This window comes from Ignavibacteriota bacterium (assembly GCA_019637995.1).
Taxonomy (GTDB): domain Bacteria; phylum Bacteroidota; class Ignavibacteria; order Kapaibacteriales; family UBA2268; genus JANJTB01.
Genome location: JAHBUQ010000001.1, coordinates 230,687 through 288,357 on the forward strand (window position 1 = coordinate 230,687; position 57,671 = coordinate 288,357).

The following is a 57,671-nucleotide window of genomic DNA, read 5'->3' on the forward strand; positions in this document are numbered from 1 at the left end:
TGATGATTTGAAGGAGTCTTCTGTCTCCTGCATTTATGACTCAGGAAATGTACCGAAATATGTAAATCTTAATTTTGATGAGAATCTCTGTGTTTCAGGGAAAAAAGTTGTAAACGAGGATTTAGAGCTTATTCAAAGTCTAAAGGATGATTTCAAAAAATATCAGTTTGGTCAGCAAATATCCGAAATTATTGATGAAGTATTTGAAATTGGTAAATCCTGGTCTGAATGTTTCCAAAATTTATATCAGAAAATTCTTGGTCAATACGGACTACTTTTTATTTCAGCTTCTGAATTGATGAAAAGCGGAATCTTCCAAAATTTAGTTCTTAGTGAACTCATTAATACCGGATATAGTCAAATTGCCGTGGATAAGAGGAATAAAGAATTAGAAGCAGATGGTTACCATATTCAGGCACAGGTTTCTGACATTAATCTTTTCTATCATATTGGTGATAAACGTTTTAGAATTGATATTGAAAATGAAAATTTTAGAATCAATAATGAGCTTATTGATAAGAATTCTTTGATTAAAATTGCAAATGAAAATCCTGAAAATTTCTGCCCAAAGGTTCTGCTTAGACCAATATTTCAGGATGCTGTTCTGCCTACGGTAGTTTATGTGGCAGGACCGGGCGAAATTGCTTATCATAAGCAAACTGATTATCTTTACAATCTATTTAATGTAATCAAACCTTGCCTTGTTATGCGAACTTCAGCTACGATAATTGACAAGAAAGCAGCTCGTTATCTATCAAAAATTGAACTTAAGCCTTCGTACTTTTTAAAAAGTTTTAGTATAATTGAGAAAGAATTGGCTGATAATCTTCTTGGCGCAGAGCATAATGAGGTTTTTAGCGAGTTTCAGGAGAAATTCCTGAATTTATATAGTGATTTAGAGAAATATCTGCTTAGTATTGATAATCAGCTTGATAAGACAGTAAACGGAGCACTTGTAAGAATTAATGAACAAATCAATCAATTGGACAAGAAAGCTCATTCTGCTGCAAAACGCACTAATGAAGAACTTTTACAAAAATATCAGTATTTATCAAACTTGATTTTTCCCGCCGGCAAATTACAGGAAAGAACGATTTCTCCACTTGTGTTTTTAGCACAATCAGATGAACTTATTACACAACTTTTAAATAACAAAGCTGAAAATAAACATCATATTTTTATTGAAATATGATGCTTATTGTTTGAGAAAATATTTTTAATTTATTATCAGCTTTTCCCGAATTATACCATATTTAGTTCGGAATTCTGCAATATAAAATCCTTGAGGAAGTGCAAAGTTAATTTGATTTAAAGAATTACCATCTTTTTGATAAATCAAATTACCTGTCAAATCAAATATTTTTATTCTGGTAATATTAACATCATTATCATAAAATAAGTTTATTGATTCACCTGAAAGTGCAGGATTGGGAGCTATCCGTACTTTTGCCTTTGATATACGATTATCTGAAACTGATACGACAAATTCCTCAATTTCGCAGAGTACTTTTCGGTAATCAATTAATATTTTTTGTACAGGAAAATCAAACTCAAATGAGAATTTCTGATTTCGACTGTTATTATAAACTGACTCGGATTTCAACAAATTGTCATTATCGTCTAAAAATAAAATATCAATCCACATTTCATAAACTTCCTGATAGGATTGCTCAGGATCCTGAACTTGAGAGATGAAGACATCATACTCGTATTTATCAGGATTATTATCAGGAAACTCTGCATTTATTCTGTAAATTGGGTGCCCCTTTCCATAAAGCCACTGGCTGAAGTATAAGTCTAAATCCATTTTAGGATTTTGAATATGCAACTTAAATAGTTCGATAAATTCTTCAGTAGTTACACTTCTGAATTTATTGCCTTCAAAAATATCATGCATTACCTGAAAAAAATAATCCCTGCCAACCAGTTCAGCCAGCATGTGATATACCCAGCTTGCTTTCAGATAGGTTATATGAGTTTGTATGAAAACTTGACTTTCCGGTACTCCATAAACTGCAAACTCGGCTTTGTTGGGGCGATTAAAATAAGCATTTGCAACTCCAAGCAAATGATTGTAATAAAATGTTCCATCCTGATTTGCGGCTTCATACCAAAGAGCTTCAAACCAAGTGGCACCACCCTCATTAATCCAAATATCATTCCATGAAGCACAGGTTAGCAAATTTCCAATCCAGTGGTGAGCGATTTCATGAGTTAATCCGGTTTCTGAGAATCGTCTGAGCCAGTTTCGATGAATAGTTGTCAGCGTCTGATGTTCCATCCCACCGAACATATAGGGAAATACTGCAACGGTTCCATATTTATCAAATGTATATTCACCAAAAAGCGAGGCATAAACAGCCATCATGTTTGGCTGATTACGAAGATAAAATCTACCGTTGTAAGGATGGCCTGTTGGAGGATTTAAATCAATATCCCACATATAATTTGTAAAGACAACTGTATCCAGCGGATTTGTAACCCTCTGATAATACTGTTCAAAGCTACTGTATTTTGATGCTACAACTGTAGTCAAATAAGGCGACAAAGGTTTATCATGACTGTAGTAGTAGGTTTCTAAAATTATATCATCAACTTCTGAATATTTGATTGAATCAAGATTTCCGTTTGAGAGGGCGGTAAAAGAGCTAGGTACTGTAATAGTAACCGATGTGATTGCTTTATCATAAGGAGCGTCATTGCAGGGCATCCAGTATTTTGTATTAGTTGGCTGACTTTGTGTATATATAATTGGTTCACTGCCCAAATTTTGCTCAGATGTATTTCTTCCATAAAAGTAAATACCCCGCTTAAATGCTCTGTGAATATTATAATCAATTTCAATATTAATTATATCACCGGCTTTGAGAATTATTTTAGAATTGAACTGTATGAATTGTTCTTTTATTTCGTAAGAAAAATTATCAGAAGTATAATCAGACAAAATATTGATGTTCTCAATAGTTAAATCCACGGCATCAATAATAAATGAATTTACATCATTACTGTCAATTTTTAATGTAATTTTCTGCTTTCCGGGTGCAAAAAGTGTATCAAGATTCTCATTGTCCATATCCGCTTTAAACAGAAAATATGACAAATCAATTGACAAATCGTAAGTCAGAACATCATAGTTTTTTCGTGGATAGATGCTTTGAAGAGTTGCATTATCGTTGAAATCATATTTTTGACTGCAGCAACCTGATTCACAGTGAGTGTGCTTAGTTTCGGGAGTAAATCCTTCAATCAGCATATATTCAGGAATTGCAGAATAAGAGTAAGTTAAACTTAAAAATAATAAATAAACAGCTAATTTTTTCATAAACAGTGAATTTAATTATATAAAAATGTATAAACTGTTAATTGGAGGTTTTATTATAAAAAAACTGCCCCTCTTCGTTATAAAGAGGAGCAGTTCTATTTTTCTGCTTGTTAAAAAATAATCAAATAAATTATTTGATAACCATAAAGCTTTGAGATAATGAACCTTTAGCAGTTCTGATACCAATAAAGTAAGTACCGCTTGAAAGTCTTAAGCTATTTACATCAACAGAAATCTGATGCTGGCCTTCTGAAAGCAAGCCCTGATGGACAGTTGCAAGAGTTCTTCCGGACATATCCGAAATAGTGATTTCAGTATAAGCTGATTCAGGTGTTTCTACTGATATTGTGAAATTATCTGAAACAGGATTTGGTACCGGAGTACCTAACATGTAGCCAAGTTCAGCAATATTATTTACACTTGTCGAGCCACCGGTAGTGATGACAACTTCAACCGGTTCGCTGATTACAGTACCGCAAATGCCGGTAATTTGGCAAGTATAAATGCCTGCATCATCAACAGTGATGTCGTCTTTGATATAAGTACCTTCGTCAGCACCTTCAATCATAAGGTCATTTAAATACCACTGATAAGTAAGGACTTCGTCATCATTTCCTTCAGCAATTACTTCAATAAGCATTTGTTTGCCTGCTTCAAATTCTATAACGCCTTCACTTTGAAGTAGGATAACAACAGGATTAAGAACTCTCATAAGAGCTGCAGCCGAAGTGATTTCAGAACCACTTTCAACAAGAGTTACTCTTGCTGTGTAAGCACCTGCATCGTCAGCGTCAACGTTATTGATTGTTAGTGTTTTAGTTCTTGTACCGGCATATTTAGCATTATCGCTTATCAATACACCATTTTTAAACCAGTTAATTTGAGCTGTTTCATTTATGTTAGTAAAATAGTCGAAAGTAAATGTTGTGTTGCTCCCGATACAAGCTTCCTTGTTAGCAGGTTGCTGAGTGATTGAAAGCTCAAGCTCAGTTACTTTAAACATAGGAGTTTTTACTGATTCGCCGCACAGACCTTTAACAACTGCATAATACTGACCTTCATCACGTTTAGTGAATTTGTTAATAGTCAAATAATTAGATTTTGAACCTGCCATGCGAGGCATTCCATCATTAAGAGGAACATCTACAGGTAAATTCGGGTCGTATTTGTACCATTGAATTTTGAACTGATATTTTTCTAAATCATCCTGAAGACCATTTCCACCATTACCATGAACAGTAAATTCAAGTGTAGCAGTTTCCCCGAGAATTACGCCGATATTAACATCATCCTCAGGCTTGAATATTGAAAGTGGGCGTGCTACATAAACTACCATTGGTCCTGTTTCAACAGACTCACAGCTTGGGTGTCCGCCTACTCTTACAGTATAGGCACCTGAAAGTCTGTGCTTAAGATTATTGATATAAATAATCGGGCTGTTTACACCGCTGTAATCATCGCCGTCATGAAGCATAATGCCATCTTTGTACCATTGGTAGTTCAAATCAGTACCGGTCGCTTCAACCGTTAAGTAGATATCCTCATCCGGACACCATACATTAGATTGTGAATAGTTGCCAATAATCGGAGTATCAAATACTCTGAAAATACCTGTTGTATATTCAATATACGGAAATTCTTCACTTGTAATTCTCAAACGGTTGTCAGTATTTGAATATCTGTCTCTTATGATATCCCAAATATATTCACCTTGTCTTGCATCATAATCAAAAGCAAGAGGTTCCCAGGCTTGACCATTTTGTGAAATATAAATATTTATAAGACCAACACCACGAGAGTTCCATATTACAGAAACAGGCTCTAACGGATTGCAAATTTCTGAACCTGTATTAGGAGTAATAAGTTCAAACTGAGGTACGGCAAAAGCGATTTCCGATGAATTCTCCGAAGGTGGGAATGCACCATAATTACTACCTATTGTATTATAGCCTGCCCAATTTCCATCATTATCAGTCCATTCATTTACTTTCATACCTTGAGGAGTATATTCAGCGATTCTTCTTACACCGCCCGGCAGGTTGTTAGGAATGAATGTTGCCCACGCACCATCAGTGAATTCAGTATTTTCATAATATGGATGAGCTTGATGAGGAAAGCCGGGTGTTCTAAGTTCAGCACCACTGCCTTGAACAATTGCAGTTGTAACAGGATTTTCATTTTCATCATAAATTACAATGTAATTTTTTGGAGATGAAGGGCTTTGTGGGTCGTAAAGACCGGATGCAAAGCTTACTAAGCCGGTTTCAAAATTATTTGAAGCAGTAGAGTATCGCAAGCTTCTTGATGCTGTACTACTATAGAGTCTTTGGATCATTGAGCCACGTTCGTTACCTAAATCAACAGTCCAGATTATATCACGGTTTACAGCAAAAACTGCATTAGTAGTTGCTATTAAATTAACCCATACTGATTTTGATGTTTCCTGACTTCCTGTAACAAATGATGAGTAATTGCCGACATCTGTTAAGTTCTTAGTACTTGTCATCACATAAGAATCAGTATTATGGTCATAAGCAAGATTATTTCCAGCTGTAGTTGGATTTGTGTTAGGTATAGTATTCACCCCGCCTGTTGTGAATCTGTATTCAGTATTTGGGTGTAAATTGTTGAATGTTACAAATGCATAAGAAGGAATTCTGCCATTACCATCAGGAAGGAATGAACCTTCACCTTTGAAATATGCAGGAACTATGACTTCTGACATAGATGGAGCAGCTAATACATTTACATCTTTAAAAACTGAAGGATTCAAATATTGGCCTGTTGCACTAACGCTGTACATAGTATTTGGTGATGTAAACATGATATCTGAATATGTTGCAATACCATTATTAAAAGTTGTATTTACAGTACCTGAATAAGCACCGTTATTGATAGTCAAAGTTGAAGAAAAACCATGATAATATTCATTAACACTACCATCGTTATTTCTGGCATAAACATTTATAGTCGGATGAACTGCTCCTGCATGCCCTTTATCGTAAATATCAATATCAAGAACAGGTGCCGGAGATACAGTAAATGGCGATGTAGCATCATCAAGATAGTATCCGGCAGGATTTTTGTTTTCAGGTGCTTCAGCAATAATCTGAATGTTGCCACTGTAATCAAGCGTTAAGTTTTCTACAAAATAAACAGCACTATTTGCTGGGATATAGAAAGTTTGTTCATGAAGCAAATTAGCAGAAGCATCTAAAATCTTGAAATCAACTCTTGTTGGATGTGGGATTGTTTGATTAAGATTTATGTTGTCAATAAGCTCTACAAGTGTTCTGAATGGTACATTGCGCATCGGAACATTTGGTTTGACACTCGTAACTCGGAGTTTTGAAGGAATACCTCCATTTCCTCCACCAAAACTTGTCCATGACAAGTCATCTATAACAACCTGACGTCCCAGATTTCTGATTTCAATCGTGAAATCTCCCGGTATATCAATATCATTTACTTCAAATACTTGTACATTAGTGTTATCCCAAGCAATCGAAGTTGCTATGTAATTACCGTTAATGTAAAGTTCAATCTGACGATTTCCCGAACCGGTAAAGGCTTTAAGCATTTTTACCTGGAAATTCTTGATTCCACCTGAGATTGTGGAAGAAGTTATTCTGGGATTATTAGCATCATAAGCTGCAAACATAAATGACTTATTATCAGCATTTATTTTGAAGCCCTGGTCATCTCTGCCACGTACATAATTCCATGTAATACCATTATCGCCGACAAAACTGCCAGGTGAATATGTATTTGTTGGAGCATTATGATTTTCGAAAGTTTCGGTGAAATCCCAATTCTGAGCAAAAGCACCAATAGTAGTCATGACTGCAAATGCTATCATTACTGATAACTTGGTGATAATTCGCATATTTTTAACCTATATAGATATTAAAACAAATAAATTAATTTTCTTTTAAGAACAATTTATAAACACAAAAATATTAAAATTATTTTGAATAGACTACATTTATATTAATATTTATCATATACTAACCTGATTTTATCAATTATTAACTGTTAATTAACAGAGTTTTTTTGTCAATAATGTAAATAGAATTTTTTTAAAAATCTATTTTTGTTATCAAATTTTAATTAATAATTTCGTCTATTAATGAATATTTTTTGCAATTTGAAATACGAGGATAAATGATGCGCAAATGGCGTATAGAAGATTCAGCTGAATTATATAATATTGACGGTTGGGGAGTCAACTATTTTGGCATTAACGAAAAAGGGAATGTATTTGTTACACCAACGAAAAATGGTGTGCAGGTAGATTTACGTGAATTAATTGATGAATTGATAATCCGTGATGTTGATACGCCTGTATTATTAAGATTTCCTGACATCATTCATAATAGAATTGAAACTATTTTCAAGTGTTTTCAAATTGCATCCAAAGAATATAATTACAACGGCAAAAGCTTTATCATTTATCCAATTAAAGTAAATCAAATGCGACCGGTTGTAGAAGAAATTGTCAAATATGGCGAAGAATTCAATATCGGTCTTGAAGCAGGCTCTAAGCCTGAACTACACGCTGTACTTGCTATACAGGACAATCCTAACGCACTTGTTATATGTAATGGATACAAAGACGAAGCATTTATTGAGCTGGCATTACTTGCTCAAAAAATGGGGAAGAATGTTTTTCTTGTTGTAGAAAAGTTGAATGAAATTAAATTGATTCTGAAAATCTCCAAAAGGCTTAATGTAAAGCCTAATATTGGAATTCGTGTAAAGCTGGCAAGTTCAGGGAGTGGCAAATGGGAAAGTTCGGGCGGTGACAGAAGCAAATTCGGACTGACTGCAAGTGAACTCCTTGAAGCAACAGAACTCCTTGAGTCCGCAGGCAGAATGGACGAACTCAGGCTTATTCACTTTCATCTTGGAAGCCAAATCACTAAAATTGGAAAGATTAAGACTGCACTCCGTGAAGCATCACAATTCTATGTTCAGCTTCGTCAAGCCGGTTTTAATATCGAATTTGTTGATATCGGAGGTGGACTTGGTGTGGACTATGACGGCTCGAGGTCATCAAATCAAAGCAGCATAAATTATTCAATTCAGGAATATGTAAATGATGCTGTATCTAATATTGTGGATGCCTGCGATAAAAATGAACTTCCTCACCCTAATATTATTACTGAATCAGGACGCTCTATTACAGCTCATCACTCTGTGCTGATATTTGATGTTCTTGAAACAACATCACTCCCGACATGGGATTCATCCTATAATGTAACAGAAGAAGACGATGAACTTGTACAGGAGCTATATAGTATTTTTCAAAAATTAACCAAAAACCGGATGATTGAAGCATGGCATGACGCTCTTCAAATTCGTGAAGAATCACTTGATAGATTCAGCCTTGGAATGCTGGATTTGAAAACCCGGGCACTCATTGAAAGGCTTTTTTGGTCTATAGCAAGAGAAATACACGAAATATCCCAGAATATCAAACATAATTATGAAGAATTAAGAGTACTTGCAAGAATGCTCTCAGATAAGTATTTTTGTAATTTCTCGCTTTTCCAGTCATTGCCTGACTCTTGGGCAATTGACCAGATTTTCCCGATTATTCCTATTCATAGATTGAATGAGAAACCAACTAAATCCGCTACTTTGCAGGATATAACCTGCGATTCTGATGGTAAAATAGACCATTTTATCGGAATCGGTGATACTTCCTATAATATGCAGGTACATCAGCTAAAGAAGAACGAGCCGTATTACATTGGTGTCTTTTTGGTTGGTGCTTATCAGGAAATTTTGGGTGACTTGCATAATTTATTTGGTGATACAAATGCCGTTCATATTGCTGTTAATGATGATAAATATATCATTAAACAAATTATTGACGGTGAAACTGTAGAAGAAGTTTTAGACTATGTGCAATTCAATTCCAAAAAACTTGTACGCACTATGGAAACTTGGGTTGGAGCAGCTGTCAAAGAAGGTAAAATTACTGCTACCGAAGGTAAAGAATTTCTGGCAAATTACAGGTCGGGATTATATGGTTATACGTATTTGCAATCTGAATAAGTAAAGCATCAATATTATATTGTTTTTCATAAACTTACTTGTTTTTTCTTTTTTTAGAATTATTGAAAAAAAATAATTTTGAAAATATAAAAAAAAATATTAACTTACATAATGTTAATGAGCAAAATGCAAGTAAGTTTATGAGATTATACCTACATATTTTAATTTATTTATCTATTTTCGTGCCGCTTAGTGCACAGACATTTGATATTTTTGATATTGATGCTTCAGAATTCCCTATTATGAAAGCCAAATTTCTTGCATTCGATGAACATGGAAATCAAATCACAAATGTCACAACTGATGATATCAGCATCATTGAGGAGGGGAATGTCCGAAGAATAATCTCCCTGACTTGTAATTCAAATATTACTTTAGAGCCTGTTTCAACAGTTTTGGTTATGGATGCGTCGGGTTCGATGGCAAGAAGAAATCTCTTCCTTGCTCAATCTGCTGCAAGAGCCTGGATAAATGCAATGCCTGACGGTGACTCTGAATGTGCTATTACTGCCTTTGACCTTGAAAATTACTTAATTCAGGACTTTACAAATATAAAAGAAATTCTCTTAGATAAAGTGAATGATTTGTTTGCACAAGGTGGAACAAGTTACAATGCAGCTTTTATAGATGAACTTTATGGAGGATTGATTGTTTCGCGTAATGCTCAATATAAAAAAGTTATTGTTATGATGACTGACGGCAGACCAACAACTGCAACTTTGGAGCATTTGATAATTGATGAAGCAATTCAGCAGGAAGCAATGATTTTTGTTGTCACATTAGGTATGCCATGTCCTCCTGTGCTTAGGCAAATTGCAAATGTAACAGGTGGTCAATGGTTCGAAAATGTAAGTACAGCCCAAAGTGCATCAGAAACTTATAATCAAATTTTGAAAATTGTTTCGGGTGCTGAAGCATGCGAAATAGTTTGGGAAAGTGATGTCACTTGCTTTGGTGGGGAAAGATTGGCTGAAATCAATTTCTACCCTACTTTAATGAACAAGTATTTCAATTATAATATGCCACTTAACTCGGTGACAGGTATCAATATTTCACCGGAATCAGTATTTTTTAAAAATGTAATGCCAGGTACAGCGAGAGATACAACGATTTTTATCACAGCAAATAACGGCGATTTGAATGTCTCGGAAATAAAGTTTGACCATCCCGCATTCGAAGTATTTCCAAGGTCTTTCAAAATTAATAAAGGGCAAACGCAACCGGTAAAAATTACTTATACAGCACAGCCCGGTGGAGAATATACTTGGACAAGAATGGAAATGTATAATAATTTGTGCCCTGCACAAATATTTGCAAGTGGAGGATTTGCAGGAAAGAGACCTGAGAAAAAGACTTTGAAGCTCACACATCCTAACGGTAATGAGCTTTTTGTAGCCGGAAATGATACTGTGGTCACATGGGAGGGAATTCCTGAAACTGATGACGTCAGACTCGAATACAGCTATGATAATGGCAATAACTGGAATCTTGTATCGGAAAGAACAAACGGTGGTACTTTTAATTGGAATCGAATCCCTCGAACACCAAGTAAAGAATGTCTGATGAAGGTATCACAACTCAAGATGGATATTGGAAATAATGCCGAATGGGCAAGAACTCTTGGGGGTGACTTTTATTTCAATTTGGATGAACCTCATTCAGGAATAGCTCTCGATATTTATGGTAATATTTATGTTACTGGACAATTTACCGAAACAATTAATGTAGAAGGTAAAATATTGACTTCAGAAGGTAAAGAAGATATATTTATTGCAAAGTTTTCTCCGGATGGTGAGCTTGAATGGTTGACGAAATTAGGAGGACCGGAATCTGATGTAGCTAATGAAATTGAGGTTGATTTCTTCGGAAATTCTTATGTAGTCGGTAAATTCTCTCAATCACTTTTTTATGATTCCCGTGTACTGCTAAGCAGAGGTGGAACTGATGCTTTCATTGCGAAAATCCTGCCCGACGGCTCTTTTGAATGGGTGAAAAATGTCGGTGGTCCCGGTGATGATGCTGCAAATGACATTGTAATAGATAATTTAGGCAATGTTATTATTACAGGTGCTTATAGTGAAGGAGCTTATTTTGGAAGTTTTGAAATATTTAGTAGCGGTAGTACGGATATATTCCTGACAAAATTCTCACCTGAAGGTAATTGTTTATGGGTAAAAAAATTTGGAGGAGAGTATCAGGATGAAGGGCTTTCTTTGGCTGTTGACCTTGGAAATAAAATTTATTTGACGGGAAGATTCAGCAGGTCAGCAAGATTCGAAAACGTTAATCTTGTTACACCCGGAAAAGATACTGAATTTACTGATTATGACGTATTTATCTGCAAGTTTTTTCAAAATGGAACAATGGAATGGGTAACTCAGGCGGGCGGGGAAAGAGATGATACCGGATTTGGAATTGGTGTTGATTCAAGAGGCGATGTTTTTATTGCCGGAAGTTATATGAAAGAAGCTAATTTCGGCGGGTTTACTTTGCAAGCAAATTCAGCCAGTGAAAATGAAACAAGTGATATTTTTATAGCTAAACTCAATACTAATGGCAGATTTGACTGGGTGCGAACCGCCGGTGGAAATAGTAACGATGCAGCTTATGACTTAGCAGTTGATTCTGATGGTAACGCAATAATTACAGGAGCATTTACAAATAGGGCTACATTTGATAATAATGAAGTAATCAGTAAAGGATTTCTTGATGTATTTGTTGCAAAGTATACTTCACAAGGTTTGGTAGAATGGGTTAAAAGAGCAGGTGGTTCCTATGCTGATTATGGCTTTTCAATTGCACTTGATGCATGGGGGAATTCATATATAGGTGGAAACTATACAAATGCGGGAGATTTTGGTAGTACTATTTTGAGGACAAGACTTGGCTTACTGGATTTCTACATCTGGGGAGCAGGTGGTGGTAATGATGCATTACAGGAGGATGTTTCCGATTTGCTCTGGACAATCGCTGCTCCTGAAGCGAGAGCTATAGATGTTGATATGGGACAGGTTTATCTTGGAAATTCCAAAGACTCAGTCGTAGTCGGCTTCATAAAAAATGTTGGCAATTTTGATTTTAGAATAGATTCTATATTTTTCCAAGGACCTGAAAAAGATGCTTTTACGATTGTAAGCCGAAACAGCAATATATTAATCAAAACTGATAGTGCTGATGAAACAGAGTTTTATTTCAATCCTGTGAAAGCAGGTAAAAATAATTCTGATATTATAATTCATACTCAATCAGATACAATCAGAAGAAAGATTACAGGTGAAGGTTTATTACCTGATTTAATGCTAATACATAGAAATATTGACTTTGGAAAAGTATTGGTAGGAGAAAATAAGGATACTTTAAGAACTGCTATGATTGCAAACAATAGCAAAAATCCGATTGAAATAACTGAGACTCGTCACAACAAACCTAATGATGTAGATTTTAAGACTATCGAAGGAGGAGGAAATCAAGTTTTAATGCCGGGTGATACTCTATTTATGGATTTGAGATTTGAGCCGTCGGAAAAAGGAAGGACAAGCGGCTCGCTCGAATTTCATCATAAAGGTGTTGGTAGTCCCGTAGTTGTAATACTTGGTGGTGAAGGCATTAATCCTAACCCTTCAATATTAGTTTCTGATAATTTTTTCCCGGAACTGTTTTGCCAGAGTGAGCATAAAGCACAGTTAAGAATTTCCAATCGCGGAGGTGCAATTCTAAATGTTGAATCAATACACTTTGAGGGAGTTAACAGTTCTGATTTTGAGATTCTTTCAGAACTACCGTTGTCTGTGAATCCCGACAGAACCTCAGCAGTAGATGTTCAGTATTCATCTGATTTACCGGGAATAAAGACTGCCGAAATTGTTATAAAAAGCAATTCCAATCCTGATTCTATTGCAAGAGTTCCTATTTCAGTCATTATGAATGGTGCAAAAGCTATATCTGAAAGTGGCAATATAGATTTTGGGATTTTAGATTTAAATGAAAATGCTACAAAAATCCTGACTATCAAAAATGCTGGCAATAAAGCGGCAAATTTTTTCATTAATTCAATATCACCCTTTTATTTAACCTCCGAAACTGTATTCCTACTTCCAAATCAGTCTGCTGAAATCGAGGTTAAATTCGATGGAATTAATGAATCTGCGAGTCTATCCGGGAAGATTACAATACTTGATGAAGTTTGTAATTTTGAAACTGCAGTTGATATTAGAGCCATAGTTAATAAGAAAGAAAAGCCAATAATTTCTGTTCTTTCACAAAATTTTGAAGTACTGAATTGTGAATCATCAATTAACAGAAATTTTACTATTTCAAATCAAGGCAGAGAAACACTGAATATTGAATCAATTGATATATTAAATGATATTGACTCGGAATTTGTGATTACTCCGCTCCAAAATAACTCTATTCCTCAGGGTGAGTCTGCCGAATTTGAGCTGTCATTTATACCAAAATCTGCAGGTGATAAGTCTTGTCAATTATTTATTAAGAGCAATTCTGAAATTGATTCCGAACTTTCAATTCCTGTTGAAGCAAGTTATCATCCCGTATCTTTTGAAATATCTGAGAATACTTTAGATGTTGGGCGAATTATTCAAAGTCAGACTGCTGAGTTTAAAGTGAATTTAACTAACAGCGGATTTACAACAAATACTTTTACAATTATTAATAATAATGATATTGAATTCACTGAAAATCGAATTTCACTTAATTCAGGTGAAACTCGAGCAATATCAGGAAATATTAAAACAGACGACCTGTCAGGAATTAATATTTTCACTTTCCAAATTGTGGATTCTATTTGCAAATTAATGTCTGAAGTCAGGATTTCAGCATCAATTTACCCTGCTGCGGCTATCAATTTGAAAGTATTATCTTCTGAGGGCTTTGCCGGTGATGTGATTGAAATTCCCGTGATTGCAACTGAAGCATCGGATTTAACCGGATTTGTAATTAATTCGTTTGATTTTCATTTGAAATTCAATCCTACAATTCTTCTCCCTGTTAACACTAACGATTATGAAATAATTGACGGGATTGGCTCACTTACTCTTAAAGATGTACCTTATAATGGGGAAGGTGAACTTTTAAGAATTCCATTCAAAGTAGGACTTGGTGATGCTGAAATCAGCAATTTAATTATCAGCAATCCAAATGTAAATGGTGATGATGTCGCTGTCATGCCGGAAAGTGGCATATTTACTTCGCTTGGAATATGCTTCGAGGGAGGTGCCAGGCTGATTAATCCAAATGGACAGGGCGGTATAATGAAAATAAATCCAAATCCTGCACATAGCGAGATGATTTCTATATCAGTAAACATTATTGAAAATGGTATTCATAGTGTTTCAATTTATAATTCTAACGGATATTTGAAAGAAGATTTTTTGTTGAAAAGTGAAAAAGGATCAAGACAGTTATTTATAAACTCAAATGATTTGGAATCAGGAGTTTACTTCATTCAATATACTTCACCAACAATTAATGAAGTAAAGAAACTGGTTATTATAAAATAGAAATATTGCAATATTATTTTAATGAAACTGTTAAATCATTTTTCAAATGTATGATTTAATATGAAAGCTAATTCTGCAATAACAATATATACCGATGGCTCATGCCTTGGCAATCCGGGAAGAGGCGGTTATGCTGCCGTACTGATGAGCGGCACCAGAAGAAAAGAAATATCCCAAGGATTCAGACATACGACCAACAACCGTATGGAACTGATGGCAGTAATCGAAGCACTTAAAGCCGTTAACAAAAATAAACGCTATGATATAACTATTTATACCGACTCTCGTCTTATCGTTGATGCAATCAATAAATTCTGGCTTAAATCATGGATTCAAAAAGGTTGGAAGAAAAGTAACAAGCAGCCGGTTTTGAACAGTGATTTATGGAAACAGCTTGCTGAAGAAATCAGCCATCATAACGTGAAATTTCAATGGGTCGAAGCTCATGTTGGAATTAAAGAGAATGAAAGATGTGATGAGTTAGGAAAATTGGCTGCACAAAGTGATGATTTATTAAACGATGATGCATATTTATTAGGAAGTGACACATAAATTATGAATTTCTCAAGACGTGAAATATTGAAAATGTTTGGTACAGCAGCATTGCTTCTAACACCTGCTCACACATTACTTTTTGGGCAGAACAGTGGTAACCCGGCTTATTTTAAAATTATATCAAAAATCCGCAATAACGGATGGCAACAACTTAAATTGAATCAACTAATCACAAATATTGCAATGGAATTCATTGATGTTCCTTATGTTGGTGGTACTCTTGATGCAAATTCCGTTGAAACCTGCTCAGTATTTTTGGATAAATTAGACTGCGTTACATATTTTGAAACAGTTTTGGGAATTGCCAAATGCATTAAATCAAAAAAATATGATTTTGATGATTTAGTTGAGCAGGTTAAACAAACAAGATACAGAAATGGTATCGTTGATGGTTATTCTTCAAGATTACACTATACAGCCGACTGGATTTATGAGAATACGAAAAATAATATAACAAAGGACATTACCAAAAATATTGGTGGTGAAATTATTAAGTTCGATACTTTCTTTATGAGTAAGAATTTTGATAAATATAATGCTTTGAAAGACAATCCAGAGCTTGTAAGAGTTATAAAACAGCAGGAAGAAGCAATTAATAGCCGTGAGTATTATTATATTCCTAAAAATAAACTAAGTAGAAAAATATCCGGTATCGAATCCGGCGATATAATTGCAATAACCACATCAATTCCCGGATTGGATTATGCTCATATAGGATTTGCCTTCAAAAATGATAAGGAAGAAATTCAACTATTGCACGCTTCATCAAAAAAGAAAAAAGTAGTATTGGATATTTACCTATCAGAATATCTTAAAGGAATTAAAAATAACACAGGTATAACTGTTCTGCGATCTGTTTAAGGACAATGAATATAATTTATTGATAATTATTAATGCATTCATTAGACTATTTATTATTATATTTGTATTCTGAATCATTAACAAAAAATGGAAATAATATTTATATTATCAATGTTAAGATGAAATTAGTTAATTTCTTAATGATTTTTGTAGTTTTTTCTACCTGGCATATCAAGTCCGAAACGGATGATAAGCTGGATTCGCTTGTTAGATATTACCAAGTTTCAAATATTGATTCATTAAAAGTAGATGGATTAGTTGATATTATTGATTATTTATCTAAAACAAACCCCTCAAAAGCTGCTGAATTTATAGATACTTTAGATGATTTAACAATAAAACTTAATGACAATAACCATAGAATAAATTTCTATATTCAAAAATCAATATTTTTTGCAAAAACATCTAAGTTGCAGGAGTCAAATGAAATTCTGTTAAGAGCAATAAATATATTTGATGATTTAACCAAGCCGTTTTTCAAAGCAAATGTTTATATGAATCTCGGTATAAATTTTCTGAGACTGGGAGATTATACATCATCAATCAATTATTTGAACAAATCAATTGATATTTGCAAGGAAAATGATTTAACTGCTCTTTTAGGTTCAAATTATATAACTTTGGGTATAATCAATCACGAAGCAGGAAATTTAAGCCGTTCAAAACAATACTATTTTGACGCAGAAAAAATATTTATTGAGCTTAAGCAGGAAGAAAGACTTTCAATGGTTTACAACAATCTTGCAAATGTTTATAAATCATTGGATTCATTAGATTTAGCAATAGAATATCTTGATAAATCAATTAGCATTTACGAAAAGTTGAAAATTGTAACAAGACTAAGTACAGCGTATCACAATAAAGGCGTTTATTTAGCAGGTATGAAAAATTATGGCGAAGCGATAGAAAGCCTCAATAAGTCAATTGAAATAAAAAAAATAGCAAACGACCAAATTGGAATGGGTGTTTCACTCCTTGGAATATCACAAGTTTATGATTTACTTGAAAATTACGACTACTCCATAAAATATTTAAATGAAGCTTTAGAAATATTTAAGGCTAATGATACGAAAAAGCATTTATTAGATGCCTATCAGGTTTTACACAATTTATATGCTGCAAAAGGTGATTATAAGAGTTCTTATGAAAGTTTGTCCATTTACCATAATCTTAAGGATAGCATTTTCAACGAAAATAATCAAAGAATGATTAACGAGCTAAATGCTAATTATGATTTATCATCGAAAGAAATTGAGAATCAAAACCTTAGAATTCAGTCAGATCGTCAGCAATACTACATTATTATAGCTATATTAATAGTAGTGCTGATTGGATCATTAGCTGTGCTTTATTTTATAAAGAACAGAACGATGAAAAAAATCAATAAATTATTAGAAGATAACAAAAACAAGATAGAAAGTCAGAATGCAAAGCTGGAAATTTTGAATAATGAATTAACTACAGCTAATTATCATTTAAAAGAATTAAATGACACAAAAGATAAGTACTTTTCGATAATATCGCATGACCTGAAAGGACCAATATCTTCGCAAAATAATTTGATTGAAATGCTTCTTAACCGTGAGGAAGATTTAACGGTTGAGGAAAAGAAAGAGTATCTTGATTTGGTTTTCGAATCCGCCCAGAATACATATAAATTGTTGGAGAATCTTCTCATTTGGGGTAATTTACAAATGAAAAGAAATACAGCACATTTTACTAATTTGAATTTACTTAATCTTGTTCAAAATGTATTAGATAATCTCACTTTGCAGATTACTATGAAGAATATTAAATTGAAGATTAGTATTCCTGAAACTGTTTTTATGGTTGCCGATGTTAGTATGATTGCTACAATCTTGAGAAACTTAACTAATAATTCAGTTAAGTTTACTAATCAGGGAGGTCTGATTGAAATTAGTTACTCGCATTCCGATGGAAATCATTTGATAGTGATTAAAGATTCAGGTATTGGTATGAATAATGATATAATCGAAAAATTATTTAGAATTGATGCTGAAATATCAAGACCCGGAACAAATAACGAAAAGGGTACAGGCTTGGGACTTATTATATGTAAAGAATTTGTTGAAATTCACAATGGTAAAATTTGGGCTGAAAGTACTCCGGCAGTGGGTACCAAGTTTTTTGTCACGATTCCGGATTGCTTAACTCCTGAATTTGAAGCTTAATTTGTTTGCTGGTAATGAATAAGCAATTCTCAAAATATGAACTACTTACGATAATAATCATACTTCCGGTAATTATGACCGTAATTACACATTTTGGTTATATATCAGGTTATACTGAAGGAGTTTTCAGTAAGGATACTTTCATAAGCCAGTATGACAAGGGAATTTATAAATACAGAATTCTTAGTAGTAGTTTAATACTTGAAACTGATAAGATTTTAACAAATTATACAAATCTGAATTCTATGGATAATATGCTTACCCGCATAGTAAAATTCATGGATGATAGCGGAGAACTCAGCTTTTACTTTTCATACTTTGCTGTCAATACAGTATTTTCTATTCTCTCGGCTCTTTTTTTCTATCTTATTTTATTTAATTTATTTGATAGAAAGATTTCCTCAAAATTATATTTATTACTTATTTCGTATATTTTGATACTGCCGATATTTCATTACGTATTAGTTCCGTATGACTATAGCGCCTATTTTTTCAATAATTTGATAATATATTTATTTCTAATAAATGAAAAAAGTACAAAAACGTATTTGACTATTTTGATAATGTTTTCAATATTGATTGCTACATTGAACCGCGAGACTTCCGCTTTGGTGATATCATTTATGATTGCATATTATTTTTACAGAAGCGAGAAACTATCTTTAATTTTTCAAAAAATATTATTACCATCACTAGCATTTATTGCTACATATTTTGGACTGAGATTTTTCTTGGGTTTTGAAAGTGGTATCTTTCAAAATTTCAGATTAATTGAAAATTTTATCTCCCCATTGAATTTATTTGGTATTTTCACCGGATTATTTTTCATATCACTATTATACCGAATATCTGAAGCAATATCCAGAAAAGCAATAATTACATTTTTAGTTGTGTCATTACCGTATATAGCTATAGTATTTTTTAGTGGTGTAACTTACGAAATACGACTTTGGGCTCCAATGCTTTTGAATATTTCCATCCTGACAATTATTGGATACTCTAAAAGTAATGTGAGTATTGTTGATTGTAAACAAACAGTATAATTTTTTTCAGTTTTGTAAATCAACTAAACTATTTGAGTCGTAAATATGCAAACTTCTTCAAAAAATTTACTCAGGATCCGGTTCATTTTTTTCATAAACAAGATGCTGAAAGATATGAAATTCCACCATAAACCAACGAATATAAAAAAATACTGAAAAAGTTTGTAAAATAAGGGAATTAATTAATACTTTATATCAATATTTTACATATTTTTGAAGTTTGTATTTTTTGTAATAAAACATATTTAATTTTAAATGAAAAAACGTACTCTAATTACTTCAGCATTACCTTATGCAAATGGTTACATACACCTTGGGCATGCCGCAGGAGCATATCTTCCGGCTGATATTTTTGCCCGATTTCAAAGAATTTCAGGAAATGAAGTGCTATACGTTTGTGGCTCTGATGAGCACGGAGTAGCAATTACAATATCAGCTGAGAAAGAAAAAGTTTCGCCTCAGTCAATAGTTGATAAATACCATAATGCTAATAAAGATGCTTTTAATAAATTTTCGATGTCATTTGATATATACTCCCGTACATCACTACCGGAACATCATCAAACAGCGAGAGAATTTTTTGAAGATTTCCTCAAAAAAGGATTTCTAAAGGAAAAAGAGGAAGAGCAGTTCTATGATTCTTCTGCGGGTATGTTCCTGCCGGACAGGTATGTTGAAGGTGAATGTCCAAACTGCGGATATGATCGTGCTCGTGGCGACCAGTGTGACAGCTGTGGGGCATACTACAACCAACTCGAACTAAAAAATCCTGTATCAATTGTTTCCGGCAAAAAACCAGAAGTCAGAAAAACTTCTCACTGGTACTATGAGTTCAATAAATTTCAGGAATTTTTGGAAAACTACATTGAGGGCAAAAAAGGTAAATGGAAAGATAATGTCATAAACCAAACAATGAGCTGGCTGAAAGCCGGACTCAATGAGCGTGCCATAACAAGAGATATGTCGTGGGGTGTAAATCTCGAAGGCATAGAAGGACTGTCAAAAGAGAAAACCGCCGGAAAAGTATTATATGTTTGGTTCGATGCTGTTTTTGGATATATTTCAGCATCAAAAATCTGGTCTGAAACTCATAAGCAGGACTGGAAAAGATGGTGGTGCAGTGAGGATACGAGATATATTGCTTTCATAGGTAAGGATAATATTGTTTTTCACACATTAATATTTCCTGCTTATCTTCATGCTAAGGGTGACTATATATTACCTGATAATGTTCCGGCTAATGAGTTCTTGAATTTGGAGGGAGAAAAATTCTCCAAATCAAGAAATTGGTCAATTGATTTAAAAGATTTCTTTAATGATTTTCCTGAGACTCAATATACCGATTCACTTCGATATACTTTGGCTATGAATCTGCCTGAAACAAAAGATGCGGATTTCACGTGGAAAGATTTTCAAGCAAGAAATAATAACGAATTAGCTGCAATTTTAGGTAATTTTGTTAACAGGGCATTACAATTTATTTTCAAGAATTTTGAAGGAAAAGTACCTGTTCTTAGCTCAGATTTTTCTGATTTGCCAACTGACTGGGGCAAACTTGCTATTGGCAGTGATGATGAATTCAAAGAAAGATTTATCGAAAAATATTCAAAAAATGATTTTGATGTTATTAATGCGTTGATTACAGGGATTAAATCTTCTTCAGAATTATTTGAGCGTTTCAGATTCAGAGATGCAATCACTGAAATTATGAATGTGGCAAGGGCATCGAATAAATATTTCAATGATGAAGAGCCCTGGAAGCGAATTAAATCCGACAAAGATTATGCTGCTAAGACTCTCTATGTCTGCGTTCAGCTTGTTCGCAGTCTTGCTGTGCTTGTTGCTCCAATTATTCCAAATTCCTCAACAAAAATTGCTGAAACATTGAATATCTCGATTTATTCAGGTGCTCCATCAGAAGATTCTATTAATACAACTAATCTCTGGGATTCAGCGAGTCTGCCTTTGGTTGAGCAAGGCTCTGATTTAAATACCCCTGCAATATTATTTACAAGAATTGAAGATGATGTTATATCTGCTCAGATTGCTAAACTTGGTGATAAAATTTCCAATTCAACTATAGCACCCGAGCCACTTATTGATATTACAGATTTTCAGAAAATCAAGCTCAAAACAGCTAAAATCATATCTGCAGAAAAACTCAAAAAATCAAAAAAATTATTGAAATTGATTGTTGATTTGGGTGATTCGCAGCGTCAGATTCTTGCCGGAATTGCTGAGTACTACGAGCCTGAATATTTAATTGGTAAAACAGTTGTGGTAGTAGCAAATCTGAAGCCGGCAAAACTAATGGGCGAAGAGTCGCAAGGCATGATGCTTGCAGCAAGTGCAGATAACAAATTATGCTTCGTTTCACCGGAAATTGAAATTGGTGCCGGTGCTGAAGTTAAGTAAAAAATATCAAAAAAAATAATTAAGGTAAAAATGGAATATTTTTCGCAATCGAATCAGGATAAATTTGTTGATAAGATAATATTCGGAGGAAATAAGACTAATGGGTATTTTCTTGAAATTGGCGCCTATGACGGAATAACTTTCTCGAATACATATACTTTTGAAAAATACCGTAATTGGAAAGGGATTTGTGTTGAACCAATTCCTACAATTTTTAATAAACTCAGGCAAAATAGAAAATGCGATTGTATTCAGGGTTGCATTGCTGAAAAGGAAGGAGTCGTTCAGATTACCCATGTGGATGGTCCTTCTGAAATGCTGACCGGTATTACAAAGAATTATGATGCTGCACATTCAGAGAGAATTGAAAATGAAATTAAAGAACGTGGCGGCAAAAAAGTGATTTATGATGTCAAAGCTTATAATCTAACAGATATTTTAATAAAGAAGATTATCAATCACATTGATTATTGCAGTATTGATGTAGAAGGCAGTGAGTGGGAGGTCTTGAAATCAATTGATTTTGATAAAATTTCATTTTCATGTTTTTCAATCGAGAATAATTATGATGATGTTTTAATTGTCAAATTTATGTGTTCCAAAGGATATGAGTTTTTAGGCAAACTGGAAGCCGATGATATTTATGTTTCCAAAAAAAATCAGAATATTTTCCGTTTAAAAATGATGTGTAAACTGTATAATTTCAAAAATAAATCAAGAAACATATTGTCAAAATTCTTAAAAAAATAAATGGGGTCTCAAGTGAAAAGGATTGTCATATTTTTCATTATATTAGTATTTACGATATCCTGCAGTAACCAAAATCGGCTTGTGATTGTAAGCAGCAATATTGGAAATAATAATTATCTGCAGGAATATACTGATATTAAAATTATATTTGATAAAGATGTATGGACAATGGGCAATATGGATTTGTACGGAAAGAAGTTCATTCAATTTGAGCCTGAACTGTCAGGACATTATATCTGGGATTCTCCGAGAGAGTTGAGATTCGTGCCATATTCAAATTCTTATATGCCCGGAATCGAATATACTGCCACTTTGACAAATGAAATTACTCAGAATTCATCCGACATTCTACTACCTTCAAATAGTGTGCTTACCTTCAATACAGGACAAATTGATATTGATGAGTTGAGCTATTATTGGGATTTTGAGAGTTTTTCCGGTAATACAATTCTTAATTTAGAACTTAAAATGAATATACCTTTTAAAACTCATATTGACTCAGGTCATTTTGAATTTTATGTAAATAGCAAGAGAATTGAGCCTGATATATTACTAATTCATTTAAATAACCTGTTACAAGTCAATTTTTCAGACAAAAATTTAACACAAAAAGGTGATATTGATTTAGAAATAAAAGTCAAACAAGGTCTTGCAATTGGCTCTGCAGCTAATGCTGTAAATAAAAGAGAATTTTCCAGAAAGTTTACTATTACAGGTTCAGATATTTTTGAAGTAACTATGAGTAATGCCGAAACAAATGCTAACGCTTGTTATATTAATTTGAGTTTCAGTCAAGCCTTAGATATTACAAGTGATTACAGAGCATTTATTAAAACTGAACCTGAAATACCCGGTATAGAGGTTTTTGTAAACAGAAATTTTATGACAATCAGTGGAGATATAGCTCCCGGAGAGATGTACAAAATTACTTTAAAATCTGATTTACCGAGCAAGTTGGGAAAAAAACTTGAGAAAGAGAAGTCAGAATTCGTAAAACTTGCAGATTTGATGCCATTTATTGACTTTACTGAAAATGAAGCTATTTATCTCCCAGCAAGTGGTAGCCGAAATGTATCGCTCAATATGCACGGAGTAAAAGATTTGAGTATGCTGATATTTAAAGTTTATGAAAATAATATTATGAGTGTATTCAATGGTGGAAAAATTTATGACGAATTCTATGACCCAGAAACAGATGAGTATGACTGGACTTATAAATATAATATACAAAAATACGGAGATTTGGTCACAAGTAAAAAAATTGACCTTGGCAGCTTAAAGCAAAAGAATAACGCATATATATTAAATATAGATTTTAAAGATTACATCAGCGATAAAGGAATATATATTGTCAGGTTCATTGACAGTACAAACCGAATTTTGCAAACAGAAAGAATAATTTCCATAAGTGACCTTGGATTAATCGCTAAGACAAATGATAACGACCTGCTCGTTGCTGTTAGTTCTTTTGTAAATGCATCACCTGCTTCCGGTGCAAAAGTAACACTCATCAGTCTAAATAATCAAATTATGGAGCAGGCAACAACAAATGCTAATGGAGTAGCATTGTTTAATAATCTGCAAAAGCGTTCAAAAGCAAAAACCCCAAGATTAGTTAGAGTTGAGAGGGGAAATGATATAAATTACCTGTATCTTGATTATCAAACCAAATACGATAATTCTAATTTTGACTTTCTCAGCGGCTCCTCGCCTGAAGATTATAAAGCTTTCATTTATGGTGACAGAGAACTCTACAGACCCGGCGATACAATGCACATTGCCGGCATATTAAGAGATCATAATCGCAAAACTGTTAAATCAGTTCCCGTTAAATTGCAGTTAGTAACGCCAATTGGTAAAGTCTTCAAAGAGTTTGTAGCTGAGACTGACGATAACGGTGGTTTTAGTTTAGATTATCAGATTTCTCCTTCTACAATTACAGGAACATACAGAATAAGGGCTTTCTTTGCTGGTAATAAACAAATTGGTGAATCGAAAGTAAGTATTGAGCAGTTCATACCCGAAAAAATAAAATTTAGCCTTAAGACTGATAAAGAACATTACAATACAAATGAGAAAATATCTATTTCATCACTTGTTGAGAATTTTTATGGAACTGTTGCTCCTGAAAGACCATTCGAAGTAAGTTTCACAGGCAAGCCTTATGATTTCAAGAACAAGAATTTAAAAGATTATAATTTTAAAATTACCAATATTGATGAATTTTACAATGAATTGAATTCTAATGTATTTATCGGTAAATCTGATAAATCAGGCGAAATATATCTTGATTATTTGCTTGAAATGCAGAATCTCGGTAATATTAATTTAAATGTTATGATGACTGTATTTGATGAGGGTAATCGCCCCGTCAAAAACTCAAAAATAGTTAAGATTAGTACTCAGCCATATTTTCTTGGTATTGGCAAAATGGACAGTTGGCTAAACCCTAATGCAAATTATAAAATTCCTTTGATTGCAGTAAATGATGAAGGCAAACCCGAAAAACGTGCTCTGGCTGATGTTGTCATAGTGCGTAAAGTATGGAATACTGTATTAAGATATTCGCAATATAATGACCGTTATGTATATGAAAGTGAAATGAATGAGGAAGTTGTTCTCAGTAGTCAGATTGAAATTAACGGTATGAACGGAGCAGTTAATTTCAAAACTAAAGGTTCTGGCATTTACGAAATGCGGGTTTCGCTTCCCGGAGCCGAAACCTATGTTTCTGAACAGTACACTGCTTATGGTTCAGGATTTGTATCATCTGGTGATTTCAAAATAAGCAAAGACGGATTTGTTGACATCGAAACTGAACTGGATAAATATAATGTTGGAGACAAAGGAAGAGTGCTCTTCAAAACACCATTCAACGGCAGATTGCTTGTTACAATCGAAAGGAACGGAATTCTCGATAATTATACTCTGAATACATCTTCAAGAACCGCAGAGCTATTACTGGATATTAAAGAAAATTATCTTCCTAATATTTATATTTCAGCTGTGCTTATGAAACCAATTGTAGATGATGATGTTCCTATTACAGTTGCTTACGGCTATCATTCATTGATGGTTGAAAAGAAATCTGCTTTACTTCCGATATCAATCACGGCTAATAGCAAAGTTCGTTCAGGTAGCAACCAAAACGTAAAAATTAAAACTTTGCCAAGGAAGAATGTTAATGTAACTATTGCGGTTGTGGATGAAGGAATTCATCAGATTAAACGCTCTAAAACTCCAAATCCTTTTAAGTATTTCTACGAGAAAATGGGGCTTGATGTCCTGACTTTTGATGTTTATAAACTGCTGTTTCCTGAAATAAATGTTGGTAAATTTAGTTTCGGTGGGGGAGACGAAAGTTATGACCTTTCAGAAAGTGATAATCTTGTACTGAACAGATTTGCCGATGAAAGAGTTAAACCTGTAGCTTTTTGGAGCGGAATTCTAAAGACTAATGCAGCCGGTGAAGCTGAATATAATTTCAAAATTCCTGATTTTTCAGGCTCTTTAAGAATTTCGGCAATTGCTTATATTGATGATGCTTTTGGAAGTGCTGATACAAATATGATTGTTGCTGACCCACTGATTATAAATACCGGACTTCCGCGTTTCTTATCAACAAGTGATGAAACTATTGCAATTGTCAGCATCGCAAATACTACTTCAAGTGAAAAGAATATTAATTACGAAATTCAAACAAATAATTTGCTTGAAATTAAGGATAAGAAATCAGGTAGCATTAAGATTAAAGGAAATTCTCAGGGAAGAGTCGAAATTCCAATAAAAGCTATGAAAACTGAAGGGCTTGCCGAATTTAATATTACAGCTAAAGGTGGGGGTGAATCAGCTAAACAGACCATAAAATTACCGGTAAGATATCCGGCTGGATATACAAAATATTATGAAAGCGGCAGACTTGATGATAAAGGTGAAGTAAATTTTGATTTTTCTAACAAATTTGCATCAGGCAGCTCCAAAAGTGAAGTCATTATGAGTAAACTTCCGGTCGTTGAGTTTTTCAACAGTATGGATTATTTGCTTGAATATCCTCACGGTTGTATGGAGCAGACCATTTCAAAAGCATTTCCATTGATTTTCTATCCCGATTTGATTAAAGCTTCAAAAGTGCGGGCTGGAAAATCAGGGCTGAAGGATGCAAACAAATTGGTTATCTCGGCTATTGACAGGGCAATCATGACCCAGCTTTATGATGGTGGCTGGACAATGTGGGAATCAGGCTATGATGGACATTTATGGACATCTGCTTATGTGACTCATTTCCTGTATGAAGCCAAAAAGGCAGGCTATACTGTAAGCGAAAAAGTATTTGATAAAGCAATTTCATACCTGAGAGTGAATTCAGTTAATTCAAAAAAAGTTTACAATTATAACAGCACAGGACTGCAAAGTAGTCGGATTCAATATTATCCAACTGAAGCAATATACGGTTTGTTTGTACTCAGCTTGTCCGGAAGGCAGGACTACAGCACGCTCAATTTCTATAAGAATCAATTGTCATTTTTATCAAATGAAGCAAAAGTATTGCTTGCAGGTGCATTCAAAATGGTCGGAGATGAAAGCAGTTACCGCAACATTTTGAAAGATTTTTCTGTCGGTACCTCAAATTATTCATCATACCGAAATACATCAATGGGTTCGGTATTGCGTGAAATGGGACTTTCACTCTATATCCTGGCAAGTTCTGACGCTAATGACCGTAGAATTCAACCACTTACAAAATCAGTAAGCGAGCTTCTTACAAAATCAGAAAGGATTACAACTCAGGAAGCAGTATTTGCTCTTCTTGGTATTGGAAAAGTGCTTTCAGGAATTGATACAAACGGTGATTCTGAAGGCATATTAAGCGACGGGAAGAAGGATTTATTGACATTCAAAGGCAATACAGATGATTTTGCATCGGAAGTAATCAGAACCGATAAATTTAAAATAAAATCTACTTCAGATAAATTGTATTATTTTGTTAATTCTGCCGGTATGCCAAAAGATGGCAAAATCGAAACAAAAAATAGTAATATAAAACTTAGCAGAACTTATTTCTCAAGGCAGGGTTATGAAATGAAAGGCAATAAATTCATTGCCGGAGATATTGTAATTGTCAAATTGTCAATTTCTGGTCTTGAGAGCAACTTCAAAGCCGATAATATGGTGATATCAGATTTACTCCCGGCAGGATTTGAAGTGGATAATCCAAGATTGCTTGATTTTGATAAATATTCTTGGATTAAATATCAGACAATTCCAACCCATTATGATTATCGGGATGACAGAGTGAATATATATTTCGATTTTGATAAATCAGCTGAGTTTTATTACACAATGCGAGCAGTATCACCGGGTAAGTTTTCGATGGGTTCGGCTTCTGCTGATGCTATGTACTCCGGTGATGTATTTTCTATTACAGGTGGCGGCATTGTCGAAATTAATAATCGTAAGTAAATATTTTAAATTGTGGGTTTAAGTTATGAGATTATTGCTATTTCTATTTGTATTAATTTTGTTGAGTGCTTGTTCGAGTGCTGTTAGATTTTCTACTGTGAATATGCCGCAAAATCAATCAGCTCAGCAGGGGGCTTCCACAAAGCCTGAGCAGCCGGGAACTGTTTTACGTGGAAAAGCATCATACTATGGAGATGAATTTCATGGAAGAAAAACTGCTAACGGAGAAATCTATGACCGAAGTAAAATCTCCGCTGCTCATAAAACACTGCCATTCGGTACTATTGTAAGAGTAAGAAATCTTAACAACAATAAGGAAATTATTGTCCGAATTAATGATAGAGGACCTTTTGTTGCAGGAAGGGTTATTGACCTTTCTTATGCTGCTGCTCGAGAGCTCGATATGCTTCGTGATGGTGTAGTAGATGTAGAAGTAACCGTTTTGGAATAGAGAAATGTATTGTTTCCCATTGCTGAATTATCATAAATTGCTTCCAAAAACAGGTTCCGGGTCTTTTGGAGAATTTCGTAATGACAGAATTCATACCGGTATAGATTTATATGCTGAATTTGGGACTGAAGTCAGAGCCGTTCTCAATGGTGAAGTTGTTGAAACAGGAGTTTTTACATCTCCGGATATGGTTGATTATTGGAATAAAACTTACTTTGCAGCTATTCAACATAATGATGGAAAAATATTCAAATACTGCGAAATGGGGGAGATATTTATATCGAAAGGTGAGTTGATAAAGTCGGGGCATATAATCGGAGAAGTTGGAAAAGTTATTAATGTCCAAATGGTAAGTCAGGAAGCTCCGGATTACATAAAGTCATTAGTAATGACAAATTGTTGCTCAATGCTGCATTTTGAAATGTATTCAGGTTTACCTTATTTTCCTGAAAATTATCTTGGAGGAAATATTTTTTCTAAGAAAATACCGGATAATTTGCTTAATCCTTATGAATTTCTAATTTCAATACTATTCAATAAATTGAAATAATATCAAAAATAAAAAGTCTGAAATTTTAAATTTCAGACTTTTTTCAGGCACTACTTTTTATAATATTATTTATTTAGAATTATTCTGTGAACTGCCTGTTCTCCGGCATTTGTCTGCACAACAATAAGATACATCCCGGCTTCAGGAGCTTTCAGATGGAACGATTCGAGAATTTCACCCTTGTTCATTCTTCTGTTTACAACAACATCCTGAACCTTCTTGCCGAAAACATCATTTACAGAAATCGAAACATTGCGGTTTTCTTTCAACAGGAATGATAAATTTACCAACCCGTCAGTTGGGTTTGGTGAGGCAGTGAGTTCTTCTATCGCACCGGCACAAGTTCGCCAAATATCAAGATAATTTTCACCGTCTTCATTTGGTGAGAAGCCGCAAACAGCACCCTCAGTCTTAGTTAAAGCATCGAACTCGGGTTTCACTTCATTTCGGATTCTTTCAGGCATTAATTCATAAGTTTCTTCATCAAGATTTAACCAAAGAATGAATGAGAAATCCTTCAGAATATTACCCTGCTTATCTCTTGCATTTGGTAATGAAATCTCCACAGGAAGAAGCTTGTTGATGTCAATCGATGGAAGATTAATTTTGAGAGGTTTTACATCTTTATTATTAAAGGTTATTTCAAAATTACGGTCATCTTTAAGTGAGCCATCTTCATTTTTCTCCCTTTTATCAACTAAAACATTAATATCCCTATTCTCAACTTTTGTAGTATCATTTGAGTTTTGGTCAAGAATAATCATAACTTGTTTATTTTCGATAATTGACTTGTTTTTTAATGAACTATCACCGGTTAAATTATTAATTTGTATTTTAAAGTTACTCATCTTGTTTTTCAATCCCGATAAATCTTCTACCATTTTTTGAATATCATCTGAACTTAAATTTTGCAACATTTCAACGACTTTTTTTGAAGAGTCGGAATCAATTTTTAAATTATTAAAATATGTACTATTCTGCTCAAAATGTAGAGAAAGCATTTTAATAAATTTTTCTGAATCGAATTTATTTCCATCTAAAATATCTTTATCAGAGAATGAATTCATCAAATCATCAATAATTGAATTCATATTCTCAGAGCCCATCATCGTGCTCATCATTTGGTCTATACTGATATCCGTACCTTCTTCAGAAATAATCTCGATTCTTCTCATGCCGCGATTATCTGTAATCATTCTTGGAATGACATAATCTTCGGGATTCTCAATAATTGCATCCTTATCGTTATACCCAACACCCCAATCTACATATATCTTGCGAAGTTTTGGATTATTTTTGCTAAGTAGAACACTTATGAAACTACCAGTCGGGTCAACCTCAAATCCCAGAGCCTTAATCTCCTCAGGAGTTAGCTTTAGCGACTTTATACCTTTGATATCAGAATTTATTCCTGAATTATCATTGCCATTGGATATTGTTTGAGTTTCCGGGATATCCTCTGCTTTGGCAATAGTAACTTGGTCATTTACTGCTTCAGAAAGCTTAGTTTCCTTTTCAGCAGGGTTTCTGTTATTACTTAAAATATCAGAATGAGAATTTGAATGAGATTGAATATTAATATTTCTATTCAATTCAGCATTGATTGAATTATCAGTTTGATTATCTCCAAAATTAACTGCACTTAAGAATATAACACTTATTGCGGCTGCTGTAGCACCTATTAAACTAATCATTTTTTTGTCTCCTTTGAATAATTTTTCAAAAAAACCGTAAGCAGGAGGTTTAGAATAATTTGAAAGAAGATTATCAATATCATTCCTACTCAATACCAGCTCTTCAGCCCTTGCCTTTGAGAATAAATCATCAATATTTAAATTTCGATTTTTCATAACACACCTGCACTTATTGATTTTTGGTCTGCCAATACTCCGTTGTTTGAACATACATAGTTGAAGTTATTGGAATAGTCATCTGTTAGAATTTCCTTCAGCATAACTCTACCTCTTGAAAGTCTTGATTTGACTCCCGAAAGACTTCCACCCTGAATATCACGAATTTCTTCAATACTAAGACCTGAGATTTCGAATAAAATCAGAGCAGTTTTTATTTTTTCTGGAAGTTTATCAAGAGCATTGTAAAGAATTTCAACATCTGTTGATAAATCCGGTGGCGAAATATTAGCAATAATTTGTTCTGCTTTTGTCTCATCATATTCACTAAATAAACGCATCCTCCAGCGGCGCCGCTTATGGATTCTGGTAGCAATCGAAAAGAGATATGACAAAAACGCCTGTTTGTTTTTGATTGTGTGAAATTTTTCGTAAGCAATAAGTATAGTCTCGGAAGCAAGGTCGCGTGCATCCTCCCTGCTTTTAGTCATTGCCCGGGCAAATCTTAAAAGTGGGGTATGAACCTCATCATAGAGCTTCATAAATTCTGTTTTCTTTTCCGATTCTGTCATATTGCAAAAGTAATTTATTCTACACATAAAGTAAGTGTCGCAACTATCTAAAAAGTTGCAAAAGAAAACAAAAAAAAATTACAATGATTCGATAATTATTTTTGCTGCTTGTGCTGATGCACCTTTTTCGCCGAGAATCTGCTTAATATTTTTAAAATCAGCTTGGATTGCATTAAAGTAATTCTCATCAGTTAAAATCATTTTTATATGTGATAATATATTGTTCGGTGTTGCATCATTTTGAATGAATTCCTTAACAACAGGCTTATTGGATAAAATATTAATAAGAGATATATATGGTAAATTAATCAAACGTTGAGCAATTTGATAGGTCAAAAATGATGTTTTGTAAAACATAGCAATTGGAAGTCCGCAAAGAGCTGCTTCAAGATTTGATGTACCTGTTTTTATAATTCCTGCTGATGAATTTTGTATTATTTCATAGCTATTTTCAGCTATTTCGACATTGCTGAATTTTGAAAATTCAGAAAATATTTCTAAAGGAATATTACTTGATTTTGCAATTGTAAAATTGAGATTAAATCCCCCTGAATTATTCAAATCTAAAATTTCACTAAACAATCTCAAATGCTTTTTAACTTCCTGCATCCTGCTGCCCGGAAAAAATGCTACTTTTCCGTTCCTTTCGTTAAAAGGCTTGAAATTACCGGATAAAATCTCATTATCAAGCAATGGATGTCCCACAAAATGGGCGTCTATTCCAAACCCATTAAAATACTTAACTTCAAATGGAAAAACTACAAGAAGTTTATCAGTAACTTTTGCAAGTTGTTTAGCACGATTTTTACCCCATGCCCAAAGCTGAGGTGCAATATAATAAATCACAGGTATGGATAAATCTTTTGCTTTTCTTGCAAGTCGGATATTAAATCCCGGATAATCAACAGGAATGAATACGTCAATTTTATAATTTTTGAGAATTGATGTGCATTCTTCAAGAAGGTTTTTGAAATAAGTATATTTTTTTGCTACTTCCCAAAATCCGACGACAGCAACATCTGACATCTTAGCTATGCTTTGAAGACCTTCGGAAATCATTTTTTCACCACCAATACCAATGAATTCTGCTCTTGCATCAAGATGTCTGATTTCACGCATCAAATTAGCTGAATGAATATCGCCAGATGGGTCACCTGAAACTATCAGATACTTACTCAAAGTTTTTACCTGCTAAAATCTGTATTGAATACCGCCACTGAGAATATCAAATCTGCTGACACTATAATCTAAAAATATATCAAAATTGCCGATTGGCTTGATTATTCCTATTGTCCATCTTAAATTTGAAGCATCTATGGTCAGTTCAGTTGTTTGAGGATTAGTATCTCCAGGAAATCCCGGAGTAGGATATTCCTGGTCTTTATCAAGAAGACCAAGTTCACGCTGAATTTCAACCGGAAGCAAATATTTATACTTGGAAGTTATGTTAATAGTTTCGTAGGAAATACCTGTATAAACATCAAATAAATTCTCAAAGCTCTTACTTGCATGAAAGTTAATGCTGAAAAGTGATGCATTAGCCTTCAAATCCGCCTGAGTAACACCAATTTTGTTTTCGAGATATGTTCCTTGATATACCACCTGCACTGCCATATCAAAAGGTCTTTGGTAAACAGGAATAAGCTCTCCTGTTTGGTCATACTCATCGAAGAAATACTGACTTATACTATGCTTAACTCCCACTCCCCAAAAAGCAAAATCACCAATTGTTTCTCCAAGATTTATCGGTGGAATAAGTCTTATGAGTAATTCTGTGCCATAAAGTGAGCCAATTTCAAACTGAGGAATAGCTGCAAATACCATATTCAAATTATTACCGCCATAAAGTGTGAACACTTCAGGAAAATTAGCAATAGCAGCAGAAACGGAGTCTTTTATGCCCTGTGGAATTAATGGGAAATTATATAAAGGATGATTTTTAAAAAGTGTCTCAAGGGATTCGTGTGGTAGTTCGAATTTCGTATCACCGGTGCCGAGAGCTGTTGAAGCCCTCTGGGGAACTTTTATCAAACCGGCATTTGCTCCTTTCGTACCATCATACATCATATTCATGAATAAATAGTGAATCAGTCCGGCTGTATCAAGTCTTTTTATATTCAGTCCTTCCATTTCAATATAGCGTCCGACATCTTCGAACCTATATTCACTGCTTGGCATAACAGGTGAAAAGCTTTTAAGGTCATCATTTACCAATCCGCTCATACCATGAATTCCCACCCTGAAATATGGCTTCTTGACTTTCTGAGGGACATAAGCCTGAGTGAAGAATCTGGAATTTGAGGTCGAATTGATTACCCTAACGACAGGTTCCATAAATGGTACACCATTCGATTCAAATAAGTCTTTTGAAAATTTGCGGGCTAAGTCAATTGTATAATCCTGTGAATTCTGAGCATTCAAATTGCTTGTGAATATACTTAAAATCAAGCAAAGTAAGACTTTTTTCATATATATAATTCCTAATTTCGAAGTCTGATTATTTAAATAGTTTTTTACTTATGATAATATACAATGGAACTGCAAAAACCGCAACTAATCCTAATATCATGATTGACCTGAAAAAATTTACAAACTGGAATCCAAGTCTGAAAGCAAATAATATTATAAATACAAATATAATTGATACAACTATTGCCGTAGCTACTGATAAAACCTGTTTCATAGCACTAATAAATATTGATGATTAATAACTTTTGAATTTAACGATTATCAGAATATCCTATTTCATTCTAATTTCAAAAATGAATCCAGAAAATCAGACAAAAGGTTATTATTCAGATGTGCATGATGAATTTCTCTTATAATTTCTTCTCTTGTTTGCACATATTTACCGGGTTTTAAATAATCTCCGGCTCTGTCAAGCATTCTACTGATAGAATATTCTGTTTGCTCCGGATGACATTGAAATCCGGCAGCAATATCACCATATAAAAAAATCTGATTTTCACAAGTATCTGAAGAAGCAATTCTTATACTGTTATGTGGCAAGGTGAATTCTTCACCATGCCAGTGAAATGTCTGAAATTCCTTTGGAAATGTATCGAAATGCTGATGATTCTTGTATTCGTCAGACATTTTTATATTCAACCAGCCTACTTCTTTTTCTTTTGATTGTTTTACTTCAGATCCTAAAACCTCTGCAAGAAGTTGTGCCCCGAGACAAATTCCAATAACTTTTCTACCGTCATTGAGTGCTCTGTCAATTGACTTTTTTTCTTTAATAAGCCATGGATATTTTGATTCGTCATGAACAGACATAGGTCCACCCAAAACTATAAGCACATCATACAAATCAGGATTGGGAATGGGCTCTTCACTTTTGAAGTTTGTTCGGGTGAGATTGTATCCGCGTGTATCGCACCATTTCTGTATATGTGCGAGACCTTCGTAATTTACATGCTGATAGTAGTGTATATTAAGTTTCATAATGAATTATATCGAAATAAAAATCCCAATTTTGAGAAATATACTCAAGATTGGGATGTGATATAGAAAAAAGCTAATTAATAAGAATTCAGCCCTGAGAATATCAATGCACCGAAGAGTAGAGAGAATAAAATTGATAGTACAACTGCTATTAAAACTACGATAAGTGTAGCTTTAGCCCAATTGGCTTTATTCTGATTCTGTCCGCTGCTAAATCCCCAAACAAAAAGCATAATTACACCAACAAAAGGTATAGCCGTGATAATCAATGTGATTACCCAATCTTTAACGCTCATAGTTTCTACTGCTGTTACATCTTCCATAAGGCACTCCTAAACTTTATGAATAAATATCAAAACCCATTATTCAAAATTAACTAAAATATTGTATATATTCAAATTATATTTGACTTTTTACTTGTTTTATGGGTAATAATTTTTTTAGTAGCTTTTAGTCACCTCTTAATTCTGAATTGAATCTTCGTTGATTGGAATTTTGGCTGTCACTTCTGTTCCTTTACCATCTTCACTTTCAATTAAAATCTCGCCTCCGCACAACTCTAAATATTCTTTGCAAAGTATGAGACCAAGACCGGTTGAACTTTCATCATTAGTGCCATTCCGGGCTGTCTTTTCTCCAATTTTGAACAGATTTTTAAGTAATTTTTCGGGTATTCCTATACCGGAATCTTTTATCTTGACAGATAACAAATTCCTTTCAATATCAAGTTCATATTTCAACCATATTGTGCCATGATTTCTTGTAAACTTGATAGCGTTAGATATTAAATTCCTAAATACCGTATGAATAATATGATAATCAGCATAAACAGATAAATCCGAAGAAATTTCATTTATTATTTTTATGCTTTTAAGCTTGATATTGCTTTGTTGTGAATTCAAAATGCTTTCCATCAAATATCCGAATTGAATATTATTTGGCTTATAATCAATTAACCCTCTTTGTACTCTTGACCAGTTTAACAAATTACCAAGTAAATCATAAATATTATTTGCAGAATCCCTTAATATAGTAACTAATTCTCTTATTTCATCTGTGCTCATTGTATCAATATCATCAACAATAACTTTTGTTAGTCCCAAGAAACCATTAAATGGAGATAATAAATCATGAGCGATGATTGAAAAGAATTTATCTTTTTCACAAATTACCTGAGATAGTTCTTGGCGTATTTCTTCCAATTCTTCGACAAGAATATTTTTTTGGTATAAATTAGATTCTATCAATTCATTTGTGATTCTTGATTTTTCCAACAAATCTTCAATTTCTTCCTGATATTGTTTCCTTTCGGTGATATCGCTATGAGAACCGGCCATTCTGTATGGTTTCCCATTCGGACGTCTTAGCGCTTCTGCTTTTGCAAGAATCCATCTAACAGAGCCGCCTTTATGATTCATTCTAAATTCGATTTCATACTTATCAATTCGATTTTCAAGGAAATCAATAATTTTATCTTTAACTCTTTCAATATCCTGAAAATGTATATAAGCATAAAAAGTATCAATAGCGTTTTGTAATTCAGAATCTTTAAAACCAATAATTTCCTTCCACTTTGGTGATAAATACAATTTATTATTTTCAATATCCCAATCCCAAATGCCGTCATTGGTGCCTTTAATTGCAAGTTCGTATTGCTCTTTCACACGTAATAGCTCCAAATCCGCATTTTTTCTATCTGTAATATCATAATTATAGCCATGCCATATTACGCTTCCATCATCAAGCTTTTCAGGCTTTGCAACCCCATGAATCCATCTTTCACCCCTTTGAGGAAGAATAACTCTAAAATCTGCTTCCCATAAATCTAAACTTGCGAAAGATTTAAGAATTGAATTTTTAACATTTAAAATATCATCAGGATGTATTCTTTCATATACTTTAGAAGCATCCTCTTTCACTTCATCCGGCGAAACTTCATAGATATTCCAAATATTTTCAGATGCAAAAGGAATATAATTCCTTCCATCCGCGTGATATCGGAATTGATAAATAGCCCCGGGGAGTTGAGCTGAGAGTTTTCTTAGAAGCAAGTCACTTTCTAATAATATTTTCTCAGCCATTTTTCTATCGGAAATATCCCGCCAGGTCGCAAAGAGAAATGTCTTATTCTGCCTTTCCAAAGTTGTAAGATATACTTCAACCCAGAATTCAGTACCGTCAAATCTTCTATGAACCCACTCAAAATTTTTACTGCCATTCTTATAAGTGAAATCAATATGCTCTTTTGCAAATTCTTCGGATGGTCGTCCATTTGGCTGATACTCAGGGGAAAATTCATCAGGCTTCATTCCAATTAGCTCATTTTTTTCAGCTAATAACAATTTGCAGGCGGCTTTATTACAATCAATAACTACATTATCATCAAATACAAAATACGCATCTGATGAGCCATCAAACATAGCGCGATAATTTTCTTCGCTTTCTTTAAGCTCAATTTCTAATAATTTCTTTTGAAGAACTATACCGGCTTGTTTAACAAAAGAATTTATATATGAATTATTTTCTAATGCTTTATTTTTTAACAAAAATAAATGAATAGCTGCAATAGTTGAATTATTCTTATTTATGCCAATAGTATAAATATCCTTAATACTGATAATTTTTTCAATTAAATCAATTGCTTTTTTAGGATAATCACCCGATGAAAATTCATATAGACCTCCTTCAAAGTGATGTAAATCACCTTTTTTGAAAATATTTCTAAAATGTTCTTGAAGTTTATATTTTCTCCCTACAGGATGAAATCCGCTTGCTTCGATTACTTTCATCAGTAGCTTATTTTCAAGCCCGCTTACAGATTCAAGTATTGTTGAATTGTCATTAATTGAAATACATAGTGAAATAGTATCACCAATATATTCAGAAATATGATTTGTTATATATTGATAAACATCTTGAATTTCATTAATTTCAAGCATTTGAGATATACTGTCATTTAGTTTAGCACTATCTTCTGCACTTTTTCTTAGTTTCTCCTCCGAAATAATCCTTTCTGTAACATCTCTTGCAGCACCATATAAAGTATCACCATAAGGATGAGAACGCCACTCAATGTAGCGGTAATCACCATTCTTGGTTTTGTAGCGATTGACAAACTTCAAAAGTTTATTTTGTGTATTTTCAAGCTCTGCCATTACTTTATATGTTTTCTCTATATCGTCAGGATGAATAAAATCAAGAAATTTTGATTTGTTGAGTTCATCAGTAGTGTAACCTAAGGTTTCTTCCCATGCTTTATTTGTTTTTAAAAAATTGCCATTTGTATCAGCAATACATAGTAAATCTAAATTAATAGTAAAGAACCTTTCGAGTTCGTCCTTTTGTTTTTGCAGTTCTATTTCAGCAAGTTTCTCTTTAGTAATATCACGATGAGTACCAATCATAACTTTGGGTTTTCTGTCATCAGTCCATTCAGTAATTATGCCTCTGTCTTCAATCCATTTATATGTACCGTCCTTACACCTTAGCCTGTGTACATTTTCATAAAATTTAGTTTTGTTATCAAGATATGATTTTATATCTGCATGAGTTTTATCTCTATCGTCAGGATGCACAAGCCTTTCCCATGATTCAAGATTTCCATCAATTTCATCATGACGATAACCAAGCATTGTTTTCCATTTGATAGAAAATTCTGTTTCATTTGTTTCCAAATCCCAGACCCAAACTCCCTGGTCTGAACTTTCCAGTGCAAACTTCCATTTTATTTCATTTCGTTTTAACTCCTCAAGTAATTTATGTTCTGATGTAATATCTTCAATAATTGAAACTATGTACTTTTTACCCCCTGATTCGAAAACCTCAGCATCGAAAAGTCCATAAAAATCGCTACCATCTTTTTTCTTATAATAGATACGTTTTTTGTCTATTTTCTTATGTTGCATTTTATCATCAAATATTTCACGATTTTGTAATTCATAAGAATTTGTAAATATATCAGAAACTTTCTTTCCTAAAACCTCTTCCTTTGTATAGCCAAATTTATCAACAAATGAATTATTCACATTGATATAAATATTAGTCAGAGCATCTGATATAGCCATCGGAGAAGGATTGTTTTCAAATGCAACACGAAATCTTTCGTTTGCAACTGCAATTTCAGTCAAATCTTTACATATACTGAGAAGGTACTGTTTTTCATTAAAATTGATTTTATTTACTTTTGTACTCACGGGATAAAGTGTACCATCTTTGGCTTTCAATGGAATTGGGCAATCTTCCCGAATGCCTGACATTAAATCGTTGAAATTTTTCAATACTTCCAATTGTAAATCTTCTGGGTGTATATTTAGAATATTCATAGATTCTAATTGGTTCGCTGTGAAACCAAGCGTTTCAATAGCTTTTTGATTAGCCTTAACAATTTGTCCTTCGTTACTTATAACAAAGGCAAAATCATCTATTAAATTGAAGAAACTATCAAATAGTTCATTTTTTACATTTATCATAAATTGTATATTTAATACATAATTAATAAAGTACTAAAATATAAAAAAAAACTTAATAAATCAAATAATTTTAATAATATTATTGATTTTATATACTTATTTTACTTATATTCAGATTTCATTTTTGTATGAATTTATAGTCAAACTTGATTGGCTTTACTCTACTTATTTAACATACAGTTGATAATGCCCGATTGAATGTAATCTTCACTTCGTAAACAACAATATACTACATACTTTTTAATTATTCTAAAATCTCTTTATCTCTGTAAGTAATGAATAAAAATTTCTAAATATAATTGCTTGAGTACGACAAAAAATAAATACTTTTCACAATAATCTTGGAATAAAAAATTAATATTGTGCGGATATTGATAGAATTTATTTAAATTTGCATTCTAAAATAATGCGAATGTTTAATTAATTTTTTGGAATTATGACTAACACAATAACTTTATTAAAGGAATCGAAATCAGCAAGGTGGACTGCTCTTATGTTGATTTCATTCACAATGCTTGCAGCTTACTTTTTTGTAGATATGCTTGCACCTCTTCAGCAGCTTCTCGAAGTCAATTATAAGTGGAATCCACAAGTTTACGGAACTTTTTCGGGTTCAGAATATTATTTGAATATGTTTGGTTTTCTCTTGGTATCCGGTATTATTCTCGATAAATTAGGAATCAGGTTTTCCGGATTATTATCAACCTTGTTGATGCTTTTGGGTGGTGTAATCAAACTTTATGCACTTACAGATTATTTCAATTCTGGTGGTTTTGGTTTTACTTTTTTCGATTCTTTTATGGCTTGGATGCCTGCTTCAGCTAAGCTTGCTTCTGTTGGATACGCTATTTTTGGTATTGGAGTCGAGATGTGCGGTATAACCGTATCAAAGACAATTGTAAAATGGTTCAAAGGCAAAGAGCTCGCACTTGCTATGGGTATGGAAATGGCTACTGCCAGAATGGGTGCATCAGCGGCATTTTTCTTCTCGTCAATGATAGCAGGAAATGAACCAAGTAGAGTTGTAATAGTTGGTTGCGCTCTTTTGGTTATCGGTCTTCTTACATTTTTGACTTATGTCATTGGCTATGATATGAGACTTGATAAGCAGACCAAAGCTGAAAATACAGGACAGCCTGCTGAAGAAGAATTTAAATTCAGCGATTTTGGTAAAATAGTTACAAATAAGGCTTTCTGGTATATTTCCCTTCTTTGCGTTTTATTTTATTCGGCAGTATTTCCATTCTTAAAATATGCTGTAAATATGATGCAGAACAAACTTGATGTTTCTGCAGAAATTGGTGGATGGGTTTCAGGACTTTTACCTGTAGGAACTATTTTATTAACACCAATTATCGGCAGTTTTATTGATAAAAAAGGTAAAGCTGCATCAACAATGATGTTAGGAGCTTTGTTACTGATTACTTCTCACTTGATTTTTGCAATAGCACCTCCAAGTTTGACTCTTTATATTATCGCTATTATGATTTTAGGAGTTGCATTTTCACTTGTACCAGCTTCATTATGGCCCTCTGTGCCGAAAGTTGTAGAGGAAAGATATCTTGGCTCTGCTTATGCGGTAGTATTCCTGATACAGAACTGGGGCTTAGGATTAATACCTGCTTTTATTGGTATCGTTCTAAATGCCGTTAATCCGGGAGTAGCTGATAGCCTTGCAAGCGGAGACATTAGTGCAAGATATGACTATACTATTCCAATGTTGGTGTTTGCATCTTTGGGAGTTTTTGCACTATTATTCGGTTACTTGCTAAAGATTGAGGACAAGAAAAAGGGTTATGGGCTTGAATTGCCAAATATTCAAAAGTAATATTTAATTTTCTGTATTAAAACATTGACACAAAATTATAAAAAAATGTCGCACTTGGCTTTTGCTCAGGTGCGACATTTAATTAGTCAGATGAAAGTGTAATAAGAAATATCTACTTTATCAAAATTATGTTAATTGATTTCATTACATTTGCTGAAATCAACATTACTCTGTAGCTTCCACTCGGCATTTGAATTCCTTGGTCATTTCTGCCATCCCAAGTATAAGTCATGTTGTTTGCATCTACAAATCCTTTGTGTGACTTAACTAATGAACCTGAATTATCAATAATTTGTAACTCGTAATCCTCATAATTTACAAGTGTAAATTCAAAAGTCAAATCATTACTTGCCGGATTAGGGAAAACTCTGAATTCTTTGATAACATCGTCTGCATCTACCGAAGATGGGTCGTTTCCTATTCCAACTATTTCTACTTCAAGAGTTTTGTCAGTTCCGAAAAAGTTTAATGTCATAAAACAGTCAAAATTACCTTTTTCTTTCGGTGCAAATTCCACTTCAATATCTTTAGAACTTTTTGCATTAATTGTTGCAGGTAGTTCAGGCGATAAAATTCTGAAAGCATTTTCTTCATTATTTTCACATCTGAAGTCAGTATCAATCCAGCTTATTTTATAATCACTCTGATTGAATATTCTAAATGCAACTGAGTCAGCTTTTCCTACATCTACTATTCCTAAGTCCACTTTTGACCTGTTGGAAACCACATCCCAGAATGCACCTGCTCCTTTAATATCAATATCAGGAACATCACCTATAGCATTTGAATATACTTTTAATTTGGCTTCTTTAAGTCCTGATGTGAATGGTGTAAATTTAATACTGATATCAACGGCTTCACCTGTAGCAACTTCAGTACTGTCTTCAAAAACCATTTCAAAGTAATTAACTGTATCGCTTGTAATAATTCTGATGCTGTCAATCAGCAGAATTTCATTCCCAATATTATTAATAAAACCTGTGAAAAGTGAATCAGTGTGATTTTCTTCAAATACATCACCAAAATCAATCAACATAGATGCGAAATTAATTCTTGGACCGGGCTCCGGTTGGTTTACCGTTAGTTTCGCTTTTATTGTGGTCGAAGTCCCGCAATCATTTGTAATTACACAATCGTAATCACCGCCGTCATCAATAAGAGCTGATTCAATCACCAATGTAGTTTCAGTTTCACCTGCAATTACCTGATTATTCTTTCTCCAGCGATATGTTTTGGCATGTTCAGCACTTACACTTAACTCCACTCTGTCACCTTCCATTGCAACACGACTTTGCGGTTGCATAGTAATTGCCGGCAAAGGATTTACTGTCAACTGTACTTCACGGCTCTTGACTGGATCACCACAGTTATTTCTGACCATGCAATAATATGTTCCTGAGTTTGCGCTATTCACATTTTCAATTTTAAATTCAGAATTTGATGTTAAACTGATTTTCTTTTCATTAAAATACCAGTCATAAATATTATCCAGTCCTGATGCTTCGATAGAAAAAGTAACATCTGTTCTTTCGCAGGCAGTAACATTTGAAGGTTGTTTTGTAATTTGAGGAGGATTATTCAAAACAAGTTTAACAGTATTGCTCTTTTCTGTTCCACAGAAACCACTGATATTGCAATAATAATTTGCAACATCTGACTCTCTGACATTATTGATTGTCAATGTGCCGGAAGTTGCATCCTGAATTGGTATTACACCTTTATACCATTGATATTTCAAAGCATGTGCATCAGCATCAATCTGAAAGATTGCTACACCGCCCGGGCAGACATTCTGGTCACGAGGCTGAGTTTTGATAACAGTAGGTGTTCTTACTTGAATATCGGCTTCATCACTTATGATAGGGGAGAAGCACTCCGAGGATACAATTACTCCGTAGAATCCGGTGGAACCTGAATTAACATTGTTCAATACAAGTACTGAATCAGTAGCACCAACTATAGCGGCACCATTTTTTCTCCATTGATATTTAAGTCCGGTACCTGTTGTATTGACATATAATATGTGATTATCACCGGGACACATTTCTTTTGAGTCAGGATGTTTGCTGATTGTAAACTGTCCAAATATACCAAAATCAGATGTCATTTCAGACTTCCTGTTTGGATTTGTTACATCAAGGAGGCGTATTCTAAATTTATCGCCCTGTTGAAAGTCTGCAGGAATGCTCCATGTATAACTGCCACCTACAGCTTTAAAGCTCTGATTTATAACATAATTCCAACTTGTGCCACCATCATTTGACAGTTCAATTCGAATATCCTCAATTCCGGCTGATTCCCAACGTATTATCAAATTGCTTCCGGCGCAATAGCCTTCGCCACCTTTTGGTTCATTTAGTTCAACTCCTCTGACAATTAATTCCTGAGGCTCCATCCAGTTCCATTGGTCACCGTTAGTTCCGCCGTCTCCATTGACAGCATTGCCAACTGCTCTAAGAAAATATTTACCCGGCTTCATGGGTGCCTCCCATGTGAATTCAAAGTCTGCATTACCGTTATTCAGTGTTTTGGGAGTAGTATGGGTTAGCTCATTGATAAGCACTTGCAGTCCTGAACCAATCGGAGCGCCAACATCGCCAATATTAGTAGAGCCTGTAATTGAAGTCTTAACTGCAATATTTATACCGGCTGCAGTTATCTGAGAATTTGAATTAGTAACTCTGATATTGAACGAATTGACAGTTCCGGGGTCAACAATTAAGCTCCCGGATGTTAGCGATAAGCTTGTTGCTGTGTTGGCTGAAGTCCCGTGACATCCTGAGCCGCCGCAACCACCGTCAAATGTAGAAGTGCGCATCACTCTTCCGGTGCTTGTAGCATATACTTCAATTGTGAAATAAATTATAAGTCCAATCACCAAAATAAAAGGAACTATTTTGTATGAATTTTTCATATTACAAATATTGATTTAAGTTTAACAACATATTTTCAAAATAATTACAAACTAACATTATACAAATACATATAACAAATTAGCAATCGAATAAGTTACAAAATTAATACTTTTTATTGAAAAAAAGTAGATTTAGTTAAGATTTTAAATTATAAAAGTCTAATTTGAAAATAAATCTAAACAAAAACCCATTCACCCTATTTAAGATGAATGGGTTTGCCTCCTACCCAAGTGGAATTTAAATTAATAAATTCCTTCACCCTCCAACTCAATTATCTCATCAGTATAATGCTCTCCTGAATCAGCATAAATTACTTTGATACGAATTTTTGCCTTAAATACTTTTACTTCATTAGGATTAAAAGTTATAAATATATTCTTAGAAACAGAATGAGGCTCAATTTCAGCAGGAACTGAAAAGACCGGCTCATTGATCATAACACCATCGGAGTCAATAAGTTCAAATTCGGTTATTGTTGCTTTAGAATCAGATGAATTTATTAATTGAAAAACTTTCAGATCATAGTTGCCGATTGAAGTAACGTCGAATCTGACATCTTCAGCCCATACCGAAGCAACTTTTGCCCATACTTTTGTCTGTGGATTACGGTAAGTGCCCCAATCCAGTAAATTGTCATAATTACCCGGTAAATCGGATTCGAACTTAATTCCAAAGCTGTGGGAATCACCAATGGAATTCTTAGGTGTCAGAAATACATTTTGAGCATTTGAAAATGAATAATTCTCACTAAACTTTGTTCCTTTTACTTCATTAATATTTACAATCTGATTAGAAATATTTCTTATTAAAACATTCCTAATGATAGATTTTCCCGGGTGAAGCAATCCGAAATCAATTTCAACAGGTTCAACTTCAAATAAAGCCGGCAAGTTGTTCGGGTCATGAATAACAGTAATTGATTTAGTGGCGTCAAGAGCTGATGGGTCTTGACACGAAACAAATAATACCAGTATCAGAATTGTCAATATTAATGGAAAAATTTTCATCTTAGAGTCCAATACCGAATCCAACTGTATAGCCAATTTTTTCAGTGGTAAACCACTTTGATGTACCACCTGATTGTGGCTCTTTAAACATAAGCATGCCACCTTCAATACCAAAATTAAGATAGAAACTGTCTGTAATAAAGTAATTCATTCCGGCGGTGCTTCTTAGAAGCGGACCAATTGATGTACCGGCAGCCAATATGCTTATCTCAGGCTGTAGTCCGTCTAAACCAAAATCACCGAAATTATAGTGGTAAGTCAGTGCATACCATGAGCCATTCCATGACTGGTCATAACGGTATAGAATTCCGTCAATTTCTTTATTGAAACTCATCAGGAAATTTTCCATTCCGTAAGCAATACCAACAGAATGATTTCCGGCAATGTTATATTTGAAACCTATGCTCAAATTATTAAGTAAAGGATTGTTTTCGCCGGCAAGATTGAAATCTGGAAAAGACCTGCCACCAAAATTTCTGATGTAGAAACTTGTGTTTTGCATTATATCATCCATGATATTATTCTGAGCAATAAGTCTTCTATTATCCGGAGATTTACCGTCTAAAATAACAGGCATATTGCTGAGTGAAAGCATACTGCTTTGAATAAAGACTGATTGTGTCTGATAAGTAGGATCATCGTAAAATGCAGAATTTGAATTTGCATCACTAAGTATTGAATTTTCTGCATTTGCAAATGTCCCAAGTTTAGTAGGATTTCCTGCAAATGAATTTTTATGAACAGAAGAATATTTTTTATCAAGAATGCTTCCTGTTGTAGAAATATTATCAATTACTGAATTTGCCTCAGAATCTTGGCTGAATGATTCAATCACAGGTATATCACCAGTAGAAATACCGTTAGAAAATCCACTTTTTGACACAAATTGTTCGCTGCTTAAATCACCTTCAGACTGTTTGTTCAGTAGAAAAACAGCAACTAATGCCATAAAACCAACAGCCAGAGCAGTAAGAGCTGTACGGCTGTATAGGAAAGCGCCAATGGTTCCAGCAGTTTTTAATCCTGAATCAACCCATGAATAAAATGCACCATGGCTCAAACCGGCGGTTTTCATAATACTTGCCTTCAGATAAGCAGGAGGTGTCACTAGAGAATTTCTCAAACTATTTCTAATCTGAACAAAATGTCTCATTTTTTCCTGAAGTTCGCCACTTTGAGCTATTTCATAGAAAAGTGTACCTGTTTCCTCCTGAGAAAGCTCTCCATCAAGGAAAGCTACCAGCTTTTCGGAAGAATTCATGTAGTCTGTTGAATCGTACATTTTAATTAACCTTTAATATATTATTATTTTTTTTCATTTTTATCCTCCTCAAAATCATTTAAATAAGGCGTGAGGATACTTCGTAATTTTTCCTTAGCTCTGTAGAGATGAACCCTGACAGATGACATAGGTATTTTCATTGCTTCGGAGATTTCATTGTAGCTCATATCAAGATATTCTCTTAAAATCACCACTTCCCGAAGGTGTTCCGGCAGAGTGTCTATTGCAAATTCAATAATTTTACCCAACTCTTTGTTTTCAAGTGTATTTTCTGAGTAGCCTGACTCATAGTCATCAACCAGAGATACTGTTTCTTTCTTACGATTATATTCATTATAGCACAAATTTCTTGCTACAGTCATCAAAAAACCCGGTACATTTTTTACTTCAAGCTTATTCTGGCTACTTGTATGAAGTTTGGCAAATACTTCCTGAAAAATATCTTCAGCAAGTTCTTTGTTGCCAAGATATTTCAAACAAAATGTATAAATTCGCTGCGAATAACGTGAGTAAAGCTCATCAAATGCCTTACGTGCTATACGCTTGTCTTTGCAGAGCATGGAGTACAATTCACTATCGCTGACTATATTTATATCATTGTTTATCAAAACATTTCAAAAAAACTTTTTTTAAATTTGCACATCTTACTATTATATAGACAAATTAAAACGCATTTTGTCACACTTTTTTCAAAAAAAATTAAAATTTTGTGCTTTTTTTTTTGTCTTTAGCTATTATTTCGTTTAATTATTATAAATTTCATACAATTTTAGTGAATTCAATGACCGAAGATTATAAAATATTGGTGATAACTCAATCCAATGTAACTGATAAGGAGCTTATTAAAGTCATATCCGGAATTGGTGGAGACTTTTCTTGTGTAACAGTTGATAAATTAACTCAAAAGTTATACAACTTCAAACCTGATGTAATTTTGTTGGATAAATCAATATCAATAGATGATGCAAAATTGGTTTCTTCCGAACTTAATTCATTAAACTTCAAGGATGCTTCAATAATTGCTCTAATTGATAATAAAAATATTGCTAATATTGATTTATACATTGAATCCGGTGCTCACGACTTTATTTTTTCACCTATTAATAATTCTGAATTCAGGCTTAGAATCCGAAATCATATCAATTTGATTAAGTATAAACGTGAATGGGAAAATCAGCTCAGACATCTTGAATTGCTAAATAAGGAAAAGAACGAAATTCTTGCTATTGCTGCACACGACTTGAAAAATCCAATTTTCAGCATACAATTACTTGGTAAAACTATAAGAGATGATACTTCATTAACAAAAGAAGAACTTTACGAATTTTCTAATGATATTGTTGCTTCATGCGATAGAATTATTGATATTATAAAGCAGCTTCTTGACTTGAATTCTATTGAATCAGGAAAAATAAATATTGATATCAAAAAGCAAAGCATTCATGAGTCTGTAATTCACTTTATTGAGTTATACAAACATAAAGCTGACAATAAGGATATTAAGATAATTCTGGAAAAACATTCTGATGGTATTTGCGTAACTGATTTGGTATCATTTAACAATATTTTTGATAATTTCTTATCAAATGCAATCAAATATTCACCGTTTGGGAAAGAGGTATATGTCAGGTTGGAAGATTCAGTAAACAATTTAATCGTAAGTGTAAAAGACCAAGGTCCCGGAATTCCTGAAGCAGAACAAAATAAGTTGTTTAAGCGTTTTGCAAAAATCTCAAACAAGCCCACAGGGGGAGAAAACTCAACAGGGCTTGGACTTTCGATTGTTAAGAAATTTTCAGAACTTATCAATGCTGATATCAAATTCAGTAATAATATAGAAGAGGCGGGAGCTACTTTTTCTGTAATTCTTCCAAAATCTTAAACCCGAAATTCTCAAATAAGTTTTTCCACTTATTAGATTTCATGATTTTTTTTGCGCCGGCTTCAATCTTGGCTTTACTGGGATAGATGCTGTCAACAAAATCAAATGCAAGACCGATACCCCAGCCTAATGGAGGAAAAATTGACCATGTTATTCCACCTGTAAGGAAATAATCCAAACCAACTAAAAATCCGTTAATGATTATATAAGCTGTCAAATGCTCCCGAAATGAACTTCTTTTTTTATCCAGATACATTTGTTTGGCTTGTTCAAATAATGTATAATCTTTTTCTTCCTGTAAAGCATTACGAACTTGCTGAGGACTAATGTTAAGTTCAGCAGCAATACGGTAAAGCTCACTTTCAGTAATACCACTGTTATAATCAGCATTCTTACTGATAGCACGCTTAATAATGCGTTCTATTTCATCGCTTTGGAATATTTTGTCACTCATAATTGGCTCTCTTCATATATACTTTTTTACGTTTTGCAGATTCAATTGTTTCAAATAAAGTAAATATTTTGGAAATATAAAATTAATATTCGTATTATCAATGATAAAAAATATTTTTAAAATAGCTACTATCATCATTTAATTTAGCTTAAAATAAACAATGAATCGTCTTGCAATAAAATCATATCATTTTAAAAAATTCATGGATTAAACTTATGAAAAAATATTTTCTTTTTTTTCTAATTGGAGTAATTTCTACTCCTCTTTATTCAAGGCCCTTCAGGGTTGAACAAGTACCAAACGGTGGAAAATTTCAGTGTCTGACTTGTCACACTTCAGGCTCAGGTGGCTCACTGAATTCATTTGGTCAGGAAGTATTTTCGAATCATTTATCTGTACGAAATGCTGCCGGAAACGTCATCTGGTCTGAATCGCTGGCATCAATTGATTCAGACGGCGATGGATTTACGAATGGAGAAGAATTGCTTGACCCCCAAGGAGTTTGGAAAATCGGACAAAGTGACCCGGGCAATCCAGCAGATGTTGGTAATCCTGGTAATCCAAATAGCGTACCTGTTGGTGTACTTGAATGGCTAACCGGCAATTCTAATAGTTTACTTAAAATAAATTCTGTTAGTCCGAATCCTGTAATTGATGTTATTAATTTATCAATAGAAGTAAAAGAAACTTCTATCGTTGAAGTTAAATTATTCGATATTTCGGGAAGATTAGTTGCTTTTATAGACAAAAAAGAAATGCAATCCGGGACATACTCAATATCTTATCCATTGAACAGATTCTCCGCTTCATTGTCATCAGGAAATTACGTTTTAAGTGTTACCGGTGATAATGCATCTGATATTCAAAGCATAGTTATTACTAAGTAATTACTGTTTATTACTATTTTAAAGAGCTGTATCTAATTTATACATTTAATTTAAACGTAGAAATTATGATACAGCTCAATAATATAAATAATCATCAGAATTCCCAGCTTATTCCAATACTTGGAAGAATACCGATAGACTGCTGTAAAACAGGTGAGCCAGTTCTTGGATCCCATCTGATGCCGCTAACATTCTTTCTGCCATATATATTTTGAATATCAATATAGAATATTAATGTTGATTTAGCAAAATTCCAACGTCTGTCAATACGCAAATCGGCTGCATTGAAGCCGGGAAGCCTTTCACCTTCATTATATTGATCGAAGTCAATTCTGCCGTCCTGAGTGAATGGTGAAGTCGGGACACCTGTAGCTGCACGAAATTTCGCTGATACTTCCCAATAGTTATTGATTCTCCAACCTACTGCAATATTAAATATGAATCTGCTGTCAAATGCTGAAGGTCGCTCTTTTCCATCAAGCGAAGTAAATCTTGACTCAGCATAAGTAACACTAAAAAGTCCATAAATCGGAATATCGCTGAGTTTTTTCTGGATAAATAGTTCTGCTCCCCTTGACCATCCGGTAGCAGAACTTGAAATCGGTTCAAGACCGAAAGGTATATCAGAACTTATGTCATCAAATCCTGAAGGCGCCAAAACAGCCTGAGGTCTGAATACTCTACCCGGATAATTGGCATACTGCTTGTAAAATACTTCCAGCTGAACTTTTATATCTTCAAGCGGTGTATGCTGATAACCCACTACAACCTGATCCGCTCTGATTGGATTAAGTTTATTACTTTCATCGCCAATCAACCAAATATAGCTCGGAGCCTGATAATATCTGCCTATACTTCCTATGAAAGCAGAATTTTCATTCAATTGATAAATATATGAAAGCCTTGGTGAAAAGAATAATTTATCATCAGTGAAATTGTAATAATCCATCCTGCCGCCAAGTGTAAATCTATGTAATCCAATTGTATGACTCATACTGACATAAGTAGCATTACGAAATGCAGTTATTGATGTATCAACGCTTAATGGTTGTGGCACACCATTTTGATTGGTTCGCACAAATCCTGGAATTGTTATTGTATAATCCAACATACCCGCATATTTTATCTGATTTCCAAAAGTCAGTTCTGTCTGAGGTCCAAGCTGTAAATCAACATCACTTCTTAATATAAATTCACCTTCTTTAGAGTCATTTCTGAATATTTCAACTAAATTTGAGTCATTCTGAAATGTTGTAAATCTTGTGTATGAAGTCCCTGCTGTAACAGTCATAAATCCTGTACCAAAGAGATGCTTCCACGTCAAACCGGAGAAATTCTGGTACTGATCAGGTATTGCCACCTGACTATTGCTGAACCTGCCGTCTTCTTCGTCATTGTTAAGCTTAACATCATTAATTGCTGATACAGTTAAGAAAGTCAAAGTATTTTTTTCATCAAGTCTGTAATTTACTTTTCCCTGATAATCCCAGTACTGCGGAATAAATGAGAATCCTGCTAACTGGAATATAAAATCCAGATAACTTCTTCGGGCGCTGAATAACCACGAACCTTTATCACCAATTGGTCCTTCAAGATTCAAGCCGAAATTAACGGCACTTAGGGTAGCTTTACCTCCGAATTGCGATTCATTGCCATTTCGAAGCTGAATATTTGTAACTGATGATGTCTTATCACCGAATTTAGCCCCGAACCCGCCAGCGGAGAAATCAACATTGCGAACAAAATCAAGATTAATTATTGATAGCGGACCGCCTGTTGAGCCTTGTGAGCCGAAGTGATTAATGTTATTTACTTCAAGACCATCTACAATAAATAAATTTTCAAATGGAGCACCACCACGTACAATTAAATCATTTCTGCCTGCTGCTGTAACATTTACGCCGGGAAGTAATGCAACAGCTCTTATGACATCTTCCTGAACACCCGGTGCACGCCTTATATCTTCGAAATTTAGATTTTGAGTACTTGTTACAGTCTCTGTTCGTTTGATAAAATAACTCGCTTTAACTTCAGCACCTTCCAACCGAATTACTTTTTCGACCAGCTTAATTTCCAGGAATGCAGGTTTACCAGCACCAACTGGAACATCAGTTCTGACGAACTGTTCATATCCGATGAGATTAAATTGAACTTTTTGGATACCAAATGGCACATCCTTAATTTCGAACGAGCCGTCTTTCTTGGAAATCGCACCTTTATCTGTACCCAAAACTCTTACCGTAACTCCCGGAAGCGGATTTTGTGTCATAGAGCTTACTATTCTTCCGGTTATCCTGCCACCTCTTGCTTCCTGACCAACCAAAAATACTGCTGAAAATACTATCAGCAAAATAATCAATCCCAAAAATCTCTTCATAAAAAATTTTGACCTGTTTGTATAATTAATAAAATTATTTCAAAATTGTATCGTTAATTGATACGAAAACGTTGCAATAAATTAGATATTTTAATGAATATTATAAAAATATCACGCTATCGTAATAAATATGGAAATTAACGAAATAATAAATTTACTCAGGAAATGGTCAGATTTCAAATTGTCTAATAAAGAATCTGATTTATATGATTTTGGGCGTTGGCTGACTGATAATTCTGATACTCAGCCAAATCATATTGTTGTACCAATACTAAAAACCGGAAAAGTTCTGACTGATGAATATTCAGGTGAAGTGCAATTTCTGGCATCATATTTTATAACCCGGATGAATAAATTCATCAAAATTTATACAAAAGAAATTTTCAACGAATACGGTCTTACTGGTGGAGATGATTTTTCATTTCTTGCTTTAATTGATAAAATGGACAGACCTAATAAAAAAGAATTATGCCTGGCAAATTTAACCGAAATTACAACAGGAATGGATATAATCAAGAAATTGGTGAAATTGGGATATACAGAAGAAATTGCTGACGATTATGACAAACGTGCCAAACGGCTGATAATAACCGAAAAAGGCAGGTTCACTGCTAATGCTGTTTATAGCCGACTAAACCGTCTAAGAGAAGATGTTTTGGGCGACCTTACAGGAGATGAGCGAACTGTTATCATCCGCTTCCTCGAGAGACTGAATACATATCATACGAACTATATTATGAGCCGATAATTTATTTTATCTTCGGTTTTAGTTCATCTTTCAAATATTTTCCGGTAAGACTTTTTTTGGATTTTACAATTTTCTCCGGTGTACCTTCTGCTATGATTAGTCCTCCATATTTGCCGCCTTCGGGACCTAAGTCAATAATATAATCAGCACATTTTATTACATCAAGATTATGCTCAATTACAACTACAGTATTTCCTTTATGAACTAACTTATCCAATAACTTCATCAGCAGATTCACATCTTCAAAATGAAGTCCCGTTGTCGGTTCATCAAGAAGATAAAGCGTTTTTCCTGTGCTGATTTTAGATAGCTCAGTGGCAAGTTTTACTCTCTGTGCTTCTCCACCGGATAGGGTCGGAGCTTGTTGACCAAGTTTAATATATCCGAGACCTACATCAAAAAGTGTGCTGATTTTTTTATTCAATTTTGGAATATCTTTGAAGAATTCATTTGCTTCTTCTACAGTCATATCAAGTACATCCGCAATTGATTTATTTTTGAAAAGCACAGCAAGAGTTTCATTATTATAACGTTTTCCATCGCAGACATCACAAGTAACATAAACATCAGGCAGAAAATTCATCTCAATTTTTTTGATTCCTGCTCCCTGACATTCTTCACATCTTCCACCCTGAACATTGAATGAAAATCTTCCAGTCTTATATCCACGAACTTTTGACTCAGGAAGTAACGCAAAGAAATCACGAATTAATGTAAATATTCCTGTATATGTTGCAGGATTTGAGCGTGGTGTTCTTCCAATTGGTGCCTGGTCAATTTCAATTACTTTATCAATATTTTCAAGCCCTGAAACTTCTCTATAATCCAATGGTTTTAAAATTGAAACCTTCTGAAAATGATTTGTCAAGATCGGATATAAAGTATCATTTATCAATGAACTTTTCCCGGAACCACTCATTCCTGTGATACATGTAAAAGTACCAAGAGGTAGTTTAAGATTTACATTTTTGAGATTATTTCCGCTTGCTCCTTTGATTTCAATAAATTTTCCGTTTCCTTCTCGTCGTGATGTAGGTATAGGGATTGATTTATCACCATTCAAATATTTTGCTGTAATTGATTTTTCATACCCAATCAGCATATTCGGGGATTTCAAAAGGTCTTGAGGGCTTGCTGTCAGAATAATCTCACCGCCATGAATACCGGCTCCGGGTCCAATATCAATAACAAAATCTGACTCTTCAATCATTGCTTTATCATGCTCAACAACAATAACGGTATTGCCAATGTCCCTAAGCTTTTTTAAAGAATTAATTAATTTGTTGTTATCATGCTGATGTAGTCCTATACTTGGCTCATCAAGGACATACATAATTCCGACAAGTTGAGAACCAATTTGAGAAGCTAATCTTATCCTTTGTGATTCTCCGCCGGACAGAGTTCGTACGGATCTGTCAAGGGATAAATATGAAAGTCCGACTTCATTTAAAAAACTGAGACGGGTAATAATCTCTTTGAAAATTAAATTAGCAATAATCAGCTCACGTTCAGAAAGATTATTTTCGATTTCGATACAATTTCCAATTATATCAGGTATGTCTTGACGGCATAATTCATTGATATTTATTCCCTGAATTTTGACTGCAAGAGAAGATTTTTTGAGTTTGGCGCCATTACATTCAGGGCATTCAGATTCAATTACATATTCTTCGATAACTCTTTTATGTGCAGCAGATTGAGGATTTTCATACTGGTGCATCAGAATATTGAGAATACCGTTAAATTCCATCGTAAAAAAACTTCTGTCATCATCACTGACTTCGGAAGTCTCCAAACCATTTAAAAGAATATCAATATGCTCTTCATCTAATTTATTAATTGGCTTATCAAGTTTGATTTTTAGTTTTTCGGCTAAGTTTTTAATCTGAGACCAAGTCCAGGACCTGTCTGATTTGCCAAGTGGAATAACAGCACCTTCAAGTAAGCTTATTTTCCAATCAGGAATTGCTTTTTTAATATCAATCTGCTTAATTGTACCCAAGCCCTGACATTTGCTACAGGCTCCATAAGGACTATTAAACGAAAAAGCATTGGGAGCGTGCTGCTGATAGGACTTGCCGCAACCCGGGCAACTGTTGTGAATTGAATAGAGTTCAGCCGGCTGATTAGCATTATCTACTTCGAAGGGCTGAACCATAACAGTACCCTCGCCACGATTCAATGCAAGCTCGACTGATTCATACAATCTTTTTTCAGATGAATCCGAGGCTGTAATCCTGTCAACTACAAGTTCAATATCGTGAATGCTGTATCTTTCGACTTTCATTCCCTTTTCAAGCAGTCGGATTTTGCCGTCAATACGAACACGTGTAAAACCCTGACTGACAAGACTGTCAAAAAGCTCACGGTAATGACCCTTTCTTCCTTTAACAAGAGGTGAAAGTATTAGAACCGAGCTTCCCGAATATTTAGTTTTTATTTCGTAAATAATTTGATCTAATGTTTTTTTTATAACGGGAATGTCGCAGTCCACACAATGCTGAATACCGATTTTGGCAAATAGCAGGCGTATGTAGTCATAAATCTCAGTAGTTGTCCCGACAGTAGAGCGTGGATTGTGACTGATAGATTTTTGCTCGATGGAAATAGCAGGGGAGAGACCCTCGATAGTATCAACATCCGGTTTTTTCATCATCCCCATAAACTGCTTGGCGTAAGGCGAGAGACATTCTACGTATCGTCTTTGCCCTTCGGCATAAAGTGTGTCAAATGCAAGCGATGACTTTCCTGAACCTGATAAACCGGTGATTACGATAAATTTATCTCTCGGAATTCTCAAGTCAACATTTTTTAAATTATGCTCTCTTGCTCCTTTAATATTTATCTCATTAAGTTCTTCGGTATAGTCACCCGATTTACTCTCATCAAAATCTATTTTTCTAAGCGTATTCATTTAAATAATTTATTAAATTTAAATTCATTTAATAATTTCACCATCCCATGTAACTTTGCAACCGGAACGCTGAAACATAGCTGATGCACCACAATATTTGGTTTGTGACAATTCCATTGCTCTTTCGAGGTCGCCATACTCAGCATCAGGACTTTTTAAAATATAATGAAGATGAACTTCTTCAAATACTTTTGGATGTGTTTCTGCTCTTTTGCCGTTAACAACTATTTGAAAATCATCTACCTGTTTTCTTTTTTTCTTGATAATTGCAAGAACATCAAGAAATGAGCAAGCTGCCATAGCTTCAAGCATTACAATCATCGGGCTTGAAGCTGTTTCATCGCCGCCGTGGTTTTTTGTGGCATCGAATAGAGTAATTAAACCGACTTCGTCTGTGGCTGATAAGCTTTGATTCTCTTGTAATTTTAATAAAACTTGCATTTTTTTAATCATTTTTAATACAAAATATTCAAACACGAAATAAAAGTAATTTTACTTTAATTTATACTGAATATAAGTACAATTTACTTCAATTTAAATTTTTATTTCATTCAAATGATTTTTTTTGAAAAATATTAGTAACTAAACAATAAAAATTTCGTAATTTTGATATGTGTCAGGTTAAATTTTTAAAAAATGTCAAAATATAACAAAATAATATTTCTTGTAGCCGGAATAATTTTCTTTCTTGTGAGACTCACAGGTGATTTGTTATTATATTCATTGGATATGAGCAGCGGCTCTACAGCTATTTTATGGTATTTTATTACATCAATAGCAATTCTTGTTTCATTCGGATATTATTATCTAAAAGGAACAACGGATAAGTTAGATCAGGAAAATGATACAAGTGGTGATGCTTTTCTCAATTCGCTTTATCAAACATTTGTTTTATCTCTGATAATTGTTTTACTTGTGATATTTTTCTCATTCAAAGATACATCTGCATTATTCAAAAGGTCTTATATTGGACTTATACTTGCCGACTTCTTTTATATATATACAGTAATTGTAATATACATCAATTTTCAGTTTACTTATAAATGGCTTTCGTTCAGAAGACACCGCCTGACACGCTTTTATTTATTTGTTATAGCTTTCCTGATTGCTTTCATCCTTGCAAATGAAGCTGCTTCAGTATTTTTCGATTTAGAATTCCAAAATTGGCTGAAAGTCCTTTCGAGTATTATTTTTCTTTCTATATTCCTGTTTGCGTTTTTAGCTAATAAAAAAACAGCATGGGTTGCATCTCTTGCACGAAACCAAAGAACTAAATATTTTTGGCTGATACTTTTAAATATTATAATTGTTATAAAGTTACTTCTTGAGACCGGTGATGAGAATTCGCTTATTTTCGGAAGTTTTTCTGAAGTTTATCCATTTACTCTGTCTCTACTTTCGATTTCATTTTTAATTTATGGAGTCTTTCTTTTCAGAATTTTTATGAGCATTTTAGCTGTAATGCCATCCTCTGTTATTGTTGAAAGAAAATCATCTGAAATTAACACACTAACATATTTGAATAAAGTTGTTGCAGAATCAGCAAATAATGACCGGCAAACACTTATTGACACAGTAACTAATCTGGCGCTTCAAGCAAGCTCGGCTTATGGTGCCTGGACTGAAATATATGAAAACAATGTAACTGAAATTCAGTCTTGTGTGAATGTAGAAAATGATGCTGTCAGACTAATTCATGAAAAACTTAAGATTGACAAGTACTTCCAGTCATTAAGTAAGTCCATTCTTGTTGAATCAGTAAAAGAAATTAAAGAATTACAGCAAATACTTAAATATGTTCCAAACGCTAAATCATTAATCATAGTACCACTCATTACATCCAGAAAGCGGGAGGGAA

General features: G+C 33.9%; 35 protein-coding genes (2 of these 35 running past the window's edge). 18 read left to right on the forward strand and 17 right to left on the reverse strand.

The window, feature by feature from the left end; genetic code table 11:
• Positions 1-1,192, forward strand: partial view of a bacillithiol biosynthesis cysteine-adding enzyme BshC gene (bshC, locus tag KF896_00920; protein ID MBX3042255.1) — the 3' portion only. Its footprint begins 374 nt before the window's first position; the window shows 1,192 of its 1,566 coding nt (coding positions 375-1,566); its start codon lies beyond the left edge, outside the window; the stop codon is at positions 1,190-1,192.
• 24 nt (positions 1,193-1,216) lie between these two features.
• Here the strand turns inward: bshC and KF896_00925 are convergent, their stop codons facing one another.
• On the reverse strand, positions 1,217-3,322 hold the full coding sequence (locus tag KF896_00925) for a T9SS type A sorting domain-containing protein (GenBank protein ID MBX3042256.1): 2,106 nt from the start codon (positions 3,320-3,322) through the stop codon (positions 1,217-1,219).
• A gap of 130 nt (positions 3,323-3,452) precedes the next feature.
• Entirely contained in the window at positions 3,453-7,208 is a 3,756-nt protein-coding gene (locus KF896_00930) for a T9SS type A sorting domain-containing protein (protein MBX3042257.1), read from the reverse strand.
• 281 nt (positions 7,209-7,489) lie between these two features.
• Here KF896_00930 and speA point away from each other — a divergent pair, with 281 nt between their 5' ends.
• From speA to KF896_00985, 11 genes are all read left to right on the forward strand, one after another.
• Positions 7,490-9,385, forward strand: a complete 1,896-nt coding sequence (gene speA / locus KF896_00935; protein MBX3042258.1) for a biosynthetic arginine decarboxylase — start codon at positions 7,490-7,492, stop codon at positions 9,383-9,385.
• Between the two features lie 140 nt (positions 9,386-9,525).
• On the forward strand, positions 9,526-14,904 hold the full coding sequence (locus KF896_00940) for a choice-of-anchor D domain-containing protein (protein MBX3042259.1): 5,379 nt from the start codon (positions 9,526-9,528) through the stop codon (positions 14,902-14,904).
• 60 nt (positions 14,905-14,964) lie between these two features.
• Entirely contained in the window at positions 14,965-15,456 is a 492-nt protein-coding gene (gene rnhA, locus KF896_00945) for a ribonuclease HI (protein ID MBX3042260.1), read from the forward strand.
• Between the two features lie 3 nt (positions 15,457-15,459).
• Positions 15,460-16,320 carry a DUF1460 domain-containing protein gene (locus tag KF896_00950; protein MBX3042261.1) on the forward strand — a complete coding sequence of 287 codons (861 nt, stop codon included), beginning with the start codon at positions 15,460-15,462 and terminating at the stop codon, positions 16,318-16,320.
• Between the two features lie 119 nt (positions 16,321-16,439).
• Positions 16,440-18,512 carry a tetratricopeptide repeat-containing sensor histidine kinase gene (locus tag KF896_00955; protein ID MBX3042262.1) on the forward strand — a complete coding sequence of 691 codons (2,073 nt, stop codon included), beginning with the start codon at positions 16,440-16,442 and terminating at the stop codon, positions 18,510-18,512.
• 14 nt (positions 18,513-18,526) lie between these two features.
• Positions 18,527-19,555, forward strand: coding sequence for a hypothetical protein (locus KF896_00960; protein ID MBX3042263.1), 1,029 nt, complete (start codon positions 18,527-18,529; stop codon positions 19,553-19,555).
• Positions 19,556-19,810: 255 nt separating this feature from the next.
• Positions 19,811-21,970, forward strand: a complete 2,160-nt coding sequence (gene metG, locus KF896_00965) for a methionine--tRNA ligase (GenBank protein MBX3042264.1) — start codon at positions 19,811-19,813, stop codon at positions 21,968-21,970.
• Between the two features lie 30 nt (positions 21,971-22,000).
• On the forward strand, positions 22,001-22,720 hold the full coding sequence (locus KF896_00970; GenBank protein MBX3042265.1) for an FkbM family methyltransferase: 720 nt from the start codon (positions 22,001-22,003) through the stop codon (positions 22,718-22,720).
• A gap of 12 nt (positions 22,721-22,732) precedes the next feature.
• Positions 22,733-28,180: a hypothetical protein gene (locus KF896_00975; protein MBX3042266.1), complete on the forward strand. Its 5,448-nt coding sequence runs from the start codon at positions 22,733-22,735 to the stop codon at positions 28,178-28,180.
• Positions 28,181-28,283: 103 nt separating this feature from the next.
• Positions 28,284-28,631 carry a septal ring lytic transglycosylase RlpA family protein gene (locus KF896_00980; GenBank protein MBX3042267.1) on the forward strand — a complete coding sequence of 116 codons (348 nt, stop codon included), beginning with the start codon at positions 28,284-28,286 and terminating at the stop codon, positions 28,629-28,631.
• 4 nt (positions 28,632-28,635) lie between these two features.
• Positions 28,636-29,181: a M23 family metallopeptidase gene (locus KF896_00985; GenBank protein ID MBX3042268.1), complete on the forward strand. Its 546-nt coding sequence runs from the start codon at positions 28,636-28,638 to the stop codon at positions 29,179-29,181.
• Between the two features lie 65 nt (positions 29,182-29,246).
• On the opposite strand, the gene KF896_00990 is transcribed toward KF896_00985, so the two are convergent.
• The 4 genes from KF896_00990 to KF896_01005 all read right to left on the reverse strand — a co-directional run bounded on the left by KF896_00990 (position 29,247) and on the right by KF896_01005 (position 34,072).
• Complete coding sequence (locus KF896_00990; GenBank protein ID MBX3042269.1) at positions 29,247-31,031, reverse strand: T9SS type A sorting domain-containing protein; 1,785 nt, start codon at positions 31,029-31,031, stop codon at positions 29,247-29,249.
• A complete protein-coding gene (locus tag KF896_00995; protein MBX3042270.1) occupies positions 31,028-31,603 on the reverse strand; it encodes an RNA polymerase sigma factor in 576 nt (191 codons plus the stop codon). Before KF896_00995 ends, KF896_00990 begins: the two co-directional genes overlap by 4 nt.
• A 78-nt stretch (positions 31,604-31,681) precedes the next feature.
• Positions 31,682-32,782 carry a lipid-A-disaccharide synthase gene (gene lpxB, locus KF896_01000; GenBank protein ID MBX3042271.1) on the reverse strand — a complete coding sequence of 367 codons (1,101 nt, stop codon included), beginning with the start codon at positions 32,780-32,782 and terminating at the stop codon, positions 31,682-31,684.
• Positions 32,783-32,794: 12 nt separating this feature from the next.
• Positions 32,795-34,072, reverse strand: a complete 1,278-nt coding sequence (locus KF896_01005) for a hypothetical protein (protein ID MBX3042272.1) — start codon at positions 34,070-34,072, stop codon at positions 32,795-32,797.
• Positions 34,073-34,122: 50 nt separating this feature from the next.
• On the opposite strand from KF896_01005, the gene KF896_01010 reads away from it, so the two are divergent.
• Entirely contained in the window at positions 34,123-34,311 is a 189-nt protein-coding gene (locus tag KF896_01010) for a hypothetical protein (GenBank protein MBX3042273.1), read from the forward strand.
• A gap of 37 nt (positions 34,312-34,348) precedes the next feature.
• Here KF896_01010 and KF896_01015 read toward each other — a convergent pair whose 3' ends face one another.
• From KF896_01015 to KF896_01025, 3 genes are all read right to left on the reverse strand, one after another.
• A complete protein-coding gene (locus KF896_01015) occupies positions 34,349-35,050 on the reverse strand; it encodes a type 1 glutamine amidotransferase (protein MBX3042274.1) in 702 nt (233 codons plus the stop codon).
• 77 nt (positions 35,051-35,127) lie between these two features.
• The gene (locus KF896_01020; GenBank protein MBX3042275.1) at positions 35,128-35,373 is read right to left on the reverse strand and encodes a hypothetical protein; all 246 of its coding nucleotides are present in this window, start codon (positions 35,371-35,373) and stop codon (positions 35,128-35,130) included.
• Between the two features lie 138 nt (positions 35,374-35,511).
• The gene (locus KF896_01025) at positions 35,512-39,519 is read right to left on the reverse strand and encodes a PAS domain S-box protein (GenBank protein ID MBX3042276.1); all 4,008 of its coding nucleotides are present in this window, start codon (positions 39,517-39,519) and stop codon (positions 35,512-35,514) included.
• A gap of 436 nt (positions 39,520-39,955) precedes the next feature.
• Here KF896_01025 and KF896_01030 point away from each other — a divergent pair, with 436 nt between their 5' ends.
• Entirely contained in the window at positions 39,956-41,347 is a 1,392-nt protein-coding gene (locus KF896_01030; protein ID MBX3042277.1) for an MFS transporter, read from the forward strand.
• Positions 41,348-41,459: 112 nt separating this feature from the next.
• Here the strand turns inward: KF896_01030 and KF896_01035 are convergent, their stop codons facing one another.
• From KF896_01035 to KF896_01050, 4 genes are all read right to left on the reverse strand, one after another.
• The gene (locus tag KF896_01035; protein ID MBX3042278.1) at positions 41,460-44,261 is read right to left on the reverse strand and encodes an immunoglobulin domain-containing protein; all 2,802 of its coding nucleotides are present in this window, start codon (positions 44,259-44,261) and stop codon (positions 41,460-41,462) included.
• 243 nt (positions 44,262-44,504) lie between these two features.
• Entirely contained in the window at positions 44,505-45,269 is a 765-nt protein-coding gene (locus KF896_01040; GenBank protein ID MBX3042279.1) for a hypothetical protein, read from the reverse strand.
• Position 45,270: 1 nt separating this feature from the next.
• Positions 45,271-46,551: a hypothetical protein gene (locus tag KF896_01045; protein MBX3042280.1), complete on the reverse strand. Its 1,281-nt coding sequence runs from the start codon at positions 46,549-46,551 to the stop codon at positions 45,271-45,273.
• A 23-nt stretch (positions 46,552-46,574) separates the two neighbouring features.
• Positions 46,575-47,159 (reverse strand): RNA polymerase sigma factor, encoded by a 585-nt coding sequence (locus tag KF896_01050; protein MBX3042281.1) that lies wholly within the window; start codon positions 47,157-47,159, stop codon positions 46,575-46,577.
• Between the two features lie 173 nt (positions 47,160-47,332).
• On the opposite strand from KF896_01050, the gene KF896_01055 reads away from it, so the two are divergent.
• Entirely contained in the window at positions 47,333-48,433 is a 1,101-nt protein-coding gene (locus KF896_01055; GenBank protein ID MBX3042282.1) for a hypothetical protein, read from the forward strand.
• Here the strand turns inward: KF896_01055 and KF896_01060 are convergent.
• Positions 48,402-48,887, reverse strand: coding sequence for a 2TM domain-containing protein (locus KF896_01060; protein ID MBX3042283.1), 486 nt, complete (start codon positions 48,885-48,887; stop codon positions 48,402-48,404). The two genes, KF896_01055 and KF896_01060, sit on opposite strands and share 32 nt — an antisense overlap.
• Positions 48,888-49,102: 215 nt before the next feature.
• Here KF896_01060 and KF896_01065 point away from each other — a divergent pair, with 215 nt between their 5' ends.
• Positions 49,103-49,774, forward strand: coding sequence for a T9SS type A sorting domain-containing protein (locus KF896_01065; GenBank protein MBX3042284.1), 672 nt, complete (start codon positions 49,103-49,105; stop codon positions 49,772-49,774).
• Positions 49,775-49,868: 94 nt separating this feature from the next.
• Here the strand turns inward: KF896_01065 and KF896_01070 are convergent, their stop codons facing one another.
• Entirely contained in the window at positions 49,869-52,151 is a 2,283-nt protein-coding gene (locus tag KF896_01070; protein ID MBX3042285.1) for a TonB-dependent receptor, read from the reverse strand.
• 130 nt (positions 52,152-52,281) lie between these two features.
• On the opposite strand from KF896_01070, the gene KF896_01075 reads away from it, so the two are divergent.
• On the forward strand, positions 52,282-52,899 hold the full coding sequence (locus tag KF896_01075; GenBank protein ID MBX3042286.1) for a MarR family transcriptional regulator: 618 nt from the start codon (positions 52,282-52,284) through the stop codon (positions 52,897-52,899).
• Position 52,900: 1 nt separating this feature from the next.
• Here KF896_01075 and uvrA read toward each other — a convergent pair whose 3' ends face one another.
• Both uvrA and KF896_01085 read right to left on the reverse strand, forming a co-directional pair.
• Positions 52,901-55,813: an excinuclease ABC subunit UvrA gene (uvrA, locus tag KF896_01080; GenBank protein ID MBX3042287.1), complete on the reverse strand. Its 2,913-nt coding sequence runs from the start codon at positions 55,811-55,813 to the stop codon at positions 52,901-52,903.
• A 24-nt stretch (positions 55,814-55,837) separates the two neighbouring features.
• A complete protein-coding gene (locus KF896_01085) occupies positions 55,838-56,254 on the reverse strand; it encodes an OsmC family protein (GenBank protein MBX3042288.1) in 417 nt (138 codons plus the stop codon).
• 195 nt (positions 56,255-56,449) lie between these two features.
• Here KF896_01085 and KF896_01090 point away from each other — a divergent pair, with 195 nt between their 5' ends.
• Positions 56,450-57,671: the 5' portion of a SpoIIE family protein phosphatase gene (locus KF896_01090; GenBank protein ID MBX3042289.1), read on the forward strand. It continues 866 nt past the right edge of the window; 1,222 of the gene's 2,088 nt are visible here — the first part of the coding sequence; it begins with the start codon at positions 56,450-56,452; the stop codon falls past the right edge of the window.

Excerpts from the sequence above, each read along its gene's own strand:
- KF896_00970 (MBX3042265.1), top strand. The coding sequence starts at position 22,001 with ATGGAATATTTTTCGCAATCGAATCAGGATAAATTTGTTGATAAGATA.
- KF896_01010 (MBX3042273.1), top strand. The coding sequence starts at position 34,123 with ATGATAATATACAATGGAACTGCAAAAACCGCAACTAATCCTAATATC.
- KF896_01030 (MBX3042277.1), top strand. The coding sequence starts at position 39,956 with ATGACTAACACAATAACTTTATTAAAGGAATCGAAATCAGCAAGGTGG.
- KF896_01025 (MBX3042276.1), bottom strand. The coding sequence starts at position 39,519 with ATGATAAATGTAAAAAATGAACTATTTGATAGTTTCTTCAATTTAATA.
- KF896_01015 (MBX3042274.1), bottom strand. The coding sequence starts at position 35,050 with ATGAAACTTAATATACACTACTATCAGCATGTAAATTACGAAGGTCTC.
- KF896_00950 (MBX3042261.1), top strand. The coding sequence starts at position 15,460 with ATGAATTTCTCAAGACGTGAAATATTGAAAATGTTTGGTACAGCAGCA.
- speA (MBX3042258.1), top strand. The coding sequence starts at position 7,490 with ATGCGCAAATGGCGTATAGAAGATTCAGCTGAATTATATAATATTGAC.
- KF896_01065 (MBX3042284.1), top strand. The coding sequence starts at position 49,103 with ATGAAAAAATATTTTCTTTTTTTTCTAATTGGAGTAATTTCTACTCCT.
- rnhA (MBX3042260.1), top strand. The coding sequence starts at position 14,965 with ATGAAAGCTAATTCTGCAATAACAATATATACCGATGGCTCATGCCTT.
- uvrA (MBX3042287.1), bottom strand. The coding sequence starts at position 55,813 with ATGAATACGCTTAGAAAAATAGATTTTGATGAGAGTAAATCGGGTGAC.
- KF896_01070 (MBX3042285.1), bottom strand. The coding sequence starts at position 52,151 with ATGAAGAGATTTTTGGGATTGATTATTTTGCTGATAGTATTTTCAGCA.
- KF896_00995 (MBX3042270.1), bottom strand. The coding sequence starts at position 31,603 with ATGACAGAATCGGAAAAGAAAACAGAATTTATGAAGCTCTATGATGAG.
- KF896_00925 (MBX3042256.1), bottom strand. The coding sequence starts at position 3,322 with ATGAAAAAATTAGCTGTTTATTTATTATTTTTAAGTTTAACTTACTCT.
- KF896_00985 (MBX3042268.1), top strand. The coding sequence starts at position 28,636 with ATGTATTGTTTCCCATTGCTGAATTATCATAAATTGCTTCCAAAAACA.
- metG (MBX3042264.1), top strand. The coding sequence starts at position 19,811 with ATGAAAAAACGTACTCTAATTACTTCAGCATTACCTTATGCAAATGGT.
- KF896_01085 (MBX3042288.1), bottom strand. The coding sequence starts at position 56,254 with ATGCAAGTTTTATTAAAATTACAAGAGAATCAAAGCTTATCAGCCACA.
- KF896_01040 (MBX3042279.1), bottom strand. The coding sequence starts at position 45,269 with ATGAAAATTTTTCCATTAATATTGACAATTCTGATACTGGTATTATTT.
- KF896_00930 (MBX3042257.1), bottom strand. The coding sequence starts at position 7,208 with ATGCGAATTATCACCAAGTTATCAGTAATGATAGCATTTGCAGTCATG.
- KF896_00955 (MBX3042262.1), top strand. The coding sequence starts at position 16,440 with ATGAAATTAGTTAATTTCTTAATGATTTTTGTAGTTTTTTCTACCTGG.
- KF896_00940 (MBX3042259.1), top strand. The coding sequence starts at position 9,526 with ATGAGATTATACCTACATATTTTAATTTATTTATCTATTTTCGTGCCG.
- KF896_00980 (MBX3042267.1), top strand. The coding sequence starts at position 28,284 with ATGCCGCAAAATCAATCAGCTCAGCAGGGGGCTTCCACAAAGCCTGAG.
- KF896_01035 (MBX3042278.1), bottom strand. The coding sequence starts at position 44,261 with ATGAAAAATTCATACAAAATAGTTCCTTTTATTTTGGTGATTGGACTT.
- KF896_01055 (MBX3042282.1), top strand. The coding sequence starts at position 47,333 with ATGACCGAAGATTATAAAATATTGGTGATAACTCAATCCAATGTAACT.
- KF896_00990 (MBX3042269.1), bottom strand. The coding sequence starts at position 31,031 with ATGAAAAATCGAAATTTAAATATTGATGATTTATTCTCAAAGGCAAGG.
- KF896_01045 (MBX3042280.1), bottom strand. The coding sequence starts at position 46,551 with ATGTACGATTCAACAGACTACATGAATTCTTCCGAAAAGCTGGTAGCT.
- KF896_01075 (MBX3042286.1), top strand. The coding sequence starts at position 52,282 with ATGGAAATTAACGAAATAATAAATTTACTCAGGAAATGGTCAGATTTC.
- KF896_01020 (MBX3042275.1), bottom strand. The coding sequence starts at position 35,373 with ATGGAAGATGTAACAGCAGTAGAAACTATGAGCGTTAAAGATTGGGTA.
- KF896_01005 (MBX3042272.1), bottom strand. The coding sequence starts at position 34,072 with ATGAAAAAAGTCTTACTTTGCTTGATTTTAAGTATATTCACAAGCAAT.
- KF896_01060 (MBX3042283.1), bottom strand. The coding sequence starts at position 48,887 with ATGAGTGACAAAATATTCCAAAGCGATGAAATAGAACGCATTATTAAG.
- KF896_00960 (MBX3042263.1), top strand. The coding sequence starts at position 18,527 with ATGAATAAGCAATTCTCAAAATATGAACTACTTACGATAATAATCATA.